Annotated in this window: 59 protein-coding genes (2 of these 59 running past the window's edge); 26 read left to right on the top strand and 33 right to left on the bottom strand. The window is 69.1% G+C overall.

All coding sequences use genetic code 11. The annotated features are described in order from the left end of the window. Nucleotides 1-195 carry the 3' portion of an iron chaperone gene (locus IEY88_RS00565; RefSeq protein ID WP_189152562.1) on the top strand. Its footprint begins 147 nt before the window's first position, so the window shows 195 of its 342 coding nt (coding positions 148-342); the start codon falls outside the window, past its left edge; its stop codon occupies nt 193-195. Here IEY88_RS00565 and IEY88_RS45245 read toward each other — a convergent pair. Beyond that, nucleotides 192-1445 (bottom strand): helix-turn-helix transcriptional regulator, encoded by a 1254-nt coding sequence (locus tag IEY88_RS45245; protein ID WP_189152561.1) that lies wholly within the window; start codon nt 1443-1445, stop codon nt 192-194. The genes IEY88_RS00565 and IEY88_RS45245 overlap by 4 nt on opposite strands. 134 nt (nt 1446-1579) lie before the next feature. On the opposite strand from IEY88_RS45245, the gene IEY88_RS00555 reads away from it, so the two are divergent. Further along, nucleotides 1580-2485 carry an NADP-dependent oxidoreductase gene (locus IEY88_RS00555; RefSeq protein ID WP_189152560.1) on the top strand — a complete coding sequence of 302 codons (906 nt, stop codon included), beginning with the start codon at nt 1580-1582 and terminating at the stop codon, nt 2483-2485. On the opposite strand, the gene IEY88_RS00550 is transcribed toward IEY88_RS00555, so the two are convergent. Continuing rightward, nucleotides 2477-3337: a polyprenyl synthetase family protein gene (locus IEY88_RS00550; protein WP_189152559.1), complete on the bottom strand. Its 861-nt coding sequence runs from the start codon at nt 3335-3337 to the stop codon at nt 2477-2479. The two genes, IEY88_RS00555 and IEY88_RS00550, sit on opposite strands and share 9 nt — an antisense overlap. Nucleotides 3338-3508: 171 nt before the next feature. Here IEY88_RS00550 and IEY88_RS00545 point away from each other — a divergent pair, with 171 nt between their 5' ends. Together IEY88_RS00545 and IEY88_RS00540 are read left to right on the top strand one after the other, a co-directional pair. Continuing rightward, nucleotides 3509-4474 carry an aldo/keto reductase gene (locus IEY88_RS00545; RefSeq protein ID WP_308425957.1) on the top strand — a complete coding sequence of 322 codons (966 nt, stop codon included), beginning with the start codon at nt 3509-3511 and terminating at the stop codon, nt 4472-4474. A 15-nt stretch (nt 4475-4489) separates the two neighbouring features. Then, a complete protein-coding gene (locus IEY88_RS00540) occupies nt 4490-4888 on the top strand; it encodes a TOBE domain-containing protein (RefSeq protein WP_189152558.1) in 399 nt (132 codons plus the stop codon). A gap of 9 nt (nt 4889-4897) precedes the next feature. Here the strand turns inward: IEY88_RS00540 and IEY88_RS00535 are convergent, their stop codons facing one another. The 7 genes from IEY88_RS00535 to IEY88_RS00505 all read right to left on the bottom strand — a co-directional run bounded on the left by IEY88_RS00535 (nt 4898) and on the right by IEY88_RS00505 (nt 13139). Beyond that, complete coding sequence (locus IEY88_RS00535; RefSeq protein ID WP_189152557.1) at nt 4898-6088, bottom strand: acyl-CoA dehydrogenase family protein; 1191 nt, start codon at nt 6086-6088, stop codon at nt 4898-4900. A 1-nt stretch (nt 6089) separates the two neighbouring features. After that, the gene (locus IEY88_RS00530; RefSeq protein ID WP_189152556.1) at nt 6090-6920 is read right to left on the bottom strand and encodes a 3-hydroxyacyl-CoA dehydrogenase NAD-binding domain-containing protein; all 831 of its coding nucleotides are present in this window, start codon (nt 6918-6920) and stop codon (nt 6090-6092) included. Continuing rightward, on the bottom strand, nt 6917-7651 hold the full coding sequence (locus IEY88_RS00525; RefSeq protein WP_189152555.1) for an acetoacetate decarboxylase: 735 nt from the start codon (nt 7649-7651) through the stop codon (nt 6917-6919). Before IEY88_RS00525 ends, IEY88_RS00530 begins: the two co-directional genes overlap by 4 nt. Before the next feature lie 2 nt (nt 7652-7653). After that, on the bottom strand, nt 7654-8397 hold the full coding sequence (locus tag IEY88_RS00520) for a crotonase/enoyl-CoA hydratase family protein (RefSeq protein ID WP_189152554.1): 744 nt from the start codon (nt 8395-8397) through the stop codon (nt 7654-7656). Next, complete coding sequence (locus IEY88_RS00515) at nt 8394-9542, bottom strand: CaiB/BaiF CoA transferase family protein (protein ID WP_189152553.1); 1149 nt, start codon at nt 9540-9542, stop codon at nt 8394-8396. Before IEY88_RS00515 ends, IEY88_RS00520 begins: the two co-directional genes overlap by 4 nt. 114 nt (nt 9543-9656) lie before the next feature. Beyond that, nucleotides 9657-10565: a LysR family transcriptional regulator gene (locus IEY88_RS00510; protein WP_189152552.1), complete on the bottom strand. Its 909-nt coding sequence runs from the start codon at nt 10563-10565 to the stop codon at nt 9657-9659. A 27-nt stretch (nt 10566-10592) separates the two neighbouring features. Continuing rightward, nucleotides 10593-13139 carry an AfsR/SARP family transcriptional regulator gene (locus IEY88_RS00505; RefSeq protein WP_189152551.1) on the bottom strand — a complete coding sequence of 849 codons (2547 nt, stop codon included), beginning with the start codon at nt 13137-13139 and terminating at the stop codon, nt 10593-10595. A 61-nt stretch (nt 13140-13200) separates the two neighbouring features. Here IEY88_RS00505 and IEY88_RS00500 point away from each other — a divergent pair, with 61 nt between their 5' ends. From IEY88_RS00500 to IEY88_RS00480, 5 genes are all read left to right on the top strand, one after another. Beyond that, a complete protein-coding gene (locus tag IEY88_RS00500; protein ID WP_189152550.1) occupies nt 13201-14823 on the top strand; it encodes a C39 family peptidase in 1623 nt (540 codons plus the stop codon). 362 nt (nt 14824-15185) lie between these two features. Then, a complete protein-coding gene (locus tag IEY88_RS00495) occupies nt 15186-15854 on the top strand; it encodes a hypothetical protein (protein WP_189152549.1) in 669 nt (222 codons plus the stop codon). Then, nucleotides 15829-16044, top strand: a complete 216-nt coding sequence (locus IEY88_RS00490) for a hypothetical protein (RefSeq protein ID WP_189152548.1) — start codon at nt 15829-15831, stop codon at nt 16042-16044. The genes IEY88_RS00495 and IEY88_RS00490 overlap by 26 nt, the downstream gene beginning before the upstream one ends. A 304-nt stretch (nt 16045-16348) precedes the next feature. Further along, complete coding sequence (locus IEY88_RS00485) at nt 16349-16813, top strand: hypothetical protein (protein WP_189152547.1); 465 nt, start codon at nt 16349-16351, stop codon at nt 16811-16813. Then, the gene (locus IEY88_RS00480) at nt 16810-17535 is read left to right on the top strand and encodes an alpha/beta fold hydrolase (RefSeq protein WP_189152546.1); all 726 of its coding nucleotides are present in this window, start codon (nt 16810-16812) and stop codon (nt 17533-17535) included. Before IEY88_RS00485 ends, IEY88_RS00480 begins: the two co-directional genes overlap by 4 nt. Here the strand turns inward: IEY88_RS00480 and IEY88_RS00475 are convergent. Then, complete coding sequence (locus IEY88_RS00475) at nt 17505-18104, bottom strand: TetR/AcrR family transcriptional regulator (RefSeq protein ID WP_189152545.1); 600 nt, start codon at nt 18102-18104, stop codon at nt 17505-17507. The genes IEY88_RS00480 and IEY88_RS00475 overlap by 31 nt on opposite strands. A gap of 80 nt (nt 18105-18184) precedes the next feature. On the opposite strand from IEY88_RS00475, the gene IEY88_RS00470 reads away from it, so the two are divergent. Continuing rightward, the gene (locus IEY88_RS00470) at nt 18185-19129 is read left to right on the top strand and encodes a beta-ketoacyl-ACP synthase III (RefSeq protein ID WP_189152544.1); all 945 of its coding nucleotides are present in this window, start codon (nt 18185-18187) and stop codon (nt 19127-19129) included. A gap of 214 nt (nt 19130-19343) precedes the next feature. On the opposite strand, the gene IEY88_RS00465 is transcribed toward IEY88_RS00470, so the two are convergent. The 4 genes from IEY88_RS00465 to IEY88_RS00450 form a co-directional block, all read right to left on the bottom strand. Beyond that, nucleotides 19344-20723 (bottom strand): NAD(P)/FAD-dependent oxidoreductase, encoded by a 1380-nt coding sequence (locus IEY88_RS00465; RefSeq protein ID WP_189152543.1) that lies wholly within the window; start codon nt 20721-20723, stop codon nt 19344-19346. Beyond that, nucleotides 20720-21520, bottom strand: coding sequence for a ferredoxin (locus IEY88_RS00460; RefSeq protein ID WP_229692968.1), 801 nt, complete (start codon nt 21518-21520; stop codon nt 20720-20722). Before IEY88_RS00460 ends, IEY88_RS00465 begins: the two co-directional genes overlap by 4 nt. Before the next feature lie 186 nt (nt 21521-21706). Further along, nucleotides 21707-22441 (bottom strand): DUF4142 domain-containing protein, encoded by a 735-nt coding sequence (locus tag IEY88_RS00455; RefSeq protein WP_189152542.1) that lies wholly within the window; start codon nt 22439-22441, stop codon nt 21707-21709. A 46-nt stretch (nt 22442-22487) separates the two neighbouring features. Next, nucleotides 22488-23093 (bottom strand): COG4315 family predicted lipoprotein, encoded by a 606-nt coding sequence (locus tag IEY88_RS00450; RefSeq protein WP_189152541.1) that lies wholly within the window; start codon nt 23091-23093, stop codon nt 22488-22490. Nucleotides 23094-23207: 114 nt separating this feature from the next. Here IEY88_RS00450 and IEY88_RS00445 point away from each other — a divergent pair, with 114 nt between their 5' ends. From IEY88_RS00445 to IEY88_RS00430, 4 genes are all read left to right on the top strand, one after another. After that, nucleotides 23208-23777: a sigma-70 family RNA polymerase sigma factor gene (locus IEY88_RS00445; protein ID WP_045315736.1), complete on the top strand. Its 570-nt coding sequence runs from the start codon at nt 23208-23210 to the stop codon at nt 23775-23777. Continuing rightward, nucleotides 23774-24508: an anti-sigma factor family protein gene (locus tag IEY88_RS00440; protein WP_189152540.1), complete on the top strand. Its 735-nt coding sequence runs from the start codon at nt 23774-23776 to the stop codon at nt 24506-24508. The genes IEY88_RS00445 and IEY88_RS00440 overlap by 4 nt, the downstream gene beginning before the upstream one ends. 104 nt (nt 24509-24612) lie before the next feature. Then, nucleotides 24613-25023 (top strand): hypothetical protein, encoded by a 411-nt coding sequence (locus IEY88_RS00435; RefSeq protein WP_189152539.1) that lies wholly within the window; start codon nt 24613-24615, stop codon nt 25021-25023. A 12-nt stretch (nt 25024-25035) separates the two neighbouring features. Then, a complete protein-coding gene (locus IEY88_RS00430) occupies nt 25036-25506 on the top strand; it encodes a YkvA family protein (RefSeq protein WP_189152538.1) in 471 nt (156 codons plus the stop codon). Here IEY88_RS00430 and IEY88_RS00425 read toward each other — a convergent pair. After that, nucleotides 25441-25926, bottom strand: coding sequence for a GNAT family N-acetyltransferase (locus IEY88_RS00425; protein WP_229693112.1), 486 nt, complete (start codon nt 25924-25926; stop codon nt 25441-25443). The two genes, IEY88_RS00430 and IEY88_RS00425, sit on opposite strands and share 66 nt — an antisense overlap. A gap of 65 nt (nt 25927-25991) precedes the next feature. Here IEY88_RS00425 and IEY88_RS00420 point away from each other — a divergent pair, with 65 nt between their 5' ends. The 3 genes from IEY88_RS00420 to IEY88_RS00410 are packed head-to-tail and all read left to right on the top strand — an operon-like array spanning nt 25992 to nt 29084. After that, a complete protein-coding gene (locus IEY88_RS00420; protein ID WP_189152536.1) occupies nt 25992-27137 on the top strand; it encodes a PP2C family protein-serine/threonine phosphatase in 1146 nt (381 codons plus the stop codon). Continuing rightward, nucleotides 27134-28651 (top strand): sensor histidine kinase, encoded by a 1518-nt coding sequence (locus tag IEY88_RS00415; RefSeq protein WP_229692967.1) that lies wholly within the window; start codon nt 27134-27136, stop codon nt 28649-28651. Before IEY88_RS00420 ends, IEY88_RS00415 begins: the two co-directional genes overlap by 4 nt. After that, nucleotides 28644-29084: a response regulator gene (locus IEY88_RS00410; RefSeq protein WP_189152535.1), complete on the top strand. Its 441-nt coding sequence runs from the start codon at nt 28644-28646 to the stop codon at nt 29082-29084. The genes IEY88_RS00415 and IEY88_RS00410 overlap by 8 nt, the downstream gene beginning before the upstream one ends. On the opposite strand, the gene IEY88_RS00405 is transcribed toward IEY88_RS00410, so the two are convergent. The 5 genes from IEY88_RS00405 to IEY88_RS00385 all read right to left on the bottom strand — a co-directional run bounded on the left by IEY88_RS00405 (nt 29059) and on the right by IEY88_RS00385 (nt 31734). Further along, complete coding sequence (locus tag IEY88_RS00405) at nt 29059-29499, bottom strand: MarR family transcriptional regulator (protein WP_189152534.1); 441 nt, start codon at nt 29497-29499, stop codon at nt 29059-29061. The two genes, IEY88_RS00410 and IEY88_RS00405, sit on opposite strands and share 26 nt — an antisense overlap. A 61-nt stretch (nt 29500-29560) precedes the next feature. Further along, the gene (locus IEY88_RS00400; protein ID WP_189152533.1) at nt 29561-29707 is read right to left on the bottom strand and encodes a hypothetical protein; all 147 of its coding nucleotides are present in this window, start codon (nt 29705-29707) and stop codon (nt 29561-29563) included. Continuing rightward, a complete protein-coding gene (locus IEY88_RS00395; RefSeq protein WP_308425946.1) occupies nt 29704-30429 on the bottom strand; it encodes a lysophospholipid acyltransferase family protein in 726 nt (241 codons plus the stop codon). Before IEY88_RS00395 ends, IEY88_RS00400 begins: the two co-directional genes overlap by 4 nt. After that, the gene (locus IEY88_RS00390) at nt 30426-31430 is read right to left on the bottom strand and encodes an MBL fold metallo-hydrolase (RefSeq protein WP_189152532.1); all 1005 of its coding nucleotides are present in this window, start codon (nt 31428-31430) and stop codon (nt 30426-30428) included. The genes IEY88_RS00395 and IEY88_RS00390 overlap by 4 nt, the downstream gene beginning before the upstream one ends. 34 nt (nt 31431-31464) lie before the next feature. Further along, nucleotides 31465-31734, bottom strand: coding sequence for a GNAT family N-acetyltransferase (locus IEY88_RS00385; protein ID WP_373294000.1), 270 nt, complete (start codon nt 31732-31734; stop codon nt 31465-31467). 38 nt (nt 31735-31772) lie between these two features. Here IEY88_RS00385 and IEY88_RS00380 point away from each other — a divergent pair, with 38 nt between their 5' ends. From IEY88_RS00380 to IEY88_RS00365, 4 genes are all read left to right on the top strand, one after another. Then, entirely contained in the window at nt 31773-32750 is a 978-nt protein-coding gene (locus IEY88_RS00380; RefSeq protein ID WP_189152530.1) for an LLM class flavin-dependent oxidoreductase, read from the top strand. A 46-nt stretch (nt 32751-32796) separates the two neighbouring features. Continuing rightward, nucleotides 32797-33282: a hypothetical protein gene (locus IEY88_RS00375; protein WP_189152529.1), complete on the top strand. Its 486-nt coding sequence runs from the start codon at nt 32797-32799 to the stop codon at nt 33280-33282. A 217-nt stretch (nt 33283-33499) separates the two neighbouring features. Continuing rightward, the gene (locus IEY88_RS00370) at nt 33500-34255 is read left to right on the top strand and encodes an ABC transporter ATP-binding protein (protein ID WP_229692966.1); all 756 of its coding nucleotides are present in this window, start codon (nt 33500-33502) and stop codon (nt 34253-34255) included. Nucleotides 34256-34271: 16 nt separating this feature from the next. Next, nucleotides 34272-36770 (top strand): ABC transporter permease, encoded by a 2499-nt coding sequence (locus tag IEY88_RS00365; protein WP_229692965.1) that lies wholly within the window; start codon nt 34272-34274, stop codon nt 36768-36770. Between the two features lie 54 nt (nt 36771-36824). On the opposite strand, the gene IEY88_RS00360 is transcribed toward IEY88_RS00365, so the two are convergent. Then, nucleotides 36825-37664 carry a dienelactone hydrolase family protein gene (locus IEY88_RS00360; RefSeq protein ID WP_189152527.1) on the bottom strand — a complete coding sequence of 280 codons (840 nt, stop codon included), beginning with the start codon at nt 37662-37664 and terminating at the stop codon, nt 36825-36827. 241 nt (nt 37665-37905) lie between these two features. On the opposite strand from IEY88_RS00360, the gene IEY88_RS00355 reads away from it, so the two are divergent. Further along, nucleotides 37906-39843 (top strand): endo-beta-N-acetylglucosaminidase, encoded by a 1938-nt coding sequence (locus tag IEY88_RS00355; protein WP_189152526.1) that lies wholly within the window; start codon nt 37906-37908, stop codon nt 39841-39843. On the opposite strand, the gene IEY88_RS00350 is transcribed toward IEY88_RS00355, so the two are convergent. Further along, nucleotides 39827-41536, bottom strand: a complete 1710-nt coding sequence (locus IEY88_RS00350; protein WP_189152525.1) for a discoidin domain-containing protein — start codon at nt 41534-41536, stop codon at nt 39827-39829. The genes IEY88_RS00355 and IEY88_RS00350 overlap by 17 nt on opposite strands. A 214-nt stretch (nt 41537-41750) precedes the next feature. Here IEY88_RS00350 and IEY88_RS00345 point away from each other — a divergent pair, with 214 nt between their 5' ends. From IEY88_RS00345 to IEY88_RS00335, 3 genes are read left to right on the top strand one after another with little or no spacing between them, the layout of a single operon-like run. Next, nucleotides 41751-42587 (top strand): DUF1996 domain-containing protein, encoded by an 837-nt coding sequence (locus tag IEY88_RS00345; RefSeq protein ID WP_189152524.1) that lies wholly within the window; start codon nt 41751-41753, stop codon nt 42585-42587. After that, nucleotides 42584-43045 (top strand): hypothetical protein, encoded by a 462-nt coding sequence (locus tag IEY88_RS00340; protein WP_189152523.1) that lies wholly within the window; start codon nt 42584-42586, stop codon nt 43043-43045. Before IEY88_RS00345 ends, IEY88_RS00340 begins: the two co-directional genes overlap by 4 nt. A gap of 5 nt (nt 43046-43050) precedes the next feature. Continuing rightward, nucleotides 43051-44022 carry a LacI family DNA-binding transcriptional regulator gene (locus tag IEY88_RS00335; protein ID WP_229692964.1) on the top strand — a complete coding sequence of 324 codons (972 nt, stop codon included), beginning with the start codon at nt 43051-43053 and terminating at the stop codon, nt 44020-44022. Here IEY88_RS00335 and IEY88_RS00330 read toward each other — a convergent pair whose 3' ends face one another. Genes IEY88_RS00330 through IEY88_RS00320 form a run of 3 tightly spaced genes read right to left on the bottom strand, consistent with a single transcriptional unit; the run spans nt 44023 to nt 45922 of the window. Then, on the bottom strand, nt 44023-44682 hold the full coding sequence (locus tag IEY88_RS00330) for a hypothetical protein (RefSeq protein WP_189152521.1): 660 nt from the start codon (nt 44680-44682) through the stop codon (nt 44023-44025). It lies immediately after the preceding gene. After that, the gene (locus IEY88_RS00325) at nt 44679-45554 is read right to left on the bottom strand and encodes an ATP-binding cassette domain-containing protein (RefSeq protein ID WP_189152520.1); all 876 of its coding nucleotides are present in this window, start codon (nt 45552-45554) and stop codon (nt 44679-44681) included. Before IEY88_RS00325 ends, IEY88_RS00330 begins: the two co-directional genes overlap by 4 nt. Beyond that, complete coding sequence (locus tag IEY88_RS00320; protein WP_189152519.1) at nt 45554-45922, bottom strand: GntR family transcriptional regulator; 369 nt, start codon at nt 45920-45922, stop codon at nt 45554-45556. Before IEY88_RS00320 ends, IEY88_RS00325 begins: the two co-directional genes overlap by 1 nt. A 65-nt stretch (nt 45923-45987) precedes the next feature. Between IEY88_RS00320 and IEY88_RS00315 the strand changes: the two genes are divergently transcribed. Beyond that, entirely contained in the window at nt 45988-46806 is an 819-nt protein-coding gene (locus IEY88_RS00315) for a DMT family protein (RefSeq protein ID WP_189152518.1), read from the top strand. A gap of 25 nt (nt 46807-46831) precedes the next feature. Here the strand turns inward: IEY88_RS00315 and IEY88_RS00310 are convergent, their stop codons facing one another. The 8 genes from IEY88_RS00310 to IEY88_RS00275 form a co-directional block, all read right to left on the bottom strand. Next, complete coding sequence (locus IEY88_RS00310; RefSeq protein WP_189152517.1) at nt 46832-48082, bottom strand: lysine N(6)-hydroxylase/L-ornithine N(5)-oxygenase family protein; 1251 nt, start codon at nt 48080-48082, stop codon at nt 46832-46834. Nucleotides 48083-48335: 253 nt separating this feature from the next. Then, the gene (locus IEY88_RS00305; protein WP_189152516.1) at nt 48336-49673 is read right to left on the bottom strand and encodes a GH1 family beta-glucosidase; all 1338 of its coding nucleotides are present in this window, start codon (nt 49671-49673) and stop codon (nt 48336-48338) included. Further along, nucleotides 49666-50622: an ABC transporter ATP-binding protein gene (locus IEY88_RS00300; protein ID WP_189152515.1), complete on the bottom strand. Its 957-nt coding sequence runs from the start codon at nt 50620-50622 to the stop codon at nt 49666-49668. Before IEY88_RS00300 ends, IEY88_RS00305 begins: the two co-directional genes overlap by 8 nt. Then, on the bottom strand, nt 50619-51437 hold the full coding sequence (locus IEY88_RS00295; RefSeq protein WP_189152514.1) for an ABC transporter permease: 819 nt from the start codon (nt 51435-51437) through the stop codon (nt 50619-50621). Before IEY88_RS00295 ends, IEY88_RS00300 begins: the two co-directional genes overlap by 4 nt. 3 nt (nt 51438-51440) lie before the next feature. After that, the gene (locus tag IEY88_RS00290) at nt 51441-52421 is read right to left on the bottom strand and encodes an ABC transporter permease (RefSeq protein WP_189152513.1); all 981 of its coding nucleotides are present in this window, start codon (nt 52419-52421) and stop codon (nt 51441-51443) included. Further along, nucleotides 52418-53323, bottom strand: coding sequence for an ABC transporter ATP-binding protein (locus IEY88_RS45370; protein WP_189152512.1), 906 nt, complete (start codon nt 53321-53323; stop codon nt 52418-52420). Before IEY88_RS45370 ends, IEY88_RS00290 begins: the two co-directional genes overlap by 4 nt. 2 nt (nt 53324-53325) lie before the next feature. Beyond that, on the bottom strand, nt 53326-54969 hold the full coding sequence (locus IEY88_RS00280) for an ABC transporter substrate-binding protein (RefSeq protein WP_189152511.1): 1644 nt from the start codon (nt 54967-54969) through the stop codon (nt 53326-53328). Nucleotides 54970-55087: 118 nt separating this feature from the next. Further along, nucleotides 55088-55270, bottom strand: the 3' portion of a protein-coding gene (locus tag IEY88_RS00275; protein ID WP_189152510.1) for a LacI family DNA-binding transcriptional regulator. The gene runs 813 nt beyond the window's last position; only the last 183 of its 996 coding nucleotides appear in the window; its start codon lies off the right edge, out of view; it ends in the stop codon at nt 55088-55090.

Below are 55270 nucleotides of genomic sequence, written 5' to 3'. Positions count from 1 at the left end.
CCGCTGCTTGGGTTCAAGGCGGCGAAGGACCACCTGGCCGTGTTCCCGTTCAGCCCCGCGGCCGTGGACGTGGTGCGCGAGCGGCTGACCGGGTTCTCGCTGTCCAAGGGCACGGTCCGGTTCACGACCGACCGGCCGTTGCCCGACGACGTCGTTCGCGACCTGGTCCGGCAGCGGATGGGCGAGATCGGCTAGCGCGCGGCGCCCCATTCGTGCGCCAACGCGGCCGCTTCACCGCGGGAACCGACGCCGAGCTTCTCCAGGATCTTCGCCACGTGGAACTTCACCGTGGACTCGCTGATGTGCAGCTCACCGGCGATCTCGCGGTTGCGCCGGCCACGGGCGAGCTGCCCCAGCACCTCCAGTTCCCGCGCGCCCAGCACGGTGAGCGGGTCCTCGCGCGGGGCCTCCCGCGGCCCGAGCGGCACCTCGATCGTGACGGTCGCGCCCCAGCCCGGTACCGCGTCGACCTCCACCCGTCCCCCGAGCGGGCCGAGGCGTTCCGGGACGCGGCGCTGGTCGAGGCTGCCGCACGACAGGGTGCCCGGACCGTCGTCCCGCACGGTGGCCCGCAGCACGGCACCGACGATCTTCCAGCCGATGTGGACGCGGCCGACGCTGCCCTGGTCGTCCAGCATCGCGTGCACGGTCGAGCGGACCACTGCGGCAGCCGTCGAGGAGATCTCGGTCGGCACCACGCGGTCGGCGCCCTCCTCCGCACCGGGTGGCCCCAGGTCGAGTCGCACGTCGCGGCCGCGCAGGACCCGCCGCAGCGACTCCGCGAGCCGTTCGAAGGCGTCACCCGCTCGTTCCTCGGTCTGCGCGCGGTCGAGGTCGGCCCGCGCCCGCAGTTCGACCAGCGCGGTGACCGCGAGGTCGACGGCACGCGACCGGACCGCCGAGTCGTCCCCGTCGCGGTCGCGCAGCACTCCGAGCAACGCGGTCAACGAGGCGCCATAGGCGTCGCTGAGGTCAGAGATGGCCACGGCGCGTGCCGCCGCCGCTGCGCGTGACACGGCGAGAGTGGCGGGTACCGCCTCGTTGCGCATGCCCTCCATGTGCGCGGTGACGACGTCCCACAGCGCGTTGGCGGGCTCCAGGACCTCCTGTGGCACTGGGGTGTCATCAGCGCGCAGGAGCACGAGCAACGCGCTCGGCACGGAGAGGTCGCTGACCAGCACGACCACCGGGACGTCGACCCCGGCCATGACCGCCCTGCCCTGCCAGGGCCCCTTCGAGGGCAGCACCGCCTGCAGGGCGGCGAGGTCGGTGATCGTGACCGACGGCCGCCGCGCCTCGCCGCGGAACTTGAACGGCGCGAACGAGCAGTTGGACAGCTCCGCGATCGCCTGATGGGGAATGTCCTCGGCGAACACCGCGGACAGCTGGGACAACGTCTCGCCCAGCGGCGCCTGGATCACCTGAGCGGCCTTCTGCAGGTCCATGGCTCGAGCGTAGTCCGCCCGGACGAGTGACCGGCTGGTCTTTCGGCTAGCGGGAACTAGCCGAAGTGCGGGGCATCCCGAGGTCATCGCGTCGCTAGGGTTGACATGTCAACAAAACGACGGAGGAGCCAGAGATGAAGGCGATCACCTACACCACGTTCGGCGGCCCCGAAGTGCTGAGCCTGACCGAGGTCGACGAGCCGCACGCCGGTCCCGGACAGGTGCGGTTGAAAGTCGTGGCGGCGGCGGTCAACCCGCTCGACCACAAGATCCGCAACGGCTGGATGCCCGCGGAGATGACGCCGCCGTTCCCGATCACGCCCGGCGCGGAGGTGGCCGGCATCGTCGACGAGGTCGGCGAGGGCCTCACCGGCGTGGCGGTCGGCGACGCGGTCCTGGGCTGGACCTCCGGCGGGTACGCCGAGTACGCGCTGTCCGGTGACTTCGCGCTGAAGCCCGCCGACCTCGACTGGGACACCGCCGCCGCGCTGCCCGTCGCCGTCGAGACCTCGGTCCGCGTGCTCGACCTGCTGGAGGTCGGCGAGGGCGACACTCTGCTGGTCCACGGCGCGGCGGGCGTCGTCGGCGCCGTCAGCGTCCAGCTCGCGGTGGCCCGCGGTGCCACGGTCATCGGCACCGCCTCCCCCGGCAACCACGACTACCTGCGCTCGCTCGGCGCCGTCCCGGTCGCCTACGGCGAGGGCCTCGCCGACCGGGTCCGCGCCGCCGCACCGCAGGGCGTCGACGCCGTGTACGACGCCGCCGGACAGGGCGACCTGCCGGTGTCGATCGAACTGGCCGGCGGCACCGAACGGGTCATCACCATCGCCGACCCGGCGGCCGCCGAGCTGGGCGTGACGTTCTCCGGCGGCGGCGCGCCGTTCGGTTCGCGGCTCGGCGAGTACGCCCAGCAGGTGGTCGAGGGCAAGCTCGCGGTGCGGGTCGCGCAGACCCTGCCGCTGGCCGACGCCGCCAAGGCGCAGGAGCTGGTCGCGACCGGGCACGCGGCGGGCAAGGTGGTGCTGCGCCCGTCAGAGTGACGGTTCCGCGACCGCCTGGGGAGGCACGACCGGCCTGCACCGGGCGATCGTGATCTCCTCGGCGAGCGCGGACAGCTCGCTCGCCGCCCGTGCCCTCGGACCGCACTGCCGCAGGTGGTGGAGGGCACGGGCGAGCAGCAGGTCGGCCTGCTGCTCGCACCACTTCCGCGCGCCGTCGACCGTGATGCCGGCGATTGCCGCCGCCACCACGGGGAGGGTGCGCGGACCGGCCTGCGGGGCCAGGACGTCGTCGACGTGCTTGCGCGCCAGGCCGACGTCGTCGCCGAACTCCCTGAGGTGGCGGGCCTGGCTCGCGCTCGCACCGGCGGCCAGCGCGCCGAGCTCGCACGCCGCCGCGGTGAGGGCGCTGTGCTTGGCCGCCGCCACCCCCAGGTGCTCCGCCATCTCCACGTCGTCACGTTCGTCCATGCCGATCTCCTGGACGTAACCGTCCACAACGGACATCAGCGCGACGTTGAGGACCATCACCCCGGTCCGGGTGAGCCGGGCGCAGGCGAGCGAGAGCAGGGCGTCGGCCGCCGAGACGACCCGGTCGGCACCGAACACCTCCCGCACGGGCCCGCGAGCCATGAGGTCCGCGTGCAGTTGTTCGTGCAGGTGCGCGAACTCCAGCGCGACAGCCGTCTTCGTCACGTCGGCGTCACCGAACGCCTCGGCGGAGAGCAGCACGAGCGCGGCCGTCGAGAAGTCCTGCCGTGCCAGTCCGCGCTCGACCACTTCACGCGTTTCGTCCGGGAGTTCCGCCAGCGCCGCGCCCAGCAACGGCTCGACCGCGGCACGGGCGCGCTCCAGCACGTGCTGCGGCGGCGCGACCACGTCGATGCTCGTCATGCGCGTTTCCTCTCAGACCCCGGGAAATCACGCTAAACCCGCTGATCAGGCAATCCGGACCGAAAACCACTGTCGTGTTAAACAGAGGCACGATCCGGGGAGCGCGACTAGGTTCGACGGTGAACGGGTTGTCGTCACCATCACCCGACCGTGATCGCTGAGGGGCTGACAGTGCGCTACACCAAGCTGGCCGGCATGGACGTGTCCGAGATCTGCCTCGGCATGATGAGCTACGGAGACCCGGAACGGGGCGGTCACCCGTGGTCGTTGCCGGAGGAGGACTCCCGGCCGTTCGTCAAGGCCGCGCTCGACGCCGGCATCAACTTCTTCGACACCGCGAACATGTACTCGGCCGGCTCCTCGGAGGAGATCACCGGCCTCGCGCTGCGCGACTTCGGCCGGCGCGAGGAGATCGTACTCGCCACCAAGGTGCACCACCGCATGCACGAGGGCCCCAACGGTTACGGCCTGTCGCGCAAGTCGATCCTCGCCGAGATCGACAACTCGCTGCGCCGCCTCGGCACCGACTACGTGGACCTGTACCAGATCCACCGCTTCGACGGCACGGTCCCGCTCGAGGAAACGCTGGAAGCACTGCACGACGTCGTGAAGTCCGGCAAGGCGCGGTACATCGGTGCGTCGTCCATGTACGCGTGGCAGTTCGCCAAGGCGTTGTTCACGCAACGGGAGAACGGCTGGACGAAGTTCGTGTCGATGCAGAACCACTACAACCTCCTCTACCGCGAGGAGGAGCGCGAGATGCTGCCGTTCTGCGCGGACCAGGGCATCGCCGTGATCCCGTGGAGCCCGCTGGCCCGCGGCCGTCTGGTCCGCGACTGGGACGCGACGACCGCGCGCACCGAGACCGACGAGTTCGGGTCCACTTTGTACCTGGAGTCGGACCGCGCGATCGTCGACCAGGTCGCCGCCGTCGCTTCGGACCGCGGGGTGTCACGGGCGCAGGTCGCGCTGGCGTGGCTGCGGCGCAACCCGGTGGTGACGGCGCCGATCGTCGGCATCACCAAGCCCGCGCAGCTCGACGACGCGGTGGCGGCGCTGGACTTCGAGCTCACCGACGACGAGGTGAAGCAGCTGGAGTCGGGCTACCAGCCACACCGCGTCGCCGGCCACTCCTGACCTACACTCCGGTCCGTGCCGAACTTGCGGATCAGCGAGGCCGCCGCGCTGCTCGGTGTCAGTGACGACACCCTGCGCCGGTGGATCGACCAGGGCCGCCTTGCGTCCGTCGTGCTGGACAGCGGGCGCAAGGGGGTCAGCGGGACGGAGCTCGCGGCGTTCGCGCAGAGGATGACCGAGGTGGCCGAGCCCGGTGCGACCGTGGCCGCCTCGGCGCGCAACCGCATGAAGGGCATCGTCACGCGGGTCGTGAAGGACGGGGTCATGGCCCAGGTCGACATGCAGGCCGGGCCCTTCCGCGTCACGTCCCTGATGAGCCGTGAGTCAGCGGACGAGCTCGGCCTGGAGGTCGGCAGCGTCGCGGTGGCCTCGATCAAGTCGACCCACGTGGTCGTCGAGATCCCCGAAGCCTGAGCCACACCACTACACGAAGGCGCTCTCGCCGGTGATCGCCTTGCCGACGATCAGCGTGTTCATCTCGCGCGTCCCCTCGAACGAGTAGATCGCCTCGGCGTCGGCGAAGAAGCGGGCCACGTCGTAGCCGAGCACGATCCCGTTGCCACCGAAGATCTCGCGCGCCCAGGCGACCACCTCGCGCATCCGGGAGGTCACGAACGCCTTCGCGAGCGACGAGTGCTCGTCCCGGAAGATGCCCGCGTCCTGCAACCGGGCGAGCTGCACGAGCATGCCCCACGACGCGGTGATGTTGCCGAGCGACTGCACCAGCTTGTCCTGCACCATCTGGAAACGGGCGATCGGGCGGCCGAACTGCTCGCGCTCCTTGGCGTAGGCGAGGGCGAGCTCGTAGGCGGCGACCATCACGCCGAGCGCCTGCCAGGCGACGCCGCCGCGGGTGGCGCGCAGGATCTCCGCGACGTCGCGGAACGAGTTGATGTCCTGCAGCCGGTTCGCCTCCGGCACGCGGACGTCGGTGAGGGTGATCTCGGCGTTCTCGACGATCCGGAACGCGATCTTGCCCTCGATCTTCTCCGCGACGAAGCCGGGCGTGCCCTTCTCCACGACGAAACCCTTGACCTGGTTGTCGCCGAGGTCGCGGGCCCACACGACCACGTAGTCGGCGAACGTGGCGTTGCCGATCCACTTCTTGGCGCCGTTGAGCACCCACGTGTCACCGTCGCGCTGAGCGGTGGTGCGCATGCCTCCCGCGACGTCGGAGCCGCCGAGCGGTTCGGTCATCGCGAACGCGCCGATCTTGTCCATCGCGGCCATGGCGGGCAGCCAGCGGTCGCGCTGTTCCTGCGAGCCGCCCGCGTAGATCGAGTACATCGCGAGTCCGTTGTGGACACCGAAGAACGTGGCGACCGACGCGTCGGTGCGGGTCATCTCCATGGCCAGCATGCCGGTGAGCAGGTTGCTGACGGCGGCGGGGTGTTCGCCGTAGCCCTCGTACGACAGGGCGGTGAGGCCGGCGCCGCGGAACTTGCCGATCAGCTCGTGCGGGAACTCGCCCTTGGCCCAGTACTCGTTGACCAGCGGCTTGATCTCGGTGGTCATGAACTCGCGGGCGCCGAGCAGGATCTTGCGCTCGTCGTCGCTCAGCAGCGCCTCGTAGTCGTAGAAGTCGGCGGTCAGCTGGTCTTCCAGGCGGTCCATGTCAGTTCTCCTCCAGTGCGGTCAGAACGGCGAGCTGCCTGCGGTCGCGCGTCTCGGCGAGCGCCGAGTACGTGGAGGAGCCGTAAGCGTCTTCCACGGCCTTGATGAGCCGTTCGGGATTTGCGGACGGGGTGCCGAGTGTCAAGCCCTGCATGGACTTGCCGATGTGCCCGGCGAGGTGCCGGTAGCCGCCGGGGCCACCACCGAGGTGGGCGCCGGGGAACGGTCCGACGGTGGCCCAGCGCAGGCCGAGCGACTGAGTGACGACCGTGTCGAGGTCCTCCGGCGTGACAACGCCCTGCTCGACCAGGTAGGCGGCCTCGCGGGAGAGCGCGGCCTGCAGGCGGTTGCCGACGAAGCCCGGGATCTCCTTGCGCTCGACGACCGGGGTGCGGCCGAGCGAGCGGTAGAACTCGACGGCCCTGGTGACGGACTCCTCGCTCGTCTGCTCCCCCGGCACGACCTCGACCAGCGGGATCACGTGCGGCGGGTTGAACGGGTGTCCGATCAGGACGCGCGAGCCGTCGATGCCCTCGGTGAACGCGGTGGACGGGATCGCGGACGACGAGCTGAGCAGCAGGGCGTGCTCCGGTGCCTCCCGGACGAGCTCGGCGAACAGGGTCTTCTTGAACCCCAGGTCCTCCGGGCCGTTCTCCTGCACGAAGTCCGCGTCCCGCACGGCTTCGGCGACGGTCGGCGCGATCTCCACGCCCTCCGGGACGACCAGGTCGGGACGGGGATCCACGACCCGCACGGTCACACCGTGCTCGGCGAACAACCTCGCCCACGAAAGTCCGATGACACCTGCACCGATGACCGCGACGGTCGTCATGACGCCTCCAAGTAGTTGTGAACCGGCTTGGCGGGAGCGAGCGTCAGGTCGGTGATGACGTGGCTGGCGGAGACGACCTCGAGCACGGGGAGGTCGGCGAGCGGCGCGAGGACGTGCTGGAACAGCTGCAGACGCGCCGGGCCGGTGTACGAGGCCTTGACCACGACGTCGGTGATCTCCGTGCGCACGAGCTCCTGCACCCGCGGCGTTCCGTCATAGTGAGGGATCGTCTTCAGCATGAAAGTCGGAACCGTGATCTCCGCCTCAGCCTGACGGGTGTCCAGTTCGAACTGCTTGTAACCCATCGTGGCCGTGGCCACGCGCAGCGTGCCGTAGTCGAGCGTGCCTACCAACGCGCCGTTGTCGGCGTAGAGCTCCGGCGAGCCCATGACCTTCGGGTACGCGCTGACCTCGCGGCCGGACGCGGTGGCGGCGAAGCTGTCGAGGTACATCGCGTGCAGGTACTCGCCGCGTTCGCCGCCGAAGACGACCGGGATCGCCTGCCCTGCCTCGGTGTAGGGCCCGTAGCCGGTGACGTCGTTCATCTTCATGACCTCGAACCGGACGAGCGGCTCGTCGATCTCCAGCGGCTCCGGGACGACGGCCCGCAACGCCTCCGGATCGGTCCGGTAGACGATGTTCAGGTACTCGCGGTCGAAGAACCGCGGCCGCACCGCGGGGAACGCGGGAGCGGTGAGAGGGGTGATGCCCGAAGGGGTGATGCCCAGCATGATCAGCGTCCTGTCCACTGCGGAGCGCGGCGCTCGGCGAACGCGGTCATGCCCTCGCGGACGTCGGCCGTGCGCATCAGGCGGGTGCTCTCGGTTCGTTGTGCGGCCCACGGGTCCTGCGAGCGCACGACGGCCTTGACGGCGGCGAGCGCGAGCGGGGCGTTCTGGGCGATCTGCTCGGCCAGCTGGAGCGCGACCGCGGCGGCCTCGCCGTTCGGCACGACCCGGTTGGCGATGCCGAGCGTGCCGGCGCGGCGACCGTCGATCGGCTCGCCGGTCAGCAGGATCTCCATGGCGAGGTGGTGCGGGATCCGCCGCGGCAGGCGGACGACTCCCCCGGCGGCGGCGATCAGGCCGCGCTTGACCTCGGGCAGTCCGAACCTCGCGTCCTCGGCGGCGACGACCAGGTCGCAGCCCAGTGCCAGTTCGAACCCGCCGCCCAGCGCGAACCCCTCGACCGCGGCGATCAGCGGCTTGCTCAGCTCGGCCTCGGTGAGACCGCCGAGCCCGCGATCACCGACGACCGGCGACTCGCCCTTCAGCGCGGCCTTGAGGTCCATGCCCGCGCTGAACGAGCCACCCGCCCCGGTGAGCACGCCCACGCGCAGTTCCGGCGTCGCCTCCAGTTCGTCCAGCGCGGCGGAGAGCTGTGTCGCGACGGCCGCGTTCACGGCGTTGCGGGCCTCCGGGCGGTCGATCGTGATCAGCAGTGCCGAACCGACGCGTTCGGTGCGAACCTCGTTCATGCCAGCTCCTTCAGAACCTCGGCGGTGTCCTGGCCCGGCAGCGGGGCCAGGCTGCGGACGGTGGCGGGCGTGGCGGAGAACCGGACCGGGATGCCGATCGACCGGATCTCGCCCTCGCTCGGGTGGTGCACGACGTCGAGCAGGTGGCCGTCGCGGACGTACGGGTCCTCGTGCGCCCTGTCGAGCTCCAGCACCGGTCCGAACGGGATGCTGTGCTTCGTGCACACCTCGGCCCATTCCTCTGTGGACAGAGCGGGCGCGCACTCGTCGACCAGGCCCATCAGGTCGTCGCTGTCGCCGGGGTCGATCCGGTCACCGGCGACGCGCGGGTCCTCGACCAGGTCGGGCCTTTGCGCCGCGGCGAAGAAGTCGCGGAAGTTCTGCGGGGTGTACGGGACGACGCACGCCAGGCCGTCCTTGGTGTGCACGGCGTGGTGGCCCTTGGCCATCGAGAGGTTGAAGCCCGTCGGCCCCTCCTCCGGCACGAACGTGTGACCGGAGAGGTGCTCCACCAGGTTGAACGCGATCATCGTGTCGGCCATGGGGATCTCGACCCGTTGCCCCTGCCCGGTGTTGTTCCGGTGCACCAGCGCGGCGAGCACGCTGTAGGCGATCGTCAGCGACGACACCTTGTCGCCGATGATCGTCGGCAGGTAGACGGGCCGGCCGATCGCGCGGTTCGCGATGTCGACCAGGCCGGACGCGCCCTGGATCGTCTCGTCGTAGGCGGCGGTGCCCGCGCGGTCCGAGTCGCCGCGGAAGCCCTGGGCGTGGGCGTAGACCAGGCCGGGGTTGCGCTCGGCGACGTCGGCGTAGTCCAGGCCGAGCCTGCTCAGGGCGCCCGGCCGCATGTTGGTGATCAGCACGTCGGCCGTGTCGATCAGCTTGAGCGCGGTCTCGCGGTCGTCCTCGTCCTTGAGGTTGAGCGCGACGCTGCGCTTGTTCCGGTTGACGTTGAGGCTCAACGGGGTCATGCCCGGCGTGGTGCGGTAGCGGCCGTTGCGGACGGTGTCCACAGGCGACTCGATCTTGATCACGTCGGCGCCGAGGTCTCCGAGGATCTGGGCCGCGTACGGGCCCATCACCACGGTCGAGAGGTCGATCACGCGCACGCCGTCCAGCGGACCGGCGGTGATGTCCTTCATCGTTCGTCCTTTCGCACCTGTTCGTCCTTGCACCACCGAATTTAGTGGCGAACAGCGAGAAAGGGAACGATCATGACACGAACAATGGTACGACCACAGCGGTCACACCATTGTTCATTTGACGATGGTCTCCGCGAAGATTTCTTTGGCAACGGCGACGAGGTCGTCGAGGTCGCCGCCGGTACCCCGGTCGTGCCGCCACAGCAGTCCGGTGTCGAGCTGCGCACGGAAGTCCTCGAACGGCAGGACCGCCATGTTGTCCAGGCGATATCCCCTCATGGAGCTCTCCTCGTCGAGCATCGAGACGGAGAACCCGAGCCCGCTCGACACGATCTCGGACGTGCCCTGGTAGCCGGTGTTGCTCAGCTGGATGCGCTTCCTGATGCCCAGTTCGCTCAATTGCCGGTCGAGTTGCTCGAAATAGGCGGGCATCATTTCCTCCGGCGACCTCGCATACGCAAGATCGGCGAGATCGGCCAGTTTGACCGAATTCCGGCCTTCGAACTGGTCCGCGGGCACCACGGCGCCGAGGCGTTCCGACATGACGTGCACCGTGTCGAGAGAGGCCTCCTGCACGGGCAGCCGCGCCAGCGTGAGAGCGAGCCGGCCGTCCTTCACCGCCGCGACGAGGTCCGTGGTCGTACCCGGCCACCGCTTGACCTCGAACCGCTCCGCGACCCGGTCCGCCAGCATCGTCAGGCGCTCTCTCAGCGCCGGGTGGACGCCCGCGGGCATGCCGATGAACACGGTCGTCCTGGCCGGGCTCGTCACCTGGTCGAGGCGCCACCGGATCGACCCGACGCGGTCGAGCACGTCCCGCGCGATCGGCAGCAGGGCGGTGCCGGCGGCGGTCAGCTCCACGTGGTGGGTGCTGCGGTCGAAGAGCTTGCGCCCCAGTTCGTGTTCGAGGTCCTTGACGCGCTGGCTCAACGGCGACGCGGCCATGTGCAGCTTCCGCGCGGCCGCCGAGAAGTTGAGTTCCTCGGCCACCGCGACGAAGTACCTGAGGTGCAGCAGTTCCACGTGATCCAGACTAGGCCGTTCGGCTCACTACCCGCCCAGTCCCGCCAGTTTTCTCGACGCCTCCGACTCACCCCACCGGAACCCGATGCGGCGCGACAGCTCCACGGCTTCGGTGTAGGAGGCCTTGGCTTCCCCAGCCCGGCCCGCCAGCTCGTGCACGATGCCGCGGTCGAGCAGCACACCCGCCTCGATCTGCCGGTCCCCCACCGATCGCGCGAGCAGCAACGCCTCGTCGGCCAGTTCCAGCGCCTGGTCCAGGGAGCCGAGCTGGCGGTGGGCGTCGGCCATGTTCGCGAGCGCGTGCAGCTCGCCGGACCTGTCCCCGCACGCGCGCAACGTCGTCAGCGTCTCCTCGTAGCAGACCAGCGCGGCGGGGAGGTCGCCCAGCGCCGCGTGGACGAGGCCCAGGTTGGTGCGCACGTAGGCCGCGCCCTGCGGGTCGTCGAGCTCCTCGCGCAGCAGCAATGAGGCTTCCAGCGAGGTCAGGGCGGCGGGCAGGTCGCGGCGGCGCCAGTGGGTGATGCCGAGGTTGTTGAGCGTCACGGCTTCGAGCTGCCGGTCGTGCAGTGCGCGGGCCAGGGTGAGCGCGTCCGTCCAGTGCTGCTGGGCCTCGGCGAACTTGAAGCCGCGCTCGCAGGCGGCGCCGAGTTCCTTCAGTGCCAGCGCTTCCGCGCGGACGTCCCCCAGCGACCGGGCGGCTTCGAGGGCGAGGGTGTTCAGCGCGGCCCAGTCCGCCACTTCGGACCGGCGGCGGAAGTACCAGGACAGGCCCGCCGCGAACGCGACCGCGTCGGCCGGGGAGGCCTGGTGCGCGGCGGCGATCAGGTTGTCGCGCTCCTCGGCGAGCCAGAGGTCGGCCGGGTTGTCCGCCAACGCTTCCAGGTAGTGCTTGTGCAGGCGTTCCAGCGCGAGCGACCGTTCCTCGGACGACTCCGAGCCGCGGCACCGTTCGCGCGCGAAGAGGCGCAGCAGGTCGTGCAACGCGAACCGGCCGGGCACCGGTTCCTCGACGAGGTGCGCGTCGGCCAGTTCGGCGAGCAGCTCCTCCACGTCCGGCACGTCGGTCAGCGCCCGTGCCGCGGCGACCGCGAAGTCGGGGCCGTCGAGGAGGCCGAGCAGCCGGAACACCCCGGCCACGGCGGGGGATCCGAGCTCGGCGTAGCTGACCTCGAACGCCGAGCGCACCGCGACGTCGCCGAGCCGGAGCTCGTCCAGCCGCCGCGCCTCGTCCGCCAGCCGTGCCGCCAGCAACGGCGCCGTCCACTGTGGACGCGCGGCGAGGCGGGCTCCCGCGATGCGCAGCGCCAGCGGTAGTCCGCCGCACCAGCGCACGAGTTCCGCCGCGTCCTCGACCCGGCCGGCGACGCCCTCCAGCAGCCGGTACGCGTCCTCCAGTTGCAGCGCACCGAGTTTGACGTACGACGCGCCGGTCAGCGAGGTGAGCGGGCGGCGGGACGTGATCAGCACGGCCGAGCCGGGACCGGTCGGCAGCAGGCGTTTCACCTGGCCCGCGGTGGCGACGTTGTCCAGCACCACGAGCAACCTGCGTGACGCCGTGAGCGAGCGGAAGCGCAACGCTTCCTCGTCGCCGGGCCGTTCGCCGAGGGCGCGCAGGAACTGGCTCAGGACCCGGTCCGAGGCGCCGTCGGACAGATCGGCGTAGAGCTGGCCGTCCGGGAACCGGCCCGCGATCTCGTGCGCCGCCCGCACCGCGAGCGCCGACTTGCCGATGCCCGCCTGCCCGGTGATCACGCACACCGCGACCCGGTCCTGCCGCAGCTGCGCCTTGATCAGGTTCAGCTCACGGCCGCGTCCTGCGAACGTGACCACGTCCGGCGGCAGCTGCCGGATCGCCGCCGCGCCAACGGGTTTGGCGCGCAGGATCTCGGCCTGCGACCTCCGCAACGACTCCCCCGGCTCGACGCCGAGCTCGTCCAGCAGCACCCGGCGGCACTCCTGGTAGGCGGCAAGGGCCTCGGCCGGCCGCCCCGCCCGGTGCAGCGCGACCATCTGCTGCTCGCGCAGGCGTTCGTTCAACGGGTGCTCGCGCACCCACTCGTTCAGGTCCGCGACGATCTCGACGTGCCGGCCGAGGTCGAGCTCCGCCTCGGCGCACTCGACCCGTGCGGCCAGCCTCAGCTCCTCCAGCTGGGCGACGACACCGCGCAGCAACCCGGACGCGGCCAGGTCGGCGAGGGCGGGCCCGCGCCACAACGCGAGCGCCTCGCGGTAAGCACGCGGCGTGCGTTCCCGGCGGGCGGCGTCGAGCAGTTCGGTGAACCGGGTCAGGTCGAGCTCGGCGGGGTCGATCGACATCAGGTAGCCGGGCGCGCGAGAGAGCAGCCGCGAGCCGACGACCTTGCGCAGCTGGTAGACGTAGACCTGGAGGTTCTTCAACGCCGTCTTGGGCGGGGCGTCGTCCCACAGCACGCTGATCAGCCGGTCGACCGGCAGCACCCGGCCGGGCTGCGCGAGGAGCAACGCGAGCACCGCCCGCTGCTTGGGCGGCCCAAGGCTGCGCCGCGCGCCGTCGTCGGCGTAACACTCGACCGGCCCGAGCACCCGGAACTCCACGATCCGATCGTATCTACCAACCACATACCGGACACATGCCACGCGCCAGGACGTTTGATCCATGACGAAAACCTCACTGGCACTGGTGGTGGCACTCGGCACCCTGGCCGCCGCCGTGTCCCCCGCCCAGGCCGCCGAGCCCTACTCCTCCAGTCCGGCGCAGTCGCAGGCCGTCCGATCCGGCGCCGGCTACGACGTGATCGTGGGTGGCGCGAAGAGAGCCACCTTCCCCGTCAGCGATCCCGCCTACACCGTCCGGTCCACGTCGTCCCCGGACGGCGCGCTGGCCGCGGTGATCTCCGACTTCGACGGCACTCGTGGCACGTCCCTGCACACCGTCGACCGCTACGGCAAGTCCCGTTTCGTGGCACGCGGCGCGATCACCTCGGCCGTGTTCCACGGTTCGACGCTCGCCTACACCGACGGCGAGAACGTCGTGGTGGACGGCATTTCCGCGGGCAGGCTGAAGGGCCGCGCACCGTCGTTGCTCGGCTTCACCTCCGACGGCACCGGCCTGCTGGCCGTCCAGCACCCGGACACCGCCGACGAGGGCACGTTCGTGAGCTCGCTGGTGCGGTTCGACCTGAAGTCCGGCGCCGCCAAGCCGTTGGTCACGTCGGACTCCTCCGCGCTCTACCGCGACTTCAAGCTCGTCGACGTGAAGGGCGAGCGGCACGTCAGCTTCATCAAGCACAACGAGATCTACCGCTGCGGCGGCACCGACCCGCAGTGGCTGGGCCTGGTCTCGGAGCACGGCGACGTCCGCTCGCTGACCGGCGAGACCCGCCACCACTACCGCAGCGCGGTGTGGAGCACCGACGGCACGCGCGTGGCGTACGAGGTGATGGGGTGCGTGTCCGACAAGACCCTCGGCCCCGACCAGTTCGCCGCGTTCAACGGCGTCTACGTCCAGGACCTGGCGAGGCGGAAGGCCTCGCGCGTCGTCGAGGGCCTGTCGTTCAACTACGCGCTGACCGGCCTCGAAGGGGGTGAGGCCGTGATCGGCAGCCCTGCGAAGGGGTACGTGAAGGCTTCGGGCCTGCGCGCCGCCACGCTGGACGGCGAGGTGACCACCATGGGCCGGCTCAACCGCGCCGAGTACATCCACCAGCTGTGGGACACCCGCAACGACTTCAACGGCAACTCGTCGTGCGGCCCGACCAGCGCGGTGATCGACCTCGTCACCTACCAGCTGCCCAACGAGTTCGGCGTGCAGGTCTCACAACCGCACTCGCACTACTCGAAGTGGGGCCGCTACATCACCGACGAGTTCTCGAACCGCGGCACCACCTTCAACCGCACGATGAACGACTGGGGCCGCACCGGCAGCTGGAAGGGCGCGCACGGCTGGATCACCGGCTACTACTGCGGCGGCAACCCGGCCCGCCCCTGCGCCTCCTGGGAGTCCGAGCGCGACTTCCTGGCCCGCAACGGCGCCGCCGTCCAGCAGGGCAACTTCACCCCGGCGCAGGTCCGCGCGTTCCTCGACCAGGGCAAGTTCGTGATCATGAGCGGCACCTGGGGGTCCACCTCCGGGCACCTGTCGGTGGTGATCGGGTACCACGACAACGGGCAGTTCTACGTCCACGACACCTATGGGGCCGGGACGGACGGCAGTTACGACGGGGCGAACCAGCTGTACAGCTGGAACTACATCGCGCCCGTGCAGATGTGGGCCGCCTGATCCCTGAGACCGCCGGTCCTCCTGCCTGCGTGCACCGCAGGCAGGAGGGCTTAGGCCGTTCAAGTGACGGCCGATTTGATCCGAACGGTCGCAGCAGGCCAAGAAACTGCCACAAATTCAAGCAGAAGCAAAGATTCTAACGCGAAGTCGTCCTGCATGGGAGGACATCACTGACCCGGAGCACACGCTGTTGGCCGTTCGCGTGAACCTGTTCGCGGATCTTCTTCTCACCCGTATCGTAAAAATCCACAGCGGACGCGCCGCAGGGGGCCCCAAGGATGTAGCCGATGACGTTCGGAGCGAGCATACGCAGGACACGCCGCAGGCATTCCAAGAACGGATCATCCACGATACTGGGGGCGATGGTCGACTCCCTGCAGTCCTATGTGCTCCACGCTGGAGTGATCGGCATCGTGGAAGGCGTGCTCGGCATTCTCGCCGTGGGTGGGATCTTGAGCGCTGTGCTGGGGCAGACCGGGATCCGGGCAGCGGCGGTCGTAGCCGTCGTGGTGGCGGTACTCGGACTTTTCATCCTGCTCGTGGCCAACAAGCTGGAGTGGCGGCGCCGGACCGAACTGGATCGGCGGCTCCTGTTGCGCTACAGCAATCTGCTTCACGAACGTTGCAACTTCACCTGGCGCATCACCGACTGGCGGCAGGTGGTGACGATCGAAACGAACGGCGACACGCGCGACAAGATCACGTTCACCGCCGTGTCGGACTGCGACGCCCTGGACTTCCTCACCTTCTGGGAGGGCCCGAACTGGGAGGAGTGGCCGGAGAGGCACCGGAGGAAGACCGAGGTCCGCGTGCGGAGCGTGGAGGTCGACGGGGAGGGCGGAAGCCGGTTCGACGTCACTTCGTGCTGGCCCAGCAGAGGACGACTGAAAGTCACGGTGCATTTGAAGCGAACCGGCGGTGCGCGGCACCGAAATCCACCTGGAAGCCGAGTTCACCTGGCCTGCGAAATGCCTTCCTTTCGTCCAGGGCGCCCCGGAAGAATTCGTGAAGAAATTCATTCCAGGCCCTGAGCACCTTGAGTACACGGTGATCTTGCCGCCCGGCTGCAGCAGCTACTGCGACAGCGTCGGCCTCAAGTCGGGCACCGAGCGGTACTCCATTCAGCGGCGCACCAACAGCAGCGGACGCGAGGAGATCAGCCTCATGGCCGATGGCGTGACCACCGGCACACGAGTGGGCATGAAACTGGACATCAAGTAAGGCGGACCTCACTTGTCATCAGCCCCGCCGCTGCCGCCTTCACCACCGATTCCGAGCACTTGATTCACCGCCCGTTGAATTATTTTCGACATAGTTCACCCAATGATTTCGAGCGAGTTCACAGAATTTGCTGTCGCCACCAATTCCGGCCAAGAAAGGCGCGACAACGAAGTGAGCGTCCCTTCGGGACGCTCAAGCTCAAGCCTATGTCAACCCCCGAGAGGCCCTTTCACGGGGGTCGGAAACGTGGTCCAATCGCGGCACGTACTTGACGGCATGCGTCAAGTAGTTGCATGGTGAGCACGTGGCCACCACCTCAGAACACGTGGACCTGCGGAACGACCTGATCCGGCTCGTCACGAGCCGCCTGCTGGACCCGCTGGAAATCCTCCTGCCGCAGGCCGATCTCACCGGCCTGCGCCAGTCCGCCGAGGCCGACGCCGAGATGTGGGCGGCCCAGCTGCTCGGCCCCGACGACGCCACGGCACGCCGGACTGTGATCCGCCTGATGACCGTGCTCCACCCCGGCGACACCCCGTTCGACCCTCCCGAGAGCTGGTGGGCGACGCCGCTGGGCCGCGTCACCGCGCGCCGCGCCGGCCATCCGGGCAAGGACCACGTGTCGCTCGGGGTGGCCGGGGCGATGCTCGGCATCACCCGCCAGGGCGTGCACGACCTCGTGAACCGCCACAAGTTGGTGCGGCACCCGGAGGGCGGCGTGACCGTCGACTCGATCCGCGCCCGGCTCGGCCTGAGGAGAGACCGATGAGACTCGCGGCGACCGACTTCGGCGGCGAGGGGCGCCCGTTCCTGCTCCTGCACGGCCTCGGCGGCGACCGGAGTGTCTGGGAAACGCTTGCGCCGCAACTGGACGGGCGTGCCGTGGCGGTCGACCTGCGCGGCCACGGGGAGTCCCCGGACGGGCCGTGGGAGTGGGAGGCCGTGCTCGACGACCTCGACGAGGCCACTGTCCACTTCGGACTGGACGAGCCCGTCGTCGTCGGGCACTCGCTGGGCGGCATCGTCGCCGGCCTGTGGGCGTTGCGGCACCCGGACTGCCCGGCGGCCGTCAGCCTCGACGGACATCGTTCCGCCACAACGCATCCGGCGAACTACGCGGGGCTGCCGGCCGACGAGGTGGCCGCGGGTCTGGCCGAGCTGAACGCCCTCTTCGACGCCCAGTTGGAGACGATCACGCGTCCGTCCCGTGAGATCACCGGAACCCTGCGGACGTCACCGGAGCTGCTGGACGCGCTGCCGGTCTTCGCGAAGGTGACCGTGCCGTTCCTGCTGGTGCTCGCCACGCAGAACCTGCCGGTGCCGCCGAACCTGCTCCCGCTGATGGACGCCCACCGCGCGGGTCTGCGACGCGACATGCCTCCGAACGTGCGGGTGCACGAGATCGACGCGACGCACGGCATGGTCTCCGGGAACGCCACGGCGGTGGCGGGGATCGTGAATCACTTCGTGAGCAGTCGCCTCAGCGCCTGACGGGCCCGGCGGGGGGCGGCGGCGTCGTGTTCGAGCTGCAGGAAGTGGTTGAGCGCCAGCATGACCCCGAGGATCTCGTAGATCAGCTGGTCCACGTCGGTGTCCGGCTTCAGGTCGCCGTCGCTGACCGCGCGCCGGATGTGGATGCGGAGATCGCGCCGCCACAACGCGTTCATGCCCGCCAGCGCGTCGCGCACCCGGCCGTTGCGCCCGTCGAACTCGGCCGTCGCGGCGGTGAAGAAGCAACCGCCGGGCAGCACCTCGCGTTCGAGGTAGGACACCCAGGCCTCGCAGACGTCGATCAGCCTCGGGAGTCCGGACGGCATCTGCTTCACCTTGCGCGGCACCTCGCGCAGGAAGACCTCCGCCGCCTGGTCGACCACCGCGAGCTGCAGGGCCTCCTTGGTGCCGAAGTGGCCGAGCAGCCCGGCCTTGCTCATCCCGAGCTCCGTCGCGAGCCGCCCGATCGTCAGTCCCTCGAGGCCCTCCGCCGACGCGATGGCGAGGCTCCGGTCGAGGATGCGCTGCCGCGTCTCGAGGGTGTCGGCGACGGATCGGCGCGGGCTCATCTTTGTAGTCTACGTCTCTTTAGCTACCGACCGATCGGTTGCTATATTCGCCGCGTCGCCTGGCTGAAGGAGAGATCACCTTGTCCGGATCCCGTGTCGTCGCGTTCGGCCACCACCAGCCCGAACGCGTGCTGACCAACGCCGACCTGGAGAAGATGGTCGACACCAACGACGCCTGGATCCTCCAGCGCACCGGCATCGCCACCCGCCGCATCGCCGCGCCGGCCGAGACCGTGGCCGACATGGCGTCCGAGGCGGGAGCGAAGGCGCTCGCCGCGTCCGGCCTGTCGCCGTCCGACATCGGCCAGGTCATCGTCGCGACCTGCTCGGCGATCGACCGCAGCCCGTCCACCGCGGCGCAGGTGGCGGCGCGACTCGAAATCCCGTCCGCGGTCGTCTTCGACCTCAACAACGCCTGCGCGGGCTTCTGCACCGCACTGGCCACCGCCGACCACACCATCCGCGCGGGTGCGGCGCGGCACGCCCTGGTCATCGGCGCCGAGAAGATGTCGGACCTGGTCGACTGGACCGACCGCTCCTCCTGCATCCTGCTGGGCGACGGCGCGGGCGCGGCCGTGGTCAGCGCCTCCCCCGACGCTCTCATCGGCCCGGCGACCTGGGGCTCGGACCCGACGCGCGGCAACGCGGTCCGCCTCGTGAACGAGTGGCAGCCGCGCTTCGAGCAGGAGGGCCAGGCCGTCTTCCGCTGGGCCACCAGCGAACTGCCCGCGATCGCGGTCCAGGCCTGCGAACGGGCGGGCATCGCTGTCACCGACCTCGCCGCGGTCGTCACGCACCAGGCGAACCTGCGGATCATCGAGGCGTTGACGCGCAAGCTCGGCCTGCGCGAGGACGTGGTGATCGCGCGCGACGTCGTGGAGTCCGGCAACACCTCCGCCGCCTCGGTGCCGCTCGCACTGTCCAAGATGGCCGAACGCGGCGAGCTCCCGTCGGGACAGCCCGTGCTGCTGTTCGCCTTCGGCGGCGGGCTTTCCTGGGCCGGCCAGGTCATCACGGCCCCGTGAGACGACTCGCGAAGTAGGCCGGTGTGGCGACTCGGGAGCCCACCGAGCCGCCACACCGTTGGTGACGCACGAGAAGAAGGTTCAGGCCGCCGGCGCGGGAACGAGCGCATCGCCGCGTGACGTCATCGGTCCGCCACCTGGCCACGCGGGCGACGTCGGAGTTCGCCGTTCCCGCTTGCCCTGTACCGGCGACCTGAAAACCTCCACTACCTGGTTAGGGCCTCGCGCGTCCTCCGCCCGTGCGCACCATCTCCGGCCTCGAACGTGAATGCCGCCGCCGCTGCAATGGCGGGGACATCGACGAAGAGACGGACGGGGGAACAGATGATGCGAGGGCGGCGACCGGTTCGGGAACCGGGATCAGGGCGGTCGGGAGTACCTCCGGTGCCTCGGCGACCACTTCGGTCTCCGGTTGCGTCCACACCGGGACGTTCGTCTCGACCGTGTTCTGCCGGAACAGTTCCGGCGTCTCAGTGATGATCTTGCCCGGCGCTTCCAGACCCACAATGCCGACGAGCTTGCCGTTGGCGATGAAGCCGGTGAGTCCGTTCACGTCGGTGGTGTCGGTGCCGAGGACCGGCAGACCGGCTCCCTGCACGCGCATCCCGTACTGCTCGGTCCAGAAGCGCGGGACCGGGGTGTAGGTCTTGGCGTGGTTGCGGCCGACCAGGAGGTTCTCGGCGGCGGCGCGGCCGCCCTCGACGGCGTTGAGCCAGTGCTCCACGCGGCGCACGGCGCCGTTGAAGCGCATGTTGGGCCAGCGGGCCACGTCACCGCAGGCGACGAGGTTCTCGGCGCCGACCACGTGGTTCGTGGAGTCGCACAGGACGCCGTCGGAGATGTCGAGGCCGGAGCCGCGCAGCCAGTCGACGGCCGGCGAGGCGCCGACGGCGAGCACGACGCACGAGGCGAAGAAGACCTGGCCGTCACTCAGATGGATGCCGATGCCGCCGGGCTGGCGCACCCAGTGCTTGATGCCGACACCGGTGGCGAGGCGCACCCCGTGCTCGACGTGCGCCTCGGTGATCTTCTTGCCGATGTCGTCACCGACGACACCGCCCAGGAGCGCCGGGGAGCGCACGATCAGAGCGACGTCACGGCCCATGTGCCGGACCGAGCACGCGAGCTCGCAGCCGATGAACCCACCGCCGATGACGGCGACGAGTCCCTGCGACTGCCGGATGTTCTTGCGGATCGCGATCGCGTCGTCCAACGTCCGCAGCACGTGCACCCGCGGGTCGTGACGCGGAGCCCCGCCCATCGCGCGGGCGTCGACGCCCGTGGCGATGATCATGCCGTCGTACTTGATCTCCTCGCCGCCCGGTACCCAGACCGACTGCTTCTTCGGGTCCAGGTGCAGGGCCGGGGAGTTCATGCGCCACTCGGCGTCGAGGTCACCCGAGAACGACAGCAACGAGTCGTCCGGGGTCCACTCTCCGGTGATCATCTGCTTCGACAGGCACGGGCGGTGGTACGGGAGGTGGCGCTCGGCGGACAGGATCGTGATCTGCCCGTCGAAACCCATCTCCCGCAGCCGTTCCGCGGAACGGACTCCACCGAGCCCGCCGCCGACGACCACGATCCGTTCGCTCACTTCACTCGCTCCCTGATCTCGATCGCGCGCATCGGGCACGCGCGTTGTGCCGCTCGGGCCTGGGCGAAGTGCTCCTCAGGCGGCCTGCGGTTGTAGGTCAGGCGGTTGTCCTCGATCAGCTGGAAGACGTCCGGTGCCTCCGCCTGGCAGGTGCCGTAGCGGTGGCACTTCTCGTTGTTGACGCTCACGTCCATCGCGTCGCCCTCACCGACACCGGGCTCCTTGCCGCGGTCGGCGTCGAGCATGCCGATGCGGGTGAGCACCTCGGGCGGGAGGAACCGGGCCAGGGCCAAGGTCGCGGTCGGGACGAGAACGGTGAGGCCGGCCAGCCAGAGAACGGACAGGTTGCCGTTCGCGATGGCGCCGAACCAGGAGTGCACCACGGTGATCGCCACCGCGATGTACGCCGTTTGGTGGAACCTCAACCACTTGCGGTAGAAGACTTTGTGCCTCATCGAGGCGAGTACGGCGATCGCGAGCATGACCTCCAGGCCGAGGATGCCCAGCGCGTGCCGGAAAAGACCGCCGTCGACGAACGGCAGGATCAGCTTGATGATGCCGAGGGGGGCACCCTGCAGCAACGAGAAGGCGAACGCGTGGATGCAGCCGAACGCGATCGCCAGTGACGCGAGCACCATGTGCCCGTTCTTCAACCCTTCACGGCCGGTGAGCTTCTCGGCCCACCCGGTCGCGATCAGCACGCCCCAGGACAAGGTCGCGCACATCAGCACATAAGCCAGCCTGGCGGAGATCTGGGCCATCTTCTTGACGCCCGAGTCGAACTCGGCTTGGGCCACCAGGAGCGGAATCTGGCTCGACAGCAACTCTTCCTCCGGAAAGAACTTTCTCGCGGGAACCCGCCCGGTCCTGGGTGCAGGAGTGGACACATCAGAACCGGGCGGGTGGGAACAGGTCCGCGTTGGAGTGCCTCTGACCTTGGGACACCACCTCCGTTTCCCGTTGTGCGACGGGGTCTTGCAGAATCACCGCACCGGTCGTCGCGGGCGGAGTACTCGGAGCAGGAGCACCGTGAGAACGGCTCCCGCGGCGGTGACCGTGAGGATCACCCACATGTTCGGGCTCTCGTCGGAGGCCAGGGTCGCGTTGATGATGTTGCCGGCGGGCTGGGGCTCCGCGAACGCCGCGTCGCCCGCGAGGCCCGAGCTCTCCAGCAGCGTCATGTGCTTCATCACCACGTCGATGCCCGCCTGCGCGAACCCGCGGATGACGTCGTTGCGGGTCCCCGAGCGCACCTTGGCGATGAAGGGGAAGATCTGGCCGTGCGCGGCGCGCAACCGGGCGATGAACGCCTGGTCGAACGCGTCGCCTTCGAGCGCGTTGATCTCTTCCATCCACGACTGCTGCGTGGGGTTCGGCACGTCGGGCGTGGTGAGCCCGAAACCGGCGGCCGTCTTCTTCGTCAGCGAGTCCAGCATCATGTGGTCGAGCATGATCATCTTGCCGATCTGCTTGACCCTGGCGTTGGACGCCTTGGTGGCCGTGAGCTCGCCCATGGGCATCTCCCACAGGCCTGCGAGGCGCACCCTGTTGAGCAGTTCGCGGTCGTTCGCCGTCAGCGGCCCCGACGGGGTGTCCATCACTCCCCCGGTGTCCGCGGGCTGGGCTGCAGCCGTGGCGGTCAGGCCGGAGAAGAGGAACAACATCGCAAAGACGGTGGCGAGGGCTCTGGTCATCGTCTTGTCGTCCTCGTTGTCCAAAGGAAGTCGATAGGGGGTGTGTGCATCGCGGTTCCGCGCAGTGGGCTCAGTAGCCGGGTGCTGCCGGAGGCGTCGCGGACTGCGGTGTCTGCGCCTTTCCGGAGCTGGGGGACGTGCTCGGCGTACTGCTGCTCTTGCCGCTGTTGCTGTTGTTCTGGGCTTTGCCGCCGGTGATCTTGGCGCCGTTCGGCGCGGTGACCCACCACACACCGCCCTTGGCCTGGCCCTTCATGTCGCCGGCGACCTTGTCCTCGGCGAACGTGTACTGCGGCCAGCCCTGGATGGTGAGCTGCTTGGTGCCGTCCGGCCTGGTCAGGACCCCCATGGAGATCGGGTCCACACCGGTCGCCATCGGCGTCTTGTCCGCGAGGACCGGCTTCCAGGCCTTCGCGCACTCGCCCTCGCAGTTCGACTTGGACGGCTTGGGGACGTCCTTGTCGTAGCGGTACATGGGCAGACCCTCGGCGTCGATCACGAACCACCCCATCTGCTCGGTGTTCGCGATGAAGTAGTTGTTGTGACCGCTCAGATCAGCGGGTTTCGCCTGCAAGCCGCCGGTGGCCGCCCCTCCGGGAGGAGTCTGGGTGCTGCCACACGCGGTGAGGGCGAGAGCCAGGGCCGCGAGGGCGGTGGTGGCCTGTCCACGTCGCATCGGCAGGTCCTTTCTCAACTGGGGTACCGAGGAGTACGGACACGATCCGGTGACGGTTCACGAACTTCGTGAGGAATATTTGCCTCTCGACTTGAGACGGTTGATGGGGCAAGGATGTCCCCCGTGGCGCGGCATAGACGTCAACGCGAGTTAGACGAACAATCACCAAGACCGGGATCTCTCGAAGAAGAGTTGATCCGTCGGCTGTACGAGGAATTCGGCAGTGCCCTGCTGGGACACTGCATGAGGTTGACGGGCCATGATCGTCAGTGGGCCGAGGACATCGTGCAGGAAACCCTGGTCAGGGCATGGCGCAACGCCGAGAAACTCGAGCGTGACCCCGTACTCCTGCGGTCGTGGTTGTTCACGGTGGCAAGGCGGTTGGTCATCGACGACAGGCGTAAGAGGAGCGTCCGTCCGCAGGAGTTCGAACTGACCCCTTCGGACGAGTCGCCTTCCGGCAGCGAAGAGGATCGCACCCTCGCGGCGATCGTCGTGGCGGAGGCGATGAACGGTCTCTCGGAGGAACACAGGGAGGCTATTCTCGAGACATATCTGCGGGACCGCACCGTCGGTGAGGCCGCGGCGGCACTGGGTGTGCCACCGGGAACGGTCAAGTCGAGGGTGTACTACGCGCTCCGTGCGTTGCGGCGTGCGTTGCACGATCGGGGAGAGACGCGGTGACAACGGCACCAGATCACCTCGACGTCGCCGCCTACGTGCTCGGCATCCTCGATGCCGATGAGGTGGAGGCGTTCGAGAACCACCTGACCGAATGTCGGCGGTGTGCTCTTGACCTGCGCGACTTCGCGGTGGTGCCCGACCTCATCGACGAGGCCGACGCGGGCGGGATGCTGCGCGGGACAGCTCCGGAACGCCCCGACGGCAAGTCGGTGCGGGTCATGCTCGACGCCGTCGCGGCGCGCAGGAAGCGCCGCCGGTGGTTCGTCGCCCAGGGTGTCGCGGCCGCCGCCGCCGGCATCGTGGCGGTGACCGCCGTGGTCACCTCGCTCGTCGTGGGCGGCAAGGACAACGGCACGAACCAGGCCGCACCGAGCACGACGACGTCGCAGACGCGGGTGGCGAACAACTCCCCCGACTCGTCGATGAAGGTGCAGCAGGAAGACCCGAACAGCGGCGTGGGCACGAAGATCACCGCCTCCGACGAGGCGTCGGGCACCGCGATGGACATCGAGATCAGCGGCATGGCGGGTCCCGGCCGCGGGTCACTCGTCGCGGTGGGCCGGGCGGGCCGTGTCGCGCAGGTCACGTCCTGGTACGCGCCGGAACCGGTGGCCGGTGACAAGAAGACCATCAAGCTCGCGGCGAACGTCGCCATGCGCTGGCACGAGATCGCCACGTTCCGGATCGTCGACGAGAACGGCAAGACGCTGCTCGAGGTCGTCGCCTCCTGACGTTTCACGACACCAGACCACTGCCCCCGCGGGATCCGTGAGATCCTGTGGGGGCAGTTGTCGTTTTCGCGGAAGTCCGCAGAGGTTCGGGGAAGGCTGGCTACGTGGCGATTGGCCCGTCAGCGGTCGAGCGCTGGCTCGATCTGTCCACAGAGGAGCTGCGCGCTCAGGTCTCGCGGCTCGTGTCCGCCCGGCTACCGGGTGATCACGCGGTGTGGCAGGCGATCCGGCGCCATCCGTCCCTGGTTCCGCGCATCCGCGGTGTCCTCTCCGGACTCGCGGCCACCGCGGCCGGGGGCAAGGACGAGGCCATGCAGAAGGTGTGGATCTCCAATGCGCGTGCCGCCCTGGACCAGACCACGCCGCCGCCGGTGAAGGCGGCGCGCAAGCCGGTGGTTGAAGAGGCGCCCGAGGTGGAACCCGAGCACGTGATCGACCTCAGGGAACCCGAGCCCGCGCAGCAGAAGCAGCCCCACAAGGCCATTCCGACGATGCTCTTCCAAGAGCCCAGTTAGGAGTCCCGGCAGATGGTCGTCTTCGGATCGTTCATCTCGCTGTCAGGTCTGCTGGTCCTGTTGCTCCGCGACGCCCCGCTCGGCGGCCTGAGCCCGGCGGTCGTCGGCTGGGTGATGATCCCGCTCGGCCTGGTGTTCGCGGGCCTGGGCGTCCTGCGCAACCGCCGCAAGCGCGCCCAGGGCGTGCCGAGCGCGGTCGGGAACCCGATCCAGCGCGCGAAGGCGTTGCCGCGGCTGTGGAAGACCTGGCGCAGTGGCCGCTACCCGGAACTGCAGCGCAGCCAGGTCCTGATGTGGGCGGTGGCGCTGGTCTACCTCGTGTCGCCGATCGACGTCCTGCCGGAGTTCCTTCCGGTGATCGGCGTGACCGACGACGCGGGTGTCCTGGTGTGGTTGCTCAGCAGTCTTTCGGTGGCCTCAGGCTCGTACCTGCGCTGGGAGAAGGACCATCGCGACACGGGTCGCGGGATCGAGGCCCCGTGAGGCCTCCTCGCGCATGATCTCGGCCAGGCCGGGCGTGACGTCGGCCACGGCCTGGAAGCCGAGGCGTTCGTAGTACGGCGCGTTCCACGGCACGTCGCGGAACGTCGTCAGCGTCACGGCGCGTTCCCCGCGGGTGACGTGCTCGATCAGTGCGGCGCCGATCCCCTGGCGCGCGTGCGAAGGGTGCACGCTGACCTGGTGGACGTGCGTCGCTCCGTCGACGTCCCCGATCGCGATGAACGCGACGGGCACGCCCTCCGCGCCGATGGCGACCCAGACCTCGTGCTCGGCGAGGTCTGCCAGCGACAACGGGTCGTCGTCGGCTATTTCGGGCATTCCGGCGTCGCGGAAGGATTCGCCGGACGCGATTTCGATCTGCTGGAGGTACGGCAGTTCGGCTGGTTGGGCGAGACGGATCAACACGCCCGTCATCCTGGTAGGTCTGACGCGGACCTCGCAGCCGAATAACGTTAAAGTCCGACTCGATGCGAACAAGAACTGTGCGCGTCCTCCTGGTCGAGGACGACGATGGCGACGCCCTCCTCGTCGAGGCGCTGCTCGAAGAAGCGAGCGCGCCGTTCGTCCTGTCGCGCGCGGGCACGCTCGCGGAGGCGGAGGAGATGCTCGCCGACTCCGAATGCGTGCTGCTCGACCTCGGTCTGCCCGACTCGCACGGTCTCGCCGGCCTGCACCGGTTGCTGGCCAAACCCGACGCGCCGGCGATCCTGGTGCTGACCGGGCACGACGACGAGCAGGAGGGCATCAACGCGGTCGCCGCGGGTGCCGAGGACTTCCTGATCAAGGGCAAGGTCGACGGAGAGCTGCTGCTGCGGGGTGTCCGGTACGCGGTCGAACGCCGCCGCGCCGACTTCGCCGAGTTCCAGCTCCGGGAGACGAGCCTGCTGGCCGCCGAGCAGTCCCGGCTCGAACGCGGCCTGCTCCCCCCGCCGCTGCTGCAGGGCTCCGACGTGGGTCTCGACGTGCGCTACCAGCCCGGCGGCCAGCGGATGCTGCTCGGCGGCGACTTCTACGACGCGGTCGGCATGCCGGACGGTACGGTGCACGCGATCATCGGCGACGTCTGCGGCCACGGCCCGGACGAGGCCGCGCTGGGTGTCTGCCTGCGGATCGCGTGGCGTGCGCTGGTCCTCTCCGGCGCGCCGGCCGAGAAGGTGCTGCAGACGCTCGACCAGGTGCTGGTCGCGGAACGGCACGGCGAGGGCATCTTCACCACGGCGTGCATGGTCACGGTCGCGCCGGACCGCCGTTCGGCGCGCTACTTCCTCGCCGGGCACCCGGAGCCGCTGCTGATCGCGGGCACGCAGATCGCGGACCTGCCGCAGTCGAAGATCGGCGTGCCGCTCGGCGTGCTCCCCGACTACGCGTGGACCGGCGTGGACGTGCCGCTGCCGTCCGGCTGGTCGATCGCCTGTTACACGGATGGGTTGATCGAGGGCCGGGTACCTGACGACGTCGACCGGCTCGGCGTCGAGCGTCTGAGCGAGATCCTGCACAGACAGCTCCAGGAAGGCCCCGACTGGATGGACTCGGTCATCGCGGAGGTGACGGAGCTGAACGGCGGGGCACTCGACGACGACGTGGCCATCCTGCTGCTGAAGGACGGAAAGTGAACCTGCCGCAAAAGCTGTCGGCAAGCCGGCTGCTGGGCATCATCGTCGTGGTCCTGCTGGTCATGACCGCGATCGCGATCTCCTCCACCGTCGTCGCCCTCGACGCGCTCAGCGGCGCCAGGGGACGGACGATCGACCAGGTCGAACCCGCCGGGCGCCACGTGGACGAGATCAACCGCGCGCTGCTCGACCAGGAGACCGGCGTGCGCGGTTTCGTGCTCACCGGGCAGGACGCCTTCCTCACGCCGTACCTGGACGGCCAGAAGGCCGAGGCGGACGCCGCGCGGAGCGTGCGCGACCTCGTCGGCGACGTCAACGGCCGGGTGAGCCGCATCGAGCAGCTCGCGGACCAGTGGCGCTCCGAGTACGCGACGCCGACGATCGCCGCCGCCCGGTCCAGCACCACCCCCGGTGCCGAAGGGGGCATCGAGCGCGGCAAGGTGCTGTTCGACCAGCTCCGCGCCGAGATCGGGGCGCTGGGGATCGACATCGGCGGGCTCGCCCGGCAGGCGCGCGCGGACCTCGACCACGCGGCGAGCGTGGTGCTGTGGCTGGTGATCGGCATGGGCGTGCTGCTGGTCGCGGTGATCGGCGGGCTGTCGCTGCTGCTGCACCGCCTGCTGATCGCCCCGCTCGCGGAGCTCGCCGACCACACCCGCCAGGTGGCCTCCGGCGACTTCGAGCACGAGATCGACGCGGACGGTCCACGCGAGACGGTCCAGCTCGGCCAGGACGTCGATGCCATGCGCCGCCGGATCGTGCAGGAGCTCGCGACGCTCGACGCGGCGAAGACCGAGCTGCAGCGGTCGAACTCGGAGCTGGAGCAGTTCGCCTACGTCGCCTCGCACGACCTGCAGGAACCGCTGCGCAAGGTGGCGTCGTTCTGCCAGCTCCTGCAACGCCGCTACGGCGGCCAGCTCGACGAGCGCGCCGACCAGTACATCGACTTCGCGGTCGACGGCGCGAAGCGGATGCAGGGGCTGATCAACGACCTGCTGGCGTTCTCCCGCGTCGGCCGGATGACCCGCGAGCAGACCCTGATCGACCTCAACGAGGTCGTGCGCCAGGTCGTCGACAGCTTCTCCGACCGGATCGAGGAGACCAGGGCGCTGGTCGTGGCCGAGGAACTGCCTTCCGTGCGCGGTGAGGCGACTCTGCTCAGCGCGGTGTTCCAGAACCTGATAAGCAATGCCCTGAAGTTCAGGGGCTCGTCCGACCCGGTCATCAACATCGAGGCGGAGCGCGACGGGGAGCTGTGGAAGTTCTCCGTGCACGACAACGGCATCGGGATCGAGCCGGAGTACGCTGACCGGATCTTCGTCATCTTCCAGCGCCTGCACCCCAAGGACGCCTATCCGGGTACGGGCATCGGGCTGGCGATGTGCCGCAAGATCGTCGAGTACCACGGCGGCACGATCTGGCTGAAGACCGATGTGGACTCCGGCACGAGCTTCGAGTTCACCCTGCCCGTCGCACCCGAGCTCGTCGCTCAACCTGAGGAAGCACATGTCTGAAACACCGATGACCGTGATCGACGTCCTGCTCGTCGAGGACGACCCGGGCGACGCCCTGATGACGCAGGAGGCGTTCGAGCACCACAAGATCCGCAACACCCTGCACGTGGTGAAGGACGGCGTGGAGGCGCTGGAGTTCCTGCGGCGCGAGGGCGTGTACGCGAACGCGCCGCGGCCGGGCCTGATCCTGCTGGACCTGAACCTGCCCCGCAAGGACGGGCGTGAGGTGCTCAGCGAGATCAAGGCCGACGCGGAGTTCCGCTCCATCCCGGTCGTCGTGCTGACGACGTCGGAGGCGGAGGAGGACATCCTGCGCAGCTACAGCCTGTACGCGAACGCGTACGTGACCAAGCCGGTCGACTTCGACAGGTTCATCGAGGTCGTCCGGCAGATCGACGACTTCTTCGTCACCGTGGTGAAGCTGCCCCGCTGATCACGGCGGCGCTGAAGTCCAGGCACGACCGGCAGATGGTCGCGTCCGCACCCTCGTGGACGGGTCGGGTCTCGCTGCAGAACGAGCAGTCGCCGACCTCGCCCACCTGGGCCTCGGCGACGCACAGGTCGCAGATCAGCGCGGCCGGCCCGGCCATCATCTTGTCGACGTCGGCCGCGCCGCGCCCGCAGAACCAGCAGCGTTCGGTCCGCTTGGACTGCTCCACGATCTGATGGACGCGCTGGTGGCTCATCCCCAGCGCCTCCGCGATCTCGCGCATGGACCCACCGGCGCGGTGCAGCCGCAGCACGGTGTGCTGGTAGACGGCCTTCGCGATGTCGGCCTGCTCCTGCGCGGCGGAGGAGGCGGTGCCCGCCTTCCGCGCCGCTGCCAGCAGTTCCTCGTCCAGAGTCATGGCGTCCACGTTAGCCAGACGCGTCTAGGACGTCTAGACGCCGTCTAGGTCAAGTAGACGCTCAGTCGACGCTGCGGACGATCACCGGCTCCTCGTCGGCCTGCACGACCCATTCCTGGGGCTCGCGCGGGTCAGGGATGACAGGTGCCCAGATCCCGGTGCCACCGGGACGGCGCCTGCGCAACTCGAATTCCTCTCGCGTGGTCATGCACTCCGGGTACCCGACTCGGCGGAACGTATGCCCGACAGCATGGTCGTGATGGCCGCCATGACCCGTCGCGTGGCCTCGGCGAGCACCTCGGCGGTGAGCTCGCGGTCGTACAGGTCGGACAGGTCCACCGGCGCGCCGGCGACGACCTCGATCCGCTTGCGGGGCAACAACCTCGGCAGGACCGCGCCCTTGGGCAGCAGGTCCTGCGTGCCCCACTCGGCGACCGGCACGACCGGCACGCGGGACTCGAGCGCCATCCGCGCGACCCCGGACTTGCCCTTCATCGGCCAGTTGTCCGGGTCGTCGGTGAAGGTGCCCTCGGGGAACACCATCACGCACTCGCCGTCGCGCAACGCCTCCACGGCGGGCCTGAGCGCCTCCGAGGCCTTCACGGTGCCGCGTTCGACCGGGATGTGGCCACCGGAACGCATCACCCAGCCGAAGACCGGCATGCGCCACAGGGAGGCCTTAGCGAGCACGCGCGGCACCCGGTTCGACATGAGCGCGAAGACCACGGCCGCCACGGTGTCCGCGTTGGACAGGTGGTTGAACGCGAGGATCACGCCGCCGTTGCCCGGCACGTGCTGCTTGCCCCGCACGCGCAGCCTGACGAACAGCACGACGACGGGCCACAGGACGTCGATCGCCAGCGAGAACCAGAATCCCCTGCCCCTGCGGGGCATCTTCCAGGTCCAGGCGGCCAGTTCGAGCGGTGTCACGCCTGGTATTCGAGCACGCCGGCGTTCAGAGTTCGGGTCAATTCGCCACGTTCGACCAGAACGTCGAGGTGGGCGGCCGTCTCACCGATCGCCAGCACCTGGTTGAACATGTCGAGATCGTCGAACCGGCGCTGGCGGCGCGTCCAGCCGATCTTGCGCGCCGTCTCGAACGCGCTGCCCGCCACGGCCCGGTGGATCTCCTCCAGCCGCTGCTCGTGGAACTGCAGCAGTTCGTCGACGCGGGCGTGTGAACTGTCCGTCACCTCGCCGTGCGCGGGCAGCAGCCTGAGGTCCGGCAGCTCACGGGTGAGCCGCAGCGACGTCATGTAGTCACCGAGTGGCAGCTCGGGCCGCAACGGCTCGAACCCGATCGACGGCGTGATGTGCGGCAGCACGTGGTCGCCGGAGAACAGCACCTTGGCGGTGTGGTCGACGAACACGACGTGACCACGCGTGTGGCCGGGCGTCGGGATGACCTCCAGCCGGCGGTGCTCGAGGTCGACGGTGCTGCGCACGAGCCACTCGTCGGGCTCCTCGTAGTCACGCAGCGCCTCGCCCCGGTCGACGTGGTGCATGATCTTGACCCACGTCTCGGCGAGTTCGCCGGCACCCCACTTGCGCAGGTCGGAGACGTTCTGGTCCTCCTTGCCGTGCAGCATGTGCAGCAACGAGGGCTGCTCGCCGAGGCCGAGCCCGATCCTGCTGCCGAACGTCCGGCGTAGTGACACGGCCATCGTGAAGTGGTCGCGGTGGACGTGCGTGATGAGGAACCTGCGGATGTCCTCGAAGCCCTTGTCCAGGGTGCCGAGGGCGGCTTCGAGCTGGTCACGGGCCTCGTCCAGCGCCCACCCGGAGTCGATGAGGACGAGCCCGTCGCCGTCCTCGATCGCGTAGACGTTGACCGCGCGCAGCCCGTCGTTCGGCAGCGGCAGCGGAATCCGGTGCACACCTGGTGCGACCTCGAACGCGCCCGGCTCACTCCACACGCTCGCCCACCTCATCGTCAGCGCACAACGTCGTTAGCTTAAGCAACTACTACCGGACGGTAACACGGTATTCCGGGTGCTTGTCGATGTACTTCGCGACAAACGGGCACAACGGGGAGATCTTGACATCCCGGGCCTTCACGTCGTCCAGCGCGTACTTGGCGAGCTGACCGCCGAGCCCCTGACCGGCGTACGCCTCGCCGACCTCGGTGTGCACGAGGGCGAGGACGCCGCCGACGTCGCGGTACTCGAGGAAGCCGGCGAGCTCGCCGTCGACGTGGACCTCGTAGCGGCTCTCGGACTCATTGTTGGTGACCACATCAACCATCTTGCCCCGGACGATGGAAAATGGCCCGCATGGACGTCTACCTCCTGATCCTGGGTGACCACCTGCCCAACCCGTGCACGGGTCAGGAGGTGCCCCAGGCCGACCGGCTGCGCGCGATGGTCGAGCAGGCGGTCGTGGCCGAGGAGGCGGGGTTCGCGGGCGTCGCGATCGGTGAGCACCACTTCACCCGCTACATCGTGTCCGCCCCCGAGCTGCTGCTGGCGGCCGTGGCGGCACGGACGTCCACGCTGCGGCTCTCGACGGGCGTGACGCTGCTCGCCCACCGCGACCCGGTGCTGGTGGCCGAGGCGCTCGCGACGCTCGACGTGCTGTCGGACGGACGTGCGGAGCTGATCGTGGCGCGCGGGGTCGACCAGCAGACCGACGCGGCGTTCGGGGTGCAGCCGGGTGAGCTGCGGGCGCGGTTCGAGGAGCACCTGCGGTTGCTGCTCAAGCTGCTGGAGGAGCCGGGGGTCAGCTGGGACGGCAAGTTCCGCGGACCGCTCAGCGAGGTGACGACGACACCGCGGCCCGTGCAGACGCCGCGGCCGACGGTGTGGATCGGGTCGGGGTCGGCGGTGTCGGCGGACCTGGGCGCCGAGTTGGAGATGCCGCTGATGCTGCCCTCGACGTTGCGCGATCCGTCGATCTACCGCGAGGTGGTCGAGCGGTACCGCGAGCGCTTCCCCGGGGGACGGGTCGGCGTGCCCAGCCATGTGTTCGTGGCGAACGAGGACGCGCGGGAGCGGTGGCGGCCGCACCTCGCCGAGTACGCGCGGTTCGCGGATCCGTGGCGCGGGGACGGCGACATCGATGTCGACGCGATCATGGACGGCGCCGCGGTGTGCGGGACACCGGACGAGGTCGCACGACGGCTGAACGCGCTGGCGGAGCACCTGTCCATCGACACGCACCTCGTGATGGTGGACATCGGGGGCATGCCGCACGAATCGGTCGTCGAGACGATCCGGTTGTTCGGGGCGGAAGTGCTTCCGAAACTTGTTTAACGCGCGTGGTGCCAAGGGTTAACACAAGCCCGGCACCATTGACGTCGTGGGCATCAACGTCATCGGCATCACGCATCCCGATCAGGCCGGGGCCCTCCCCGGCGGCACGAACGTGCTGGTGCTGGCCGATGACGGCACGTGCGCCGACGAGTTCCTCGATGCCGACCTCCGTGCGCACCAGTTCGTGGTGCGCGCTCACGGGCGCGGGTCGGCGTTCTTCGGGGTGGCGGACAAAGCCCGTGAGCTGGGTGCGGACCGGGTCCTCTTCGGTGGTGTGCACGACACCGCCGCCTCTCTGGCCACCGGAGAGGACCCCGTGCTCGTGCTCGGCGTGCGACCGCCAGGCGGGCCGATCGCGTGCAACGCGGCGTTCCTCGAACGGCTCGCGCACTGGCCGCGGCCCGCCAGGGCCTATCGCGGCGACGTCGACCACTGGCTGGCCGAGAACGCCCTGCGCGAAGGCCTCCGCGTGGAATTGGTTTCGTGGCTGATGGAACCGACCGTCCCCATGCGACGGAAGTTGACGGCGTAGTCCTCCGAAGGCTGAAGACAGTGCCGCAGCGGTGAAATATCGTTTCCTCCTGCGACCATCCGTGCGCGCCGTGCAGCTGAGAGTTCTCTCAGCGTGGCGATTCGGGCGGGGGCACCGGGGTTAATCTCAGGGTCCATCTCAGTGGAAGACCTGACCCTTCGGTGTGCCCGTGTCGCCGAAGATGGTGCGCACGAAAGCCACAGGAGGGGACAGACAAGTGAGCGCGTCCGATGGAGTCGCGGCCAGAGCCGTCGACGTTTGGAAGTCTTACGGGTCCGGCGATGCCGCCGTGACCGCGCTCGCGGGGGTGAGCGTCGACCTGGAGAAGTCCAGGTTCACCGCGATCATGGGCCCGTCGGGTTCGGGCAAGTCGACGTTGATGCACTGCCTCGCGGGGCTCGACGACGTCACCAGCGGTGAGGTGTGGGTCGGTGGCACCAAGGTCACCGGGTTGAAGGACCGCGGTCTCACGGAACTGCGGCGCGACAAGGTCGGGTTCATCTTCCAGCAGTTCAACCTGCTGCCGACGCTGACCGCCGAGGAGAACATCACGCTGCCGCTCGCGATCGGCGGCAAGAAGGTCGACAAGGCCTGGTTCGACGTCGTCGTGGACACGGTGGGTCTGAGGGACAGGCTGACCCACCGGCCGACGCAGCTGTCGGGCGGCCAGCAGCAGCGCGTCGCGTGCGCGCGTGCTCTGGTGTCACGGCCCGACGTCGTGTTCGCGGACGAGCCGACGGGCAACCTGGACTCGCAGTCCGGCGCCGAGGTGCTCGGGTTCCTGCAGCGCTCCGCCCGTGAGTTCGGGCAGACGATCGTGATGGTCACGCACGACCCGAACGCCGCGTCGTACGCCGACCGCGTCATCTTCCTCAAAGACGGTCACATCGTCCGCGAGCTGCTGTCGCCTTCGGCCGACGAGGTTCTCGAGACGATGAAGCACCTCGACTCCGTCGTGGTGCCGCATGCTTAAGGCGACTATCAAGAGCTTGCTCTCACGCAAGCTCCGGCTGGTGCTGTCCGCGCTCGCGGTGGTGCTGGGCGTCATGTTCGTGTCCGGTTCGTTCGTGCTGACCGACACGCTGCAGCGGTCGTTCACCGACCTGTTCTCGTCGGCTTTCGCCAACGTGGACGTGTCGGTGACGCCGAAGGCGGAGAAGGGCAAGCAGCCCGAACCCCTGACGCCGCAGGCGATCGCGGACGTGAAGTCGGTGGCGGGCGTGGCCTCGGCCGTCGGTGACGTGCAGGGGTCCGCGCGGCCGATCGGCAAGAACGGCAAGGTCATCACGACGTCGGGCTCGCCGCGGTTCGGTTTCAACTGGACCGGCACCGGCCAGGAGAAGATCCGCGACGGCAAGGCTCCCGCGGCGGACAACGAGGTCGCCCTCGGCGGTTACCTCGCGTCCACCGGTGGTTTCAAGGTGGGCGACGACATCTCGTTGCTGACGCTGGAACCCAAGAAGACCTTCAAGGTCACCGGCATCTACGAGTACGCGGGTGGCCGTGACTCACTGGGCGGCGAGCTGTCGGTCGCGTTCACCGAGCCGGTCGCGCAACAGTTGTTGCTGGGCAAGAAGGACGTGTTCTCCGGCGTCACCGTCACGGCGGCGCAGGGCACCACGGACGAGGCCCTGCGGGACGCGGTCGCGGCGAAGATGGGCTCCGGCTACGACGTCAAGACCGGTGCGGTGCTCGCGAAGGAGCAGGCCGACCAGATCAACGAGGGCCTGAAGTTCTTCAACTACGTGCTGCTCGGGTTCGCCGGCATCGCGTTGTTCGTCGGCATCTTCATCATCCTTAACACGTTCTCCATCATCGTCGCCCAGCGCACCCGTGAACTGGCGCTGCTGCGGTCGATGGGCGCCTCACGCGGCCAGGTCATCGGGTCCGTGGTGCTGGAGGCGCTGGTGATCGGCCTGATCGCCTCGATCGTCGGTCTCGGGGCGGGCGTCGGCGTCGGGGCGTTGCTGGCGACCATCTTCAGCTCGCTGGGCGGCAGCAGCCTGCAGCTCGCGGGCATCGGCGTGCCGATGTCGGCGATCATCTCGTCGTTCGCGGTGGGCATGGTCGTCACCGTGGTCGCGGCGGTCATGCCGGCGCTGCGGGCGTCGCGGATCGCGCCGGTCGCGGCGATGCGCGAGGCGGCCACGCCGGACCGTCCGCTCACGAAGATCACGATCACCGGTGCCCTGGTCGCCGCCGCGGGTGGCGCGTCGCTGGCGCTGGGCTTCAACCAGGCCTCGCTGCCGCTGATCTTCGGCGGCATCCTGGTGGCGTTCGTCGGTGTCGCGCTGCTGACCCCGATCCTGTCCAAGCCGATGGTGTCGCTGATCGGCCGGCTGCTGTCGTGGTCGATGCCGGGTCTGCTGGGCCGCCGCAACTCCGCGCGCAACCCGCGCCGGACCGCGATCACCGCGGCCGCGCTGATGGTCGGCATCTCGCTGATCACCGGCGTGAGCGTGGTGCTGACGTCGGCGACCAAGTCGATCGAGAAGCTGGCCTCCGGTCAGCTGCAGACCGACCTGATCATCTCCGGCGAGGGCCAGATGGAGGGCGAGGCGGCGACGTTCCAGCGGGACGTGCTGACGAAGGTCGAGAAGACCGACGGCGTCAGGTCGGCGGTCGGCTGGTCGCAGGACGGCGTGCTGCAGGGCGAGAGCCAGTTGTTCGCGGTCGGCGTCACCGACATGCCGGCGCTGACGACGATGTTCGCGCTCAAGCCGAAGTCCGGGAACATCACCCCGCTGAAGGACGACCAGGTCGCGCTGCCGGAGGAGATGGCGGCCGAGAAGGGCTGGACGGTCGGCAGCAAGGTCTCGCTGCAACTGGCCAAGGCGCCGGAGCCGCGGGACTACACGGTCGCCTTCATCTGGGCCAAGTCCCAGGTGCTGCAGGGCGCGCTCGTGCTGCCGGAGTCCGCGAGCAAGAGCTTCCGGTCCGACCAGATCGCCCAGGCGTTCGTCCAGGTCGCGCCCGGCACGTCCGCGGCGGACGTGCAGAAGCGCGTCGAGCCGTTGTTCGCCGACAACCCGGAGATCACCGTCCAGGACCGCAGCGCGTTCGTGAAGCAGACGACCTCGCAGTTCGACACGGTCCTGCTGATGATCCAGATCCTGCTGGCGCTGGCGATCCTGATCGCCGTCCTGGGTGTCATCAACACCCTGGCGCTGTCGGTGATCGAACGGACCCGTGAACTGGGTCTGCTGCGCGCCATCGGCATGCGGCGGTCGCAGGTCATGCGGATGATCACCGTCGAGTCGGTGGTGATCTCGGTGTTCGGCGCGGTGCTCGGCCTCGCGGTCGGTCTCGCCCTGGGCATCGCGACCGTGCAGGCGCTGAAGGACCAGGGCATCTCGGAGATCGGACTGCCCTGGGCCACCATGGTCCAGTACCTGGTGGTGGCGGCGTTCGTCGGCGTGGTCGCGGCGATCCTGCCGGCCATCCGGGCGGCCAGGCTGAACGTGCTGGACGCGATCGCGTACGAGTAAGTGTTCACGAGAGGTGCTGTGCCAGGCCGTCGCGCGCTGGCACAGCACCTTTTCTCATGCGTGGGGGCAGGTGTCCCGGTAGGCGCTGATGAGCGTGTTCGGCGCGGGCGCCGGGCACAGGAACTGGTCGTACCGCACGTCGTCGTCCACGAACCGCTTGAGCCACGACAGCGTGTACTTCCGCACCGTCACGTTGTCGCTGCGAGGCGCCGAGTGGTCACCGCCGCGCAGTTCCAGGAACGCCTTGTCGGGCGCGGCCGTGATCGAGTTGTAGAACGGCGTCGAGTGCTGCGAGTTGGGCGCGGTGGGGTCGTTCTGGCCGCCGAGCACCAGGGTCGGCACCTGGACCGTCGACCAGCTCTTGGTGGTGTGCCAGCCGGCCATCGGGATCGAGGCCTGCAGGGCGGGACGGGTCGCGGAGGCGCGCAACGCTCCCCCACCGCCCATGGAGTGCCCCATCACGGACAGGCGTGAGGGGTCGACGCGCGGGTTGGTGCGGACCACGTAGTCGAGCGCGGCCAGCAGCTGACGACCCCGGCTGTCGGGGTCGTCGAAGCCGGACAGGGTGTTGATGGTGATCACCACGAACCCGTAGGACGCGAGCCGCGGCCCGAAGTGGGCCACGGAGGACTGGGTGGCGGTGAAGCCGGGTGAGACGGCCACCGCGCCGAACGTGAGATCACTGGTCGGTGTGTAGACCGTGCCGCCGCCGAAGTTCGACTGGCGGGCGACGGCCGCGGACGTCACGGCGAACGTGCCGCGGGCGGCTTCGACGGACGCGGCCGTGGGTGCGGGGCCGCGCTCGTGGGGGTTGGCCGCCGCGGTGGCGACGGCGGGGGCGGTGGCTGGGATCAGCGCCAGGACCAGCGCCGCAAGCAGGGATTTGGTGCGCACGACGAAGACACCTCGATTGGTTGCAGGGGAACCAAAAGCGACGGCGAGGCTCACGCTACCGCCCAGTAGGCCGGTGGGGATTCGGCCACTCGGATGGTTACCGGGACGTTTCGACGCCGTTCGACCGGAGTTCGTCGAAATCGAAGCGGTCACCGAGCGCAGCAGACCGGGACGTTGTCGTCCTGTCCGGTCACCGCAGCGGCGGTATGCCGCGAATCAGGTGGCCCACGAGGGTGATCTCGTGCCCACTCGGAGACAGTTCCTCGTTCTGAGCTCCACAGCAGCACTCACCGGTCTGCTGTCCGAGACTCCCGCGTCCGCAGCCCAAACCGCGCAGCCGTACGCGTCCTACTGGCATCCGGCCACGATCCTGAACTGGGATCCCGCGACGGACCGGGACGCGCGGTACAACCGCAGCACCGTCCCGCTCGCGAGACGTGTCGTCCCGGCCCGACCGGCCAACGCGCACGCCCGTCCGAACGAGGCCCAGGTGCAGGCCCTGGTGGCCTATGCGCCGACGAGCGGTAACCCCGCCCAGGGTGCGCTCGACATGAACTACTACGCCACGAACTACTGGCAGTACATCGACGAACTGGTGTTCTGGGGCGGTTCCGCGTCCGAGGGCCTGATCCTCGCGCCGAACCCGACCGTCACCGACGCCGCGCACCGCAACGGCGTGCGGGTGATCGGCAACGTGTTCCTCCCGCCCACCGCGTACGGCGGCCAGATCCAGTGGGTCCGCGACTTCGTCAAGCGCGAGGGCGACCGGTTCCCCGTGGCGGACAAGCTGATCCAGGTCGCGCGCCACCACGGGTTCGACGGCTGGTTCCTCAACCAGGAGACCGCCGGCGGCAACGCCCAGCTCGCCACCGACATGCGCGACTTCATCGTCTACCTGAAGAAGTCCGGGCTGCGGGTCATCTGGTACGACGCGATGACCGACACCGGCAGCGTCAGCTGGCAGAACGCCCTGACCGCACGCAACCGCATGTTCTTCGAGCAGTCCGACGAGATGTTCCTGAACTTCTGGTGGAGTACGCAGGGCCTCGCGAGCTCCGCCGCGCTGGCGCGGCAGATGGGCCGCAGCCCGTACGACCTGGCGTCCGGCGTGGACGTCGAGTCCAGCGGCTACAACACGAGCGTCGGCTGGTCGAGCGTCTTCCCCGAGGACAGGCCGCACGTGACGTCACTCGGCTTCTACCGTCCGGAGTGGACGTTCAAGTCGGCGACGAGCCCGGCCGACTTCTACGCCCGCGACAACAGGTTCTGGGTCGGCCCGAACGGCGACCCGGCGAACACCACCACGACGGCGAGCTGGAAGGGCATCGCCCACTACATCACCGAGCTCACGCCGATCACGCAGCTGCCGTTCGTCACGAACTTCAACACCGGGCACGGCAGGAAGTTCGCCGTCGGCGGCACGGTCCGGTCCGTGCAGGCGTGGAACAACCTGTCGCTGCAGGACGTCCTGCCGACGTGGCGGTGGAACGTCACCGGTACCGGCACGAAGGTCACCCCGTCGCTCGACTGGGACGACCCGTACGACGGCGGCACCGCGCTGAAGATCACCGGTACTCCCCAGTCCGCCAACGACGTCCGGCTGTTCGCGACGTCGTTGAAGCTGACCGGCAGCAGCCAGTTCGAGATCGTGCACCGCACCGGCACCGGTCCGTCCCGGCTGCAGGCGGTCCTGCGGTTCGGCGCCACCGAACGCGTGCTGGACCTCGGCGGCGTCAGCGGGGCGTGGCGGCGCAGCGTGTTCCCGCTCGGCGAGCACTCCGGCGCGACGCTCACCGAGATCTCGCTGCGGGTGCTGCCGGGAGCCGCGATCACCGCGTTCATCGGCCGGATCGGCGTCACGAACCCGGTCATGACTCCCCCGGCGAGTCCGGCGGACGTGCGGGTCGAGCAGGTGAGCCGTACCGGCACCACGACGGCGTCGGCACGGCTCACCTGGACACGTTCTCCCGGTGCGAGGCAGTACCGGGTCTACAAGTGGACCGGTTCCGAGCGGATCTTCCTCGGTGGCACGGCGAACGACGCGTACTTCGTGCCGGCGATCCCGCTGGCGGGCGGCGAGACCGCGCAGATCGAGGTCGAGGCGGTCAGCGAGGCGTTCGACGTCTCCGCTCCCGCACGCTGTGCCATTTCGCTCGGGCAGATCACTGGTACACCCTGACGTAGTCCAGCACCATGTCCTGCGGCAGCTGCGTCCCGGCCCCCGGCGGGCCGGGCCAGTCGCCGCCCACCGCGTTGTTGATGATCAGGAAGAACGGGTGGTCGTACACCCACGGCCCGCGCGTGGTCTCCAGGACGTTCCGGTCGACGGTGAAGAACCTGTTGCCGTCCACGCTGAACGTCATGTGGCTGGAGTCCCACTCGACCGCGAAGGTCCGGAACGCGCTGGAAGCCGGCTGGCCCAGCTCCAGCGGCGAGCCGTACCCACCCGCACCGAAGTAGGCGGGTGCGTGCAGCGTCGAGTACACGCGGTTCGGCTCCTTGCCGACGTGCTCCATGATGTCGATCTCGCCGGTGTAGGGCCACGGCCTGCGCTGGTCGAAGAAGTCCGCGCCCAGCATCCAGAACGCGGGCCACAGGCCCTGCGTCGACGACACCTTGATGCGCGCCTCGACCCGGCCGTAGGTGAAGGTGAACTTGCCGTAGGTGTTGAGCCGCGCGGACGTGTACTGGCAGGTCCCGCTGCCGCTCACCGGGTCCACCGGGCACGCGCTGCCGGGCGTCACCTCACGACGGGCCTGCAGCACCAGGTTGCCGTTGCCGTCGTGCCGGGCGTTGTTGTTGTTCGTGTAGTACTGCAGCTCGTTGTTCACGCCGGGCCCGGTCTCCGGCGTCCACTTCGAGGCGTCCGGCCCGGTGCCCGCAGGCGCGTTGAACTCGTCCGCCCACACCAGCCGGCCGGGGAACGACGGGTTCGGCGGCAGCGGCGGTGGCGTGACGGGAGCGCCGCCCGTGCCGTAGACCTGGAACTCCCACAACGAGTAGCCGTAGCCGTTCGACCTGGCCGTGCCGTACATCCGCACGTACCGGCCGGTGCCGCTGACCGTCAGCGTCTCCTTGAAGCCGCGACCGGTCGTCGTCGAGTAGATCTCACGCCAGCTGGAGTTGTCGTCCGAGACCTCGATCCGGTACGCGGTCGCGAACGCCGGGTCCCACTGCAGCACGACCTTCGAGATCTGCGCGGGAGCACCGAGGTCGACGGAGATCCAGCCGGGATCGACCCAGCCGTTCGTCGGGTTCGTCGCCCAGCGCGTGGCAGGATCGCGGTCGAACGCCTTGGCCGGGTTGCACCCGCCGCAGTTCGGGTCGTCCTGGAACGTCGACGCCGCACCGGGCTTCCCGTACGAGAGCAGGGTTTCGCCGCCACCACCGTCGCGCGTGCCGAACACCTGGAACTCCCACAGCGAGTAGCCCCACTGGGTCGCCCGCGCGGTGAGGTCGAGGCGCACGTACCGGCCGGTGCCGGTGACCGGAAGTGTCTCGGTGCCACCGGGACCGGTCGTCGTTCGACGAAGTTCCTGCCAGTTGGTGCCGTCCGGCGAGATGCTCAGCGTGTAGGCCCGCGCGCTCGCGGACTCCCACGCCAGCACCACCTGGTCGACGCGCGCGGACGAGCCGAGGTCGATCTGGATCCATTGCGGGTCGCTGAACGCACTCGACCAGCGGGTGCCGAGATCGCCGTCGACCGCCGCGGTGGCGGCGAAGGCGACGTTCTCGCTGCTGGACGCGGTGACCGGGCGGTTCTGCGAGATCAGCGGACCGGCGGCGGAAGCCGTCGTCGGGACGAGCAGGGCGGCCGCGGCCATCGCCGCGACCAACAGGGGAAATCTTGCGCGTTGAAGCCTTCCTGACATTGCTGCTCCTGGGGCCGGAGAACGAGCGGGGACGGCGAGAGAGCGCTCTCTGCGACAGGAGTCCATCACCGAGAGTCAGGGCACCGATCGCGTCCTGTCAAGAAAACCGGGACTTCTGAACGTTTCTTGCGGATTGACGGCCGATTACGACCTGCGCCATGCTCGATTGGCGTGAGAGCGCTCTCCCAATCCTGCTGCGGAGAGGAAAGCTTCAATGAGGAAGCCCTTGTTCCACATCGCCGCCGTCATCGGGCTGATAGCCACAGCACTCAGCGTTCCCGGTGCGGCACAAGGAGAACCAGTCCGCGTGGCCGAGTTCCTCGCGGAGTGCCCGATCAGCCACCGGCTGGCGGACGACCCGATCGTGCTGCCGAACCTGGCCGGTGCCTCGCACTTCCACGACTTCTTCGGCAACCACTCGACGAACGCCCGTTCCACCCAGCAGTCGCTGGAGGGCCAGACCGGCAACTGCAACCCGGCCTCGGACATCTCGTCCTACTGGGTGCCGACGCTGTACCGGAACAACACGGCGATCGCACCGACCGGCGTCACCTTCTACTACCTCGGTGAAGGCGTGAACAACCCGGCGGCGATCCAGCCGACGCCGTACGGGTTGAAGATCGTCGCGGGCAACGCGAAGGCCACGGGTGATGCCGACAGCATCGCGCGCTGGTCCTGCCTGCACGCCGGGCACGTCAACCCGTCCAAGAACTTCGTGACCTGCCCGGCGGGCACGATGCTCGAGACCTACCTGGACTTCCCGCAGTGCTGGGACGGCCGCAACCTCGACTCGGCCGACCACAAGTCCCACATGTCCTACCCGGTCGCGGGCGGCTGCCCGTCGAGCCACCCCGTCTCCGTGCCGAAGCTGCGCATGGTGCTGCGGTACCCGGTGAACGGCAGCACCGCCGGACTGCGGCTCGCTTCCGGTACGGGACAGACGATGCACGGTGACTTCTTCAACGTGTGGCCGCGCGCCGAGATGGAACGCCGCGTCCGCAACTGTCTCAACGTGGTGATCAAGTGCGACCACAACGGCAACCACGGATGACAGTGCTCCTGCTGGCAGGCCTTCTCGCGGCCTGCCAGCAGGCTCCACCCGCACCACCTCCTCCACAACCGACGCCCCAGAACGGTTATGGCGCAACGGAACGAGCGTTCGTCGAGCTGGCGATCGCCACCGACGAGCAGGCGCTCAAGCTGCTCGACCTCACCGACTCCACCGAGCTGAAGCAGAACCGGAACGTCGAGCTCACCGAACTGAGGAAGCTGCTCGACGCGCCGTACGTCAACAACCACGCCGGGCACGACATGCCGGGCATGCCGACGGACGCCGAGATCCAGCTCGCCTCGACCAGTCCGGACGCGCTGAAGCAGTTCGTGCACACCCACCTCACGGAATCCCTCGAGGTCGTGCGGTCGGCGGGGCCGGCCATCACCCACCCGCCGACCGCCGAGGTGGTCAAGCTGATGGAACGCCACCGCACGGCGGAACTGGCGGCCGGGTGAAGCGCGTGACGCTGGAGGAGGTGGCTCGGGTGGCCGGGGTGTCGCGCGCGACCGCGTCGAGAGTCGTCAACGGTGCCTCCAGCGTCGACGAGTCGTTGCGGCACGCCGTGCAGAAGGCCATCTCCAGCACCGGTTACCTGCCGAACATCGCCGCCCGCTCCCTCGTCACCCGTCGGGCCGACGCGATCGGGTTACTGCTGCCCGACGAGCGCCGCATGGACGGCGACCCGCACCTCGCGAGCGTCGTCAGCGGCGTCACCCGCGTCGTCCGCCCGCTCGGCATCCACCTCGTGCTGATGATGACCGGACCGGGCACCCGTGAGCAGGCCCTGAGCGACCTGCGGTGCGGACGGCTGGACGGCGTGATCCTCGTGCACACCGATCCGGCGGACCCGGTGCCCGGCCAGCTGATCGCGGCCGGGCTCCCCGTCGTGCTGGCCGGCCGCCCGCTCAGGCCGATGCCGATCACCTACGTCGACGTGAACCAGACCGCGGGCGCCGCACTGGCCGGACGCCGCCTCAAGTCGTTGCAGCGCAACCGGATCGCGACGATCACCGGCCCGCAGGACACCGCGGCGGGCCAGGACCGGCTCGCCGGGTTCCTCGCCGAGGTGCCGGACGCCGTGGTGGTGCACGGGGACTTCACCCGGCAGTCCGGCATCGCCGCGATGGAGAGGCTGCTCCGCTGCTGCCCGGACGTCGACGGCGTGTTCATCGCCTCGGACCTGATGGCGAACGGCGCCATCCCCGTCCTGCACCGCAACGGCCGCAAGGTTCCCGCCGACGTGGCCGTCGTCGGGTTCGACGACAGCAGCGCCGCCCTGACGTCCGAACCCGAGCTGACAACGGTCCGGCAGCCGATCAGCGACATGGCCGCGGAGATGGCCCGTCAGCTGCTGCGCCAGATCGAACAGCCGCGCTCCCCCGCCACGTCGGTGATGTTCGAGCCGTCGCTGGTGGTCCGGGACAGCGGCTGATCACGCGCTGCGCTGACGCACCGGCATGTCCCGGGCGATCGCCCACGTGCCGGCGAGCGCGACGAGGAACGCCGCCACCGACAGGACGTGCCAGCCCGACCCCAGCACCGACGGGACGTTGCGGAAGAACGGGAAGTCGCCCGAGCCGGGGATCTGCACCCGCGTGATCACCACGAACGCGAACGCGACGGGGAGCACGAAGATCCCGCCCGCGCCGAACCTGTCGAACGCCGCCGCGCAGAGCATGCCCACGGCGACCCACACCAGGTACATCTGGAAGTACGCGTACTGCGTGCCGTGCTCGCCCGCGCTCCAGTCCATCAGCGAGTAGATCCCGCCCTCGACGAGGAACCCGAGCCACTCGGCCACCGTCATCACGAGCGCCAGCACGACGGAGAACCCTGACGCGGCAACGAGGAACTCGCGGCGCGTGCGGCCGTGCGCGATGGCGATCGGCAGCGTGTTGTGGATCGCGTAGACACCGATGAACAGCAGGAACCACGGCCCGATCTGGGACGCGACGACGTTCCACGCGCTGATCTCGACGTCGCGGAAGATCGAGACGACGAACGTCAGCGCCACGACGAACGCGAACGCGCCGCCCGCGACCAGCGCGCTGAACGTGGTGAGCGCCGTGGTCAGGTGGCGGAAGATCTTCACCGCTTGCCTCCGACCGGTTCGGTGAGGTGGACGAACAGGTCCTGCAACGCGATCGGGCCCAGTTCCAGGCCGAGCTGGCGGGCGCGGACCAGCTGTCCGTCGTCCAGCGCGCCGTAGACCATCGCGGCTTTGGTGCGTCCCAGCGACTTCTCGCCGAGCACGGTCAGCCCGGCCGTGAACTCGTCGACGTCGGAGGCGTTGCCGGTGACCTCGGTACCGCGCGAGCGCAGCACGTCGGCCTCCTCCTGCAGCACCAGCCGACCGGCGTCGATGATCAGCACCTCCTCCAGCAACGAGGAGAGCTCCTCGATCAGGTGCGTGGAGATGACGATCGTGCGCGGGTGTGCCATGAAGTCGTGGAGCAGCGTGTCGTAGAACGCGTACCTCGTCGGGGTGTCCATGCCGAGGTGCGACTCGTCCAGCATCGTCAGCGGCGAGCGGCTGGCGAGCCCGATGACGACGCCGAGCGCGGACCGCTGCCCCAGCGACAGTTCGCCGACCTTGGTCTTCAGGCCGATCCTGAACAGGTCCACCAATTCGAGCGCGTAGTCGTTGTCCCACGTGTCACGCCACGCGGCGCCGTACTCGAGGACGTGCGAGACCTTGTCGCTCTTGTCCGCGGCGTCGGCGCTGTGCCGCACCAGGCAGACCTGACGCATCGAGGCGGCGTTCTCGAAGACCGGAGCGCCGTCGAGCTGAACGGATCCTGAAGGCTTGCGGTACCCCGCCAGCGCCGACATCAGGCTGGTCTTGCCCGCGCCGTTGCGACCGAGCAGCCCGTAGATCTTGTTGCCCGACAACGAGAAGCTCATGTCGTCGATGGCGACCGTGTCGCCGTAGCGAACCGTTAAGCCCTGCACGTCGATCCGCATCACACGCCCCCGTTCTTCTCGTGCTGTTCGATCCGGCGGATGACCTCGGCGAGCGGGATGCCGATGGCACGCGCCTCCGCGACCATCGGGTCCACGACCTCGCCGAAGAACGTCTCCCGCCCCTGTGCCCGCAGCATGTCGCGAGCCTGCGCGCCCACGAACATCCCGATCCCCCTCTTCTTGTAGAGCACCTGTTCGTCCACCAGCTGCTGGAAGGCCTTCGCCGCGGTGGCCGGGTTGATCCGGTAGTAGGAGGCGTACTGGTTGGTCGACATGACCTGCTCGTCCGCCTTCAACGCCCCGCTGAGCACGTCCGCCTTGATCCGGTCGGCGATCTGCCGGTAGATCGGGCTCCGGTCGTCGAACATGGGTTACTTCCTTGGTTCGTTACTCATGTAATGAACCATAGCACCGGCGGCGTAGGATCGGCCAGGTGGTCGGGGTCGCGATCCTCTGCGCGGTGCTCGCGGCCGGGTGCAGCGCACTCGGCGCGATGTGGCAGCACGCCGGTGTGCGGGAGACCCCTGACCTGAAGCTCGCCTCCGCGCATCAGCTCGTGCGCTCACGCCGCTGGGTGCAGGGATTCCTGGTGCTCTTCGCGTGCGCGGTGCTGCAGGTCGTCGCGCTGGCGCTGGCCCCGGTGTCGGTGGTCGCACCGTTGAACGCGCTGGCCATCCCGATCATCGCGGTGGCCCGTGCGCGCCGGCTGACCGGGCTGCTCGCCGTGGCGGTGCTGGTGGCGACGGCCGGGATCGTGGTGTTCGTGTCCATCACGGCGGGCGCGGCGGTGCCGACCGAGGTCTCGCCGAAGGTGGCGCTGCAGGCCGGCCAACTCGTCGTCGCGGGCGTGCTGGTGTGCGTCGTCGCCGCGACGTTCACGGCGGGGGCGATCCGGGCGCTGGCGCTCGCGATCGGCGCCGGGATCGCGTACGGACTGGTCGCCGTGCTGGTCAGGGACGTCACGACGGCGTTGCCGGTGGTCGAGTGGGTGTCGCTCGGCGGGCTGGCCGTCGCCTTCCTGACCGGGGCGTGGTTCATCCAGCTCGGGTACGCCGCCGGACCACCGGACCTCGTCGTGGCCGGGCAGACCGTCGTGAACCCGATCGTGGCGGCGTGGATCGGCATCAAGCTGCTCGGCGAGGGCACGGGGATGAGCGCGCTGTCGCAGGCGGGCCTCGTGATCAGCGCGGTGGCCGCGGTGACCGGGACCGTCGTGCTGGCCCACTACCACCGGGTCAGGGTCGACGCCTGACCCGGCGGGCACGTCCCCCGTGGACCTACTTGACGGCCTGGAGCTTCGGTTCAGCGAGCTGCTGCTGGACCCGGCGCAGCACCGAGTCAAGGATCTCGCCGACGCGCACCGCCGTGTTCGACAGCAGCGACGACGTGATGCCGTGCGTGTGTTCAGTGCCGCCCTGCAGGTAGATGCCTCCGCTCAGGGCGTCACCGGTGACGACGCGGTAGTCACGGGTCACCTTCAGGCGGCCGCTGTCGTCGCGTTCGCAGTGGCGGCCGAGGTCGCCGAGCAGCCGGACGGGGTTGGCCGGCCGGTAGCCCGTCGCGTACACGACCACGTCGGCGTCGATCGGCAGCCGGCCGCCGTCCGCGAGCGACTCGACGACGCACTTGCCGTCTGCCGTCACGTCGATGAGCCTGGAGGTGTTGTGCAGCAACAACCTCTGGCGTCCGACGACCTTCTCGCGGTACACCCGCCGGTAGAGCTCCTCGATCAGGTCGCCGTCGACCACGCCGTAGTTCGTGTTGGCGTGGTAGCCCATGAGCCTGCGCTTGACCTCTTCGGGCGCGGAGTAGAAGTCGTCCACGGCGGCGGGGTCGAAGATCCGGTTCGCGAACGAGCTGTCGTCGGCGGGGCTGTAGCCGTACCGCGCGAAGACGCCGTGCACCTCGGCCCGCGGGAACCGGTCGTAGAAGAACGCCACGGCCTCGGCCGCGCTCTGCCCCGCACCGACCACGACGACCTGACGCGGGTCCTCCAGCGTGTCGACGCGGGTGAGCAGGTCCTTGCTGTGCCAGATCCGGTCGCTCGTCTCGATGCCGTCCGGCAGGTTGGCCTCGAGGCCGGTCGCGAGCACCAGGTTGCGCGCCCGGACCCGCTGCTCCCCCGCGGTGAACTCGAAGCCCTCGTCCACGGCGCGGACCTCGGAGACCTCCGCGCCGTACGACACGTGGTGCCCGACCCGTTCCGCGGCCCACTCGAAGTAGTCGTGGAACTCCTTGCGCAGCGGGAAGAGGTTCTTGTGGTTGACGAAGTCGATCAACCGCCCGCGGTCGCGCAGGTAGCACAGGAAGCTGAAGCCGCTGGTGGGATTGCGCAGGGTGACGAGGTCCTTGAGGAACGAGACCTGCATGGTCGCGTCCTCGAGCAACATCCCCCGGTGCCAGCCGAACCGCGGCTGCCGCTCGAAGAAGCGGGCCCTGACGGGGAGGTCGTGTTCCTCCACGGCGATCGCGAGAGCGAGGTTGGACGGCCCGAAGCCTATTCCGGCCAGGTCTAACACCGGTTCCATCGCGATCCTCTCCTGGCACTCCACCGTGGGGTAAAGTGACCCTAACTTAACTAAGGCATACCTTAGCTAGTGCATTTGGGCGTGATCTACGCCGCTGGTGCACCGGAAGGCGTCACTGAAGTGGCTCGGAGAGGTGAACGGCACCGCGCGGACGCCCCTGCTCAGGTCTGCGCCTTCGGGCGTGGCCGCCCGGGATCGGGGCCGGCCCGGCCGCCGTGGGGGCGCATGAATTCCACGACGGCCGAGCCGGGGATCAGGAACTGCGGGGCCGGGTGATCAGGTCCCGGAACCACCGCGCGCTCTGCTTCAGGGTCCGCTGCTGGGTCTCGTAGTCGACCCGGACGATGCCGAACCGCTTGCCGTAGCCGTAACCCCACTCGAAGTTGTCCATGAGCGACCACGCGAGATAGCCGCGCACGTCCGCACCTGCGCGCACGGCGGCGGCCACGGCCCCGATGTGCGACTTCAGGTACTCGACGCGGTCGGTGTCGGCGACGTGGCCGTCCTCGACGTCGAGGTCGTCGAAGGCCGCGCCGTTCTCGGTGATCACCATCGGCACGCCGTAGTCCTCGTGCAGCCGGACCAGCAACGACGTGAAGCCCTCCGGCACGATCTCCCAGCCCATCGCGGTGACGGGGCGGCCCTGCGGCACCACCTCGGACACGGCCGGGTCGCCGGTCGCCTTGTGGACGTGCGAGGTGTAGTAGTTCACGCCGACCACGTCCAGCGGGGTCGAGATGATCTCCAGGTCGCCGGGGTGGACCGGCATCCCGGCACCGCGTGCGGCGATGTCGGCCAGCACGTCCTCCGGATAACGCCCGTGCACCAGCGGATCCAGGTAGATCCGGGTGCCCAGGCCGTCCGCGCGACGGGCCGCGTCCACGTCACGCGGGTCGTCCGAGGCGGCCGAGTGGGTGCCCATGTTCAGCGTGATGCCCAGCGACGCCACGCCGCGGGAACGCAGCTCCCGCGCGGCCAGTCCGTGCGCCAGCAGCAGGTGGTGCGTGGCGCGCATGGCCTCCGCGAAGTTCGTGCGGCCCGGAGCGTGCCGGCCTGTGTCGTAGCCGAGCATGGCCGAGCACCACGGCTCGTTCAGCGTCGTCCACGTCGGCACCCGGTCGCCCAGCGCGTCGTGCACCAGGCCCGCGAACTCGGCGAAGCGGTAGGCGGTGTCGCGGTGCGGCCAGCCGCCCGCGTCCTCCAGCTCCTGCGGCAGGTCCCAGTGGTAGAGCGTCAGCCACGGGTCGACGCCCTTGTCCAGCAGCTCGTCGACGAGGCGGGAGTAGAAGTCGACGCCCTTGGGGTTCACCGGGCCGCGGCCACCGGGCTGGATGCGCGGCCACGACACGGAGAAGCGGTACTTGTCGACGCCCAGGCCCGCGATCATCGCCACGTCGGCCGGCATGCGGTGGTAGTGGTCGCAGGCCACATCGCCGGTCTCGCCGTTCACGACGGCGCCGGGACGACGGGAGAACGTGTCCCAGATGGACAGTGTCCTGCCGTCCTCGTCCCAGGCACCCTCGATCTGGTACGCCGACGTGGCGACGCCCCAGAAGAAGTCGGCCGGCAGACCCTCGCGCGGATTAGACATGCACACCCTCCAGCCAGCACGCCACGCGGCGCGTCTCCTCCACGGACTCGAGCGACGGCATCCGCTCGCCGCACACGTCCATCGCGGACGGGCACCGCGGGTGGAACGGGCAGCCCGAAGGCATCGACCGCAGGTCCGGCGGTGAGCCCGGAATGCCCTTCAGCTCACGACGCGGGCCGCGCAACGCCGGGAACGACGAGAGCAGGCCCTGGCTGTACGGGTGCTTGGCGGCGCGGTAGATCTCCCCCGCCGGCGCCTCCTCGACCACGCGCCCGCCGTACATGATCGCGATCCGGTCAGAGAACTCGACCAGCAGCGAGATGTCGTGGGTGATGAAGATGACCGAGAAGCCGAGCGTCTCGCGCAGCCGCATCATCTGGCCGAGGATCTGCCGCTGCACCACCACGTCCAGCGCGGTCGTCGGCTCGTCCATGATGACGACCTCGGGTTCGAGCGCGAGCGCCATCGCGATCATCACGCGCTGCCGCATGCCGCCGGAGAGCTGGTGCGGGTACGCCGTGAGCCGGTCGGCCGGGATGCCGACCAGACCAAGCAACTCGCGAGCACGGGCGGTGCGCGCCGGCCGCTTCACGTCCGGCCGGTGGGTGCGCAGCACGTCGTCCAGCTGGGTGGCGACCGAGATGACCGGGTTCAGGGCGTTCATCGCGCCCTGGAACACGATCGCGATCTCGCTCCACCGCAGCACCTGCAGTTCCTTGTCGCTCAGCGACAGCAGGTCCTTGCCCTTGAAGAACACTTCGCCCGAAGGCACGTGTCCCGGCGGTTGCAGGAGCCTGGTCGCTGCGTAGGCCAAAGTGGACTTGCCGCTGCCGCTCTCCCCCGCGAGCCCGAGCACCTCGCCCTTGTTCAGGGTCAGCGTGACGTTGTGCACGGCACGCAGCGTGCCGTAGTCGACCGAGAGATCGCGGATCTCCAGCACCGGGCTCATGCGCGCACCTTCCGCAGCCGGGGATTCGCGTACTCGTCGATCCCGAAGTTGATCAGCGCCAGCGCCGTGCCCAGCAACGCGATGCACAGGCCGGCGGGGACGAACCACCACCACGCGCCCAGGCCGAGCGCCTGGTTGCTCTGCGCCCAGAACAGGATCGTGCCCCAGTTCCAGGTCGACAGCGAGATGACGCCGACGAACGACAGCGTGATCTGCAGCATGACCGCGAAGATCACCGTGCCGACGAAGCCGGAGCCGATGACGGCCAGCAGGTTCGGCAGCACCTCGAACACGATGATGCGCCAGGTGCGTTCACCGGACGCCCGCGCGGCCTCCACGAAGTCCCTGCGCCGCAACGACATCGTCTGGGCGCGCAGGATCCGCGCACCCCACGCCCACGCGGTCAGGCTGATCACCGCGGCGATCAGCACGGTGTCCGCCGAGGGCAGCATCGAGGCCACGATGATGATCAGCGGCAGCGCCGGGATCACCAGGAAGACGTTGGACAGCATGGACAACGCCTCGTCGGCCGCGCCGCCGAGGAACCCGGCGGTCACCCCGACGAGGATCGACAGGAAGGTCGCGAGCACACCGCAGACCAGCCCGACGACCATCACCCCCCTGGTGCCCACGAGCACCTGGGAGAAGATGTCCTGCCCGGTCATGGTCGTGCCGAACCAGTGCGACCCCGACGGCGGCGACAGCAGGTCGTCGCTCATCGCGGACGGGTCGTACGGCGCGATCCACTCGCCGATCACCGCGATCAGCGTGAAGAAGGCCAGGATGCCCAGGCCCAGCTTGGTCTTGAAGTTCATCCGTCAGCCCTCCTTCCGGGTGCGCGGGTCCAGCAGCAGGTAGCCGATGTCCGCGAGCAGGTTCGCCACCAGCACCGCCAGCGTGATCACCAGGAACACGCCCTGCATCAACGGGTAGTCCTTCCCGCCGATGCCCTGGAACAGCACGTACCCCAGGCCCGGGTAGGAGAAGACCATCTCGACCAGCAGGGCGCCGCCGACGATGAACCCCAGCGACAGCGCGAAACCGGAGATCGACGGCAGCACGGCGTTGCGCGCGGCGTAGGCGAACATGATCCGCTTCTGGGTGAGTCCCTTGGCCCGTGCGACGAGCACGTAGTCCTCGGCGGTCACGGTCACCATCATGTTGCGCATGCCGAGGATCCAGCCGGCCACCGAGCTCACGACGATCGTGACGCCGGGCAGCACCGCGTGCTCCAGCACGCTGCCGATGAACTCGCCGGAGAACTCCGGCACGAGCCCCGGCGCGTAGCCGCCGGACGCCGGGAACAGCGGCCACGTCACGGAGAACAGCGAGATCGCGATCAGCCCGAGCCAGAAGTACGGGATCGACGAGAGGAACGTCGTGACCGGGATGAGGTTGTCCATCCACGACCCGCGCTTCCAGCCCGCGTAGACGCCCAGCAGGGTGCCGAGCAGGAACGCGATGACCGTGGTGACGCCGACGAGGCCGAGCGTCCACGGCATCGACTGCGCGAGCACGTCCGCGACCGGTGTCGGGAAGAACGTGAACGACAGTCCGAGATCACCCCGGAACAGCGAGCCCCAGTAGTCGACGTACTGCTCCCAGATCGACTTGTTGTCGTCGAGTCCGAAGAGGACGTACAGCGACGCCATGGCGTCACTGTTCAGCCGGCCACCGAGCTTGGTGATCATCGCCTGCACCGGGTCGCCGGGAAGCAGGCGCGGCAGCAGGAAGTTGACCGTGATCGCCGCCCACAGGGTCACCAAGTAGAACAACGCACGGCGGAGTAGGAACGTCATGCCGCCGCCTCCACGTACAACCAGCACGCCGCCCAGTGCCCGTAGGAGTCGACCTCGGTGCGCGGTGGCGCCTCGGTCCAGCAGCGGGTCTGCACCTTCGGGCAGCGCGGCGCGAACTGGCAGCCGGTCGAGACCTGCGCGACCTCCTCCAGCGGCGCGTCCAGCGCGACGACGGCCCGTTCGGGGTCGGGCGCGGACTCGATCAGCAGCTGCGTGTACGGGTGGGCGGGCCGCTGCGTCACGGACTCGCTCTCCCCGCCCTCGACGATCTGCCCGCCGTACATCACGAACGTCTCGTCCGCGAAGTAGCGCGCCGACGCGATGTCGTGCGTGATGTAGAGGACCGCGAGCTTGAGCCGTTCCTTCAGGTCCAGCAACAGGTTCAGCACGCCGAGCCGGATGGAGACGTCCAGCATGGACACCGGTTCGTCGGCGAGCAGCACCTCGGGGTTCGCCGCGAGCGCACGGGCGATCGCGACGCGCTGCCGCTGACCGCCCGAGAGCTCGTGCGGGTACCGCGAGGCGAAGTCGGCGGGCAGGTTCACCCGCTGCAACAACTCCTCCACCGTCTCCGACCGCTTGTGGATCTTCAGCGGCCGGGTCAGGTGGTAGCGGATCGTGTGGATCGGGTTGAGGGATGCGAAGGGGTCCTGGAACACCATCTGGACCTTGCGCCGGTACTCCCGGACCCTCCGCACCTTCTCGCCGTCCAGCAGGATCTCGCCGGAGGTGGGTTCCACGAGCCGCGCGAGCAGCTTCGCCACCGTCGACTTGCCTGATCCGGATTCGCCGACGAGGGCGGTCACGCGCCCGCGGCGCAGGACGATGGAGACGTCCTGCACCGCACGCACGCGCTTGTAGGTCTTGACCAGACCCTTCGCTTCAAGCGCGACTTCATTCATGATCAGGATCCCGCGGGCTTCAGCTTCATGACGATCTGGAGGGCGTTGGGCAGGGTCGCCTGCGGCGGACCGTACGGGTCCTCCTCGGTCGGCCAGCCGACCCAGTTCTTCGTGCTGTACTCCGCGCCGATCGGGCCGGCGGAGGTCGGGATCATGGGGACCTGCTCGACCATGATCTTCTGCAGCACCGCGAGGGCCTTGGCCCGCGCCGCGTCGTCGGCGGCGTTCGCGTACTCGGCCAGCGCCGCCGTCGCCTCGGGGTTGTTGTAGCGCCCGAAGTTCACCGCTGCGGTCTGCCCCAGCGGCTTGATCTCCGCGCCGTCCATGATGTTCTGGTACATCTCGTACGGCGTGGCACCGGTGTTGGTCCAGCGCAGCGAGCCCTGGAACTGGCCGTTGGCGAAGTCGGTCGTCCACGCGTCCGCGGTCTGCGTGCGCACGGTCGCCTCGATGCCGATCTTCTTCAGGTCGCCCTTGATGATGTCGAGCACCGTCAGGTAGTCCGACCAGCCGGACGGGTTCGTGAGCTCGAGCGTGACGGGCTTGCCGTCGGGAGCCTGGAGCACGTCACCCGCGTACTTGAAGCCGGCGGCGGTGAGCTTGGCCTTGGCGCCCTCGACGTCGATCTTGAACTTCGCGTCCTTGTACTCCGGCGCGAGGAACGAGTCACCGGCGGGCAACGGCATGCCGGTCTTCGACTCGAGCTTCGGGAACAGCCGTGCCTCACCCTTGACGAAGATCGCCTCGCGGTCGATCACGTCGCTCATCGCGGAGCGCAGCGCGGCGTTGTCGAACGGCGCCACCGTCGTGTTCAGCCACAGGCCGTGGATGCCCAGACCGGCCGGGAACCAGAGCTTGTGGTTCGCCGGGTCCTTGTCGACGTAGAGCTTCTGGTAGTCCGGGATGAAGACGTAGGACCACTGGCTCGCACCCGACGCCAGCGCGGTGGTCTGCGCCGTGTTGTCGTTGTACGAGGTGTACTGGATCTCCGGGACCTTGGGCAGTTCCTGCCAGTACTCTGCGCGCCGCGCGATCGTCACGGTCTGCGAGGTGAACGACTTCAGCTCGTACGGACCGGTGCCGACGGGCTTCGGGTTCGTGTAGGTCGTCGGGTCCTGGATGGTGCTCCACACGTGCTGCGGGATCACCATCGCGCTGATGACCTTGTTGCGGTTCACGAACTGCGGGCTCGCGAACGAGACCTCGACCTTGCCGTCCGGCGTGGCCGTGGCGGTCTCGACCTTGAGCGAGTCGCGGTTGTTGAGCGCGGGCCACTTCTTCAGGATCTCGTACGAGAAGGCGACGTCAGCGGCCGTGAGCGGCTTGCCGTCGGACCACTTCACGTTCTCCCGGATCGTGAAGGTGACCTTCTTGAAGTCCGGCGTCCAGTCCCACTTCGTCGCGAGCCACGGCACCGGGTCCTGGGCCGGGCGCGTGTTGTTCACGAACGCCAGCGGCTCGTAGATCTGGTAGCGGTAGCCGAGCGAACCCGCCGCCGACGTGGGCAGGAACGGGTTGTGGTTCTCGGTCAGCGGCCCGTTGGGCATGCCCACGGTCAACACACCGGAGGCCTTGCTCGATCCGCCGGAGGAGCAACCTGTCGCCGCGAGCGCCAGTGCTAGCGCGACGATGATTGTTCTGCGCATGGGGGAGTCTCCCGATACGACGAAGCATGAGAGCGCTCTCTCATGCGTACGGCGAACTCGCCAGGCCGCATGCGGTGGCCTGGCGGGTTCTCTTCGGTTGTGGTGGAGCGGGGTGGAGTCAGGGCGCGGATTCGCGCACGATCAACGAGGTCGGCAGCACCAGCGGGTGGTCGGGCATCGGCTGTCCCTCGAGCGTGGAGAGCAGCATCCGCGCGGCGGCGGCACCCATCTCCTGCAGCGGCTGGCGGATCGTCGTCAGCCGGGGTTCGGTGTGTCCCGCGACCGGGACGTCGTCGAAGCC

This window comes from Lentzea pudingi, assembly GCF_014646255.1.
Taxonomy (GTDB): Bacteria; Actinomycetota; Actinomycetes; order Mycobacteriales; family Pseudonocardiaceae; genus Lentzea; species Lentzea pudingi.
This window is presented reverse-complemented; position numbering and strand designations above follow the sequence as displayed.

Excerpts from the sequence above, each read along its gene's own strand:
- IEY88_RS45245 (WP_189152561.1), bottom strand. The coding sequence starts at position 1,445 with ATGGACCTGCAGAAGGCCGCTCAGGTGATCCAGGCGCCGCTGGGCGAG.
- IEY88_RS00555 (WP_189152560.1), top strand. The coding sequence starts at position 1,580 with ATGAAGGCGATCACCTACACCACGTTCGGCGGCCCCGAAGTGCTGAGC.
- IEY88_RS00550 (WP_189152559.1), bottom strand. The coding sequence starts at position 3,337 with ATGACGAGCATCGACGTGGTCGCGCCGCCGCAGCACGTGCTGGAGCGC.
- IEY88_RS00535 (WP_189152557.1), bottom strand. The coding sequence starts at position 6,088 with ATGGACCGCCTGGAAGACCAGCTGACCGCCGACTTCTACGACTACGAG.
- IEY88_RS00530 (WP_189152556.1), bottom strand. The coding sequence starts at position 6,920 with ATGACGACCGTCGCGGTCATCGGTGCAGGTGTCATCGGACTTTCGTGG.
- IEY88_RS00525 (WP_189152555.1), bottom strand. The coding sequence starts at position 7,651 with ATGCTGGGCATCACCCCTTCGGGCATCACCCCTCTCACCGCTCCCGCG.
- IEY88_RS00520 (WP_189152554.1), bottom strand. The coding sequence starts at position 8,397 with ATGAACGAGGTTCGCACCGAACGCGTCGGTTCGGCACTGCTGATCACG.
- IEY88_RS00515 (WP_189152553.1), bottom strand. The coding sequence starts at position 9,542 with ATGAAGGACATCACCGCCGGTCCGCTGGACGGCGTGCGCGTGATCGAC.
- IEY88_RS00500 (WP_189152550.1), top strand. The coding sequence starts at position 13,201 with ATGACGAAAACCTCACTGGCACTGGTGGTGGCACTCGGCACCCTGGCC.
- IEY88_RS00495 (WP_189152549.1), top strand. The coding sequence starts at position 15,186 with ATGGTCGACTCCCTGCAGTCCTATGTGCTCCACGCTGGAGTGATCGGC.
- IEY88_RS00480 (WP_189152546.1), top strand. The coding sequence starts at position 16,810 with ATGAGACTCGCGGCGACCGACTTCGGCGGCGAGGGGCGCCCGTTCCTG.
- IEY88_RS00475 (WP_189152545.1), bottom strand. The coding sequence starts at position 18,104 with ATGAGCCCGCGCCGATCCGTCGCCGACACCCTCGAGACGCGGCAGCGC.
- IEY88_RS00450 (WP_189152541.1), bottom strand. The coding sequence starts at position 23,093 with ATGCGACGTGGACAGGCCACCACCGCCCTCGCGGCCCTGGCTCTCGCC.
- IEY88_RS00445 (WP_045315736.1), top strand. The coding sequence starts at position 23,208 with ATGTCCCCCGTGGCGCGGCATAGACGTCAACGCGAGTTAGACGAACAA.
- IEY88_RS00430 (WP_189152538.1), top strand. The coding sequence starts at position 25,036 with ATGGTCGTCTTCGGATCGTTCATCTCGCTGTCAGGTCTGCTGGTCCTG.
- IEY88_RS00420 (WP_189152536.1), top strand. The coding sequence starts at position 25,992 with ATGCGAACAAGAACTGTGCGCGTCCTCCTGGTCGAGGACGACGATGGC.
- IEY88_RS00410 (WP_189152535.1), top strand. The coding sequence starts at position 28,644 with ATGTCTGAAACACCGATGACCGTGATCGACGTCCTGCTCGTCGAGGAC.
- IEY88_RS00405 (WP_189152534.1), bottom strand. The coding sequence starts at position 29,499 with ATGACTCTGGACGAGGAACTGCTGGCAGCGGCGCGGAAGGCGGGCACC.
- IEY88_RS00400 (WP_189152533.1), bottom strand. The coding sequence starts at position 29,707 with ATGACCACGCGAGAGGAATTCGAGTTGCGCAGGCGCCGTCCCGGTGGC.
- IEY88_RS00390 (WP_189152532.1), bottom strand. The coding sequence starts at position 31,430 with ATGAGGTGGGCGAGCGTGTGGAGTGAGCCGGGCGCGTTCGAGGTCGCA.
- IEY88_RS00380 (WP_189152530.1), top strand. The coding sequence starts at position 31,773 with ATGGACGTCTACCTCCTGATCCTGGGTGACCACCTGCCCAACCCGTGC.
- IEY88_RS00350 (WP_189152525.1), bottom strand. The coding sequence starts at position 41,536 with ATGTCAGGAAGGCTTCAACGCGCAAGATTTCCCCTGTTGGTCGCGGCG.
- IEY88_RS00345 (WP_189152524.1), top strand. The coding sequence starts at position 41,751 with ATGAGGAAGCCCTTGTTCCACATCGCCGCCGTCATCGGGCTGATAGCC.
- IEY88_RS00340 (WP_189152523.1), top strand. The coding sequence starts at position 42,584 with ATGACAGTGCTCCTGCTGGCAGGCCTTCTCGCGGCCTGCCAGCAGGCT.
- IEY88_RS00325 (WP_189152520.1), bottom strand. The coding sequence starts at position 45,554 with ATGCGGATCGACGTGCAGGGCTTAACGGTTCGCTACGGCGACACGGTC.
- IEY88_RS00320 (WP_189152519.1), bottom strand. The coding sequence starts at position 45,922 with ATGTTCGACGACCGGAGCCCGATCTACCGGCAGATCGCCGACCGGATC.
- IEY88_RS00310 (WP_189152517.1), bottom strand. The coding sequence starts at position 48,082 with ATGGAACCGGTGTTAGACCTGGCCGGAATAGGCTTCGGGCCGTCCAAC.
- IEY88_RS00305 (WP_189152516.1), bottom strand. The coding sequence starts at position 49,673 with ATGTCTAATCCGCGCGAGGGTCTGCCGGCCGACTTCTTCTGGGGCGTC.
- IEY88_RS00300 (WP_189152515.1), bottom strand. The coding sequence starts at position 50,622 with ATGAGCCCGGTGCTGGAGATCCGCGATCTCTCGGTCGACTACGGCACG.
- IEY88_RS00295 (WP_189152514.1), bottom strand. The coding sequence starts at position 51,437 with ATGAACTTCAAGACCAAGCTGGGCCTGGGCATCCTGGCCTTCTTCACG.
- IEY88_RS00290 (WP_189152513.1), bottom strand. The coding sequence starts at position 52,421 with ATGACGTTCCTACTCCGCCGTGCGTTGTTCTACTTGGTGACCCTGTGG.
- IEY88_RS45370 (WP_189152512.1), bottom strand. The coding sequence starts at position 53,323 with ATGAATGAAGTCGCGCTTGAAGCGAAGGGTCTGGTCAAGACCTACAAG.
- IEY88_RS00280 (WP_189152511.1), bottom strand. The coding sequence starts at position 54,969 with ATGCGCAGAACAATCATCGTCGCGCTAGCACTGGCGCTCGCGGCGACA.